The 56953-nt window shown below is 73.4% G+C and carries 50 protein-coding genes (2 of these 50 only partly in view); 34 read left to right on the plus strand and 16 right to left on the minus strand.

Translation table 11 applies throughout. From position 1 onward, the window contains the following. The 6 genes from HWY08_RS13215 to HWY08_RS13240 all read right to left on the minus strand — a co-directional run. Positions 1-230 carry the 5' portion of a NuoI/complex I 23 kDa subunit family protein gene (locus HWY08_RS13215; protein WP_176065921.1) on the minus strand. It extends 586 nt beyond the left edge of the window, so the window shows 230 of its 816 coding nt (coding positions 1-230); its start codon is at positions 228-230; its stop codon lies off the left edge, out of view. A gap of 16 nt (positions 231-246) precedes the next feature. Next, positions 247-1614 (minus strand): complex I subunit 1/NuoH family protein, encoded by a 1368-nt coding sequence (locus tag HWY08_RS13220; protein WP_176065923.1) that lies wholly within the window; start codon positions 1612-1614, stop codon positions 247-249. 15 nt (positions 1615-1629) lie between these two features. Continuing rightward, entirely contained in the window at positions 1630-2769 is a 1140-nt protein-coding gene (locus HWY08_RS13225; RefSeq protein ID WP_176065924.1) for an NADH-quinone oxidoreductase subunit D, read from the minus strand. A 9-nt stretch (positions 2770-2778) separates the two neighbouring features. Then, the gene (locus tag HWY08_RS13230; protein WP_176065927.1) at positions 2779-3378 is read right to left on the minus strand and encodes an NADH-quinone oxidoreductase subunit C; all 600 of its coding nucleotides are present in this window, start codon (positions 3376-3378) and stop codon (positions 2779-2781) included. A gap of 85 nt (positions 3379-3463) precedes the next feature. Then, positions 3464-4006 (minus strand): NADH-quinone oxidoreductase subunit NuoB, encoded by a 543-nt coding sequence (gene nuoB, locus HWY08_RS13235; RefSeq protein WP_176065929.1) that lies wholly within the window; start codon positions 4004-4006, stop codon positions 3464-3466. Positions 4007-4098: 92 nt separating this feature from the next. After that, complete coding sequence (locus HWY08_RS13240; protein ID WP_176065931.1) at positions 4099-4536, minus strand: NADH-quinone oxidoreductase subunit A; 438 nt, start codon at positions 4534-4536, stop codon at positions 4099-4101. 170 nt (positions 4537-4706) lie between these two features. Here HWY08_RS13240 and HWY08_RS13245 point away from each other — a divergent pair, with 170 nt between their 5' ends. The 7 genes from HWY08_RS13245 (at position 4707) to HWY08_RS13275 (ending at position 11411) form a co-directional block, all read left to right on the plus strand. Next, positions 4707-5075: an NADH-quinone oxidoreductase subunit A gene (locus HWY08_RS13245; protein WP_176065933.1), complete on the plus strand. Its 369-nt coding sequence runs from the start codon at positions 4707-4709 to the stop codon at positions 5073-5075. Then, positions 5075-5629 (plus strand): NADH-quinone oxidoreductase subunit B, encoded by a 555-nt coding sequence (locus tag HWY08_RS13250; RefSeq protein ID WP_176065936.1) that lies wholly within the window; start codon positions 5075-5077, stop codon positions 5627-5629. The genes HWY08_RS13245 and HWY08_RS13250 overlap by 1 nt, the downstream gene beginning before the upstream one ends. A 3-nt stretch (positions 5630-5632) precedes the next feature. Further along, positions 5633-6160: an NADH-quinone oxidoreductase subunit C gene (locus HWY08_RS13255; protein ID WP_176065938.1), complete on the plus strand. Its 528-nt coding sequence runs from the start codon at positions 5633-5635 to the stop codon at positions 6158-6160. A gap of 16 nt (positions 6161-6176) precedes the next feature. Beyond that, positions 6177-7481, plus strand: a complete 1305-nt coding sequence (locus HWY08_RS13260) for an NADH-quinone oxidoreductase subunit D (RefSeq protein ID WP_176065940.1) — start codon at positions 6177-6179, stop codon at positions 7479-7481. Positions 7482-7573: 92 nt separating this feature from the next. Further along, positions 7574-9343: an NADH-quinone oxidoreductase subunit G gene (locus HWY08_RS13265; protein ID WP_176065942.1), complete on the plus strand. Its 1770-nt coding sequence runs from the start codon at positions 7574-7576 to the stop codon at positions 9341-9343. Positions 9344-9352: 9 nt separating this feature from the next. Then, a complete protein-coding gene (locus HWY08_RS13270) occupies positions 9353-10684 on the plus strand; it encodes a complex I subunit 1/NuoH family protein (RefSeq protein WP_235969620.1) in 1332 nt (443 codons plus the stop codon). Positions 10685-10697: 13 nt separating this feature from the next. Then, positions 10698-11411, plus strand: a complete 714-nt coding sequence (locus tag HWY08_RS13275) for a NuoI/complex I 23 kDa subunit family protein (RefSeq protein WP_176065944.1) — start codon at positions 10698-10700, stop codon at positions 11409-11411. Between the two features lie 82 nt (positions 11412-11493). Here the strand turns inward: HWY08_RS13275 and HWY08_RS13280 are convergent, their stop codons facing one another. Further along, positions 11494-13074, minus strand: a complete 1581-nt coding sequence (locus tag HWY08_RS13280) for an MFS transporter (protein ID WP_176065946.1) — start codon at positions 13072-13074, stop codon at positions 11494-11496. A gap of 72 nt (positions 13075-13146) precedes the next feature. After that, entirely contained in the window at positions 13147-14865 is a 1719-nt protein-coding gene (polX, locus tag HWY08_RS13285; protein ID WP_176065949.1) for a DNA polymerase/3'-5' exonuclease PolX, read from the minus strand. A gap of 29 nt (positions 14866-14894) precedes the next feature. Between polX and HWY08_RS13290 the strand changes: the two genes are divergently transcribed. From HWY08_RS13290 to HWY08_RS13300, 3 genes are read left to right on the plus strand one after another with little or no spacing between them, the layout of a single operon-like run. Beyond that, on the plus strand, positions 14895-15524 hold the full coding sequence (locus tag HWY08_RS13290) for a tetratricopeptide repeat protein (RefSeq protein WP_176065951.1): 630 nt from the start codon (positions 14895-14897) through the stop codon (positions 15522-15524). Between the two features lie 16 nt (positions 15525-15540). Continuing rightward, positions 15541-16071 (plus strand): MogA/MoaB family molybdenum cofactor biosynthesis protein, encoded by a 531-nt coding sequence (locus HWY08_RS13295; RefSeq protein ID WP_176065953.1) that lies wholly within the window; start codon positions 15541-15543, stop codon positions 16069-16071. 9 nt (positions 16072-16080) lie between these two features. Then, positions 16081-17007: a TIGR02757 family protein gene (locus HWY08_RS13300; RefSeq protein ID WP_176065955.1), complete on the plus strand. Its 927-nt coding sequence runs from the start codon at positions 16081-16083 to the stop codon at positions 17005-17007. An 88-nt stretch (positions 17008-17095) separates the two neighbouring features. Here the strand turns inward: HWY08_RS13300 and HWY08_RS13305 are convergent, their stop codons facing one another. Next, entirely contained in the window at positions 17096-17977 is an 882-nt protein-coding gene (locus HWY08_RS13305; protein ID WP_176065957.1) for a DNA integrity scanning protein DisA nucleotide-binding domain protein, read from the minus strand. Positions 17978-18131: 154 nt separating this feature from the next. On the opposite strand from HWY08_RS13305, the gene HWY08_RS13310 reads away from it, so the two are divergent. Next, positions 18132-18494 (plus strand): TraR/DksA family transcriptional regulator, encoded by a 363-nt coding sequence (locus HWY08_RS13310; protein ID WP_176065959.1) that lies wholly within the window; start codon positions 18132-18134, stop codon positions 18492-18494. Between the two features lie 27 nt (positions 18495-18521). Here the strand turns inward: HWY08_RS13310 and HWY08_RS13315 are convergent, their stop codons facing one another. Beyond that, the gene (locus HWY08_RS13315; protein ID WP_176065961.1) at positions 18522-19346 is read right to left on the minus strand and encodes an FHA domain-containing protein; all 825 of its coding nucleotides are present in this window, start codon (positions 19344-19346) and stop codon (positions 18522-18524) included. 94 nt (positions 19347-19440) lie between these two features. On the opposite strand from HWY08_RS13315, the gene HWY08_RS13320 reads away from it, so the two are divergent. From HWY08_RS13320 to HWY08_RS13345, 6 genes are all read left to right on the plus strand, one after another. Continuing rightward, positions 19441-22299: an FAD-binding and (Fe-S)-binding domain-containing protein gene (locus tag HWY08_RS13320; protein ID WP_176065963.1), complete on the plus strand. Its 2859-nt coding sequence runs from the start codon at positions 19441-19443 to the stop codon at positions 22297-22299. Positions 22300-22483: 184 nt separating this feature from the next. After that, positions 22484-24289, plus strand: coding sequence for an L-lactate permease (locus HWY08_RS13325; protein ID WP_176065965.1), 1806 nt, complete (start codon positions 22484-22486; stop codon positions 24287-24289). A 71-nt stretch (positions 24290-24360) separates the two neighbouring features. Continuing rightward, on the plus strand, positions 24361-25113 hold the full coding sequence (locus HWY08_RS13330) for a (Fe-S)-binding protein (protein WP_176065967.1): 753 nt from the start codon (positions 24361-24363) through the stop codon (positions 25111-25113). After that, positions 25110-26519, plus strand: coding sequence for a lactate utilization protein B (locus tag HWY08_RS13335; protein WP_235969621.1), 1410 nt, complete (start codon positions 25110-25112; stop codon positions 26517-26519). The genes HWY08_RS13330 and HWY08_RS13335 overlap by 4 nt, the downstream gene beginning before the upstream one ends. Then, positions 26506-27096 carry a LutC/YkgG family protein gene (locus tag HWY08_RS13340; protein ID WP_176065969.1) on the plus strand — a complete coding sequence of 197 codons (591 nt, stop codon included), beginning with the start codon at positions 26506-26508 and terminating at the stop codon, positions 27094-27096. Before HWY08_RS13335 ends, HWY08_RS13340 begins: the two co-directional genes overlap by 14 nt. Positions 27097-27102: 6 nt before the next feature. Next, on the plus strand, positions 27103-27729 hold the full coding sequence (locus tag HWY08_RS13345) for a transglutaminase-like domain-containing protein (protein WP_176065971.1): 627 nt from the start codon (positions 27103-27105) through the stop codon (positions 27727-27729). A gap of 17 nt (positions 27730-27746) precedes the next feature. Here HWY08_RS13345 and HWY08_RS13350 read toward each other — a convergent pair whose 3' ends face one another. Then, complete coding sequence (locus HWY08_RS13350) at positions 27747-28289, minus strand: DUF4388 domain-containing protein (protein ID WP_176065973.1); 543 nt, start codon at positions 28287-28289, stop codon at positions 27747-27749. Positions 28290-28310: 21 nt separating this feature from the next. Then, positions 28311-29186 carry a double zinc ribbon and FHA domain-containing protein gene (locus HWY08_RS13355; protein WP_235969622.1) on the minus strand — a complete coding sequence of 292 codons (876 nt, stop codon included), beginning with the start codon at positions 29184-29186 and terminating at the stop codon, positions 28311-28313. A gap of 203 nt (positions 29187-29389) precedes the next feature. On the opposite strand from HWY08_RS13355, the gene HWY08_RS13360 reads away from it, so the two are divergent. Continuing rightward, the gene (locus HWY08_RS13360) at positions 29390-31579 is read left to right on the plus strand and encodes a RelA/SpoT family protein (RefSeq protein WP_176065975.1); all 2190 of its coding nucleotides are present in this window, start codon (positions 29390-29392) and stop codon (positions 31577-31579) included. Positions 31580-31646: 67 nt separating this feature from the next. Beyond that, entirely contained in the window at positions 31647-32039 is a 393-nt protein-coding gene (locus HWY08_RS13365; RefSeq protein ID WP_176065977.1) for a RidA family protein, read from the plus strand. A 177-nt stretch (positions 32040-32216) separates the two neighbouring features. Here HWY08_RS13365 and HWY08_RS13370 read toward each other — a convergent pair whose 3' ends face one another. Continuing rightward, positions 32217-33434: a KamA family radical SAM protein gene (locus HWY08_RS13370; RefSeq protein ID WP_176065979.1), complete on the minus strand. Its 1218-nt coding sequence runs from the start codon at positions 33432-33434 to the stop codon at positions 32217-32219. A gap of 263 nt (positions 33435-33697) precedes the next feature. Between HWY08_RS13370 and HWY08_RS13375 the strand changes: the two genes are divergently transcribed. From HWY08_RS13375 to HWY08_RS13430, 12 genes are all read left to right on the plus strand, one after another. Beyond that, complete coding sequence (locus tag HWY08_RS13375) at positions 33698-34867, plus strand: KamA family radical SAM protein (protein ID WP_176065981.1); 1170 nt, start codon at positions 33698-33700, stop codon at positions 34865-34867. Next, positions 34864-35535: a DedA family protein gene (locus HWY08_RS13380; protein WP_176065983.1), complete on the plus strand. Its 672-nt coding sequence runs from the start codon at positions 34864-34866 to the stop codon at positions 35533-35535. The genes HWY08_RS13375 and HWY08_RS13380 overlap by 4 nt, the downstream gene beginning before the upstream one ends. Before the next feature lie 4 nt (positions 35536-35539). Next, entirely contained in the window at positions 35540-36688 is a 1149-nt protein-coding gene (locus tag HWY08_RS13385; protein ID WP_235969623.1) for a SpoIID/LytB domain-containing protein, read from the plus strand. A 49-nt stretch (positions 36689-36737) separates the two neighbouring features. Then, positions 36738-37772 carry a tRNA preQ1(34) S-adenosylmethionine ribosyltransferase-isomerase QueA gene (gene queA, locus HWY08_RS13390; protein WP_176065985.1) on the plus strand — a complete coding sequence of 345 codons (1035 nt, stop codon included), beginning with the start codon at positions 36738-36740 and terminating at the stop codon, positions 37770-37772. Between the two features lie 71 nt (positions 37773-37843). After that, positions 37844-38998, plus strand: a complete 1155-nt coding sequence (gene tgt, locus HWY08_RS13395) for a tRNA guanosine(34) transglycosylase Tgt (protein WP_176065987.1) — start codon at positions 37844-37846, stop codon at positions 38996-38998. A gap of 107 nt (positions 38999-39105) precedes the next feature. Further along, a complete protein-coding gene (gene yajC, locus HWY08_RS13400; RefSeq protein WP_176065989.1) occupies positions 39106-39465 on the plus strand; it encodes a preprotein translocase subunit YajC in 360 nt (119 codons plus the stop codon). Further along, positions 39466-41292, plus strand: a complete 1827-nt coding sequence (gene secD, locus HWY08_RS13405) for a protein translocase subunit SecD (protein ID WP_176065991.1) — start codon at positions 39466-39468, stop codon at positions 41290-41292. It abuts the gene before it with no gap. After that, positions 41292-42482, plus strand: a complete 1191-nt coding sequence (gene secF, locus HWY08_RS13410) for a protein translocase subunit SecF (protein WP_176065993.1) — start codon at positions 41292-41294, stop codon at positions 42480-42482. Before secD ends, secF begins: the two co-directional genes overlap by 1 nt. A gap of 304 nt (positions 42483-42786) precedes the next feature. After that, on the plus strand, positions 42787-43299 hold the full coding sequence (locus HWY08_RS13415; protein WP_176065995.1) for a vitamin K epoxide reductase family protein: 513 nt from the start codon (positions 42787-42789) through the stop codon (positions 43297-43299). Beyond that, complete coding sequence (locus tag HWY08_RS13420) at positions 43290-45416, plus strand: amylo-alpha-1,6-glucosidase (protein WP_176065997.1); 2127 nt, start codon at positions 43290-43292, stop codon at positions 45414-45416. The genes HWY08_RS13415 and HWY08_RS13420 overlap by 10 nt, the downstream gene beginning before the upstream one ends. Before the next feature lie 33 nt (positions 45417-45449). Then, entirely contained in the window at positions 45450-46451 is a 1002-nt protein-coding gene (locus tag HWY08_RS13425; RefSeq protein WP_176065999.1) for an SDR family oxidoreductase, read from the plus strand. Positions 46452-46458: 7 nt separating this feature from the next. Beyond that, positions 46459-47943, plus strand: a complete 1485-nt coding sequence (locus tag HWY08_RS13430; protein WP_176066001.1) for a molybdopterin-dependent oxidoreductase — start codon at positions 46459-46461, stop codon at positions 47941-47943. Positions 47944-47988: 45 nt separating this feature from the next. Here HWY08_RS13430 and HWY08_RS13435 read toward each other — a convergent pair whose 3' ends face one another. Continuing rightward, the gene (locus HWY08_RS13435; RefSeq protein WP_176066003.1) at positions 47989-49071 is read right to left on the minus strand and encodes an AI-2E family transporter; all 1083 of its coding nucleotides are present in this window, start codon (positions 49069-49071) and stop codon (positions 47989-47991) included. Further along, complete coding sequence (locus HWY08_RS13440; protein ID WP_176066004.1) at positions 49068-49787, minus strand: STAS domain-containing protein; 720 nt, start codon at positions 49785-49787, stop codon at positions 49068-49070. The genes HWY08_RS13435 and HWY08_RS13440 overlap by 4 nt, the downstream gene beginning before the upstream one ends. A 328-nt stretch (positions 49788-50115) precedes the next feature. Here HWY08_RS13440 and HWY08_RS13445 point away from each other — a divergent pair, with 328 nt between their 5' ends. Together HWY08_RS13445 and recJ are read left to right on the plus strand one after the other, a co-directional pair. Then, complete coding sequence (locus HWY08_RS13445) at positions 50116-53568, plus strand: ATP-binding response regulator (protein ID WP_176066007.1); 3453 nt, start codon at positions 50116-50118, stop codon at positions 53566-53568. 71 nt (positions 53569-53639) lie between these two features. Continuing rightward, the gene (gene recJ / locus HWY08_RS13450) at positions 53640-55355 is read left to right on the plus strand and encodes a single-stranded-DNA-specific exonuclease RecJ (protein WP_235969624.1); all 1716 of its coding nucleotides are present in this window, start codon (positions 53640-53642) and stop codon (positions 55353-55355) included. 9 nt (positions 55356-55364) lie between these two features. On the opposite strand, the gene HWY08_RS13455 is transcribed toward recJ, so the two are convergent. Beyond that, on the minus strand, positions 55365-55583 hold the full coding sequence (locus HWY08_RS13455; protein WP_176066009.1) for a YHS domain-containing protein: 219 nt from the start codon (positions 55581-55583) through the stop codon (positions 55365-55367). A gap of 249 nt (positions 55584-55832) precedes the next feature. Between HWY08_RS13455 and aspS the strand changes: the two genes are divergently transcribed. Continuing rightward, positions 55833-56953, plus strand: partial view of an aspartate--tRNA ligase gene (gene aspS / locus HWY08_RS13460; protein WP_176066011.1) — the 5' portion only. It continues 691 nt past the right edge of the window; only the first 1121 of its 1812 coding nucleotides appear in the window; its start codon is at positions 55833-55835; the stop codon falls past the right edge of the window.

A 56953-nucleotide genomic window follows, 5' to 3' on the forward strand; every position in this document is an offset into this window, starting at 1 on the left:
CAGGCGCGCTCGCAGGCCTGGCAGCCCGTGCAGATCGACGCATCGACCTCGAGGAAGCCGCGGTAGCGCGGCGGCAACGTGTCGCGTACCGGAAGCTCGGTCCGATCGGGATACTGCGTCGTGATCGGGCGGCGCAGCAGGTACGAGAGCGTGATCGAGAGACCGTGCCAGAACGACGACACGGTGTCGGTCACGTTCCCGATGTACTGCTCGACGGTTTCCTTGGGCATGATCGGATCTTTCCCGTCACCAGTTGGAGAGGTCGAACTTGTCGCCCTGCACGGCCTGGATGTTGAGGCGCACGCGCCGGCCGAACAGGAGCGCCAGGACGACCGCGCCGGCGAACAGCACGCCGCCGGTGATCGCCTCGAGCTGCGGGCGGGCGCCGACGCCCACCTGCCAGAAGAGCGTGAAGACGAGGCAGCCGAAGGCGATCGGGACGAGGTACTTCCAGCACAGGCCCATCATCTGGTCGACGCGGATGCGGGGGAGCGTCCAGCGCAGCCACACCACCACGTTGCAGAGGACGAGCGTCTTGGCGGTGAACACGACCAGCGAGAGCGCGTTCCAGCCCCACCAGGCGAGGGCGGGGACGGTCGCGGCGCCGCGGACGGCGTCGATCTGCTCCGCCGTGACGCCCGGGATCTGCCAGCCGCCGAGGAAGAGCGTCACCGCGATGGCCGACAGCACCCAGATGTTCCCCCACTCGCAGAGGAAGAAGATCGCGAAGCGGAAGCCGGAGTACTCGGAGAGGTAGCCGGCGACGAGCTCGGACTCGGCCTCGGGCAGGTCGAACGGGGTGCGGTTCGCCTCGGCCAGCTGGCTCGTGAACAGGATGAAGAGGGCCACCAGCGCGGCCGGGTTGCGGAAGGCGAACCACTCCCAGGGGAAGCCGCCCTGGGCGCGGATGAGCCCCTGCATCGACAGCGTGCCCGCCATCGCCACCGGGACGAAGATGGCGAGGCCGGCCGGGATCTCGTACGAGATGACCTGGGCCGCGGAGCGCATGCCGCCGAAGAGCGCCCACTTCGAGTTGGAGGACCAGCCGGAGATGAGGATGCCCACCACCGTGAGGGCGGTCACGCTCGTCACGTAGAAGATGCCGACGTCGAGGTCGGTCACCGCCAGCGAGTGGCCGAAGGGCAGCACCACGAAGGTGCAGGCGAACCCGACCAGCACGAAGTAGGGCGCGGCGCGGAAGAGCAGCGCGTCGGCCTCGGCCGGGACGAGGTCCTCCTTCAGGATCATCTTCACCGCGTCGGCGATCCAGACGAAGAAGCCGAGGAAGCCGGCGCGGTTCGGGCCGATGCGGCTCTGGATGCGGCCGGCGACGCGGCGCTCGTACCAGGAGATGGCGCCGGAGAAGATGGCGCCGAAGTTCACCATCAGGAAGCCGAGCCCGAGGACCGCGGCCACGTAGACGAGGTCGCGCGTCCAGGGCGAGGTCTCCGGCCCGAAGCCGAGCGCGGCGTCGAGGACGCCCGGCTGCAGGAGCGGCGTGGCGACGAGGACGGCGCCCAGGATCAGGGCGGGGATGCCGACCATCGCCGCCAGGGTGACGGCGATCATCCAGCGCGGGGTGTGCTTCGGAGCGGGGGGATAGTTGACGGGCATGGGGGGCTCGGGCTCCTAGCGGTCGATCTCGGGAGCGACGACGTCAATCGACGCGATGAGGGCGACCAGGTCCGCCACCATCAGGCCGGGCGAGATGTCCTCGATGATGCCCATCGCGGTGAAGCTCCCGGTGCGCGCCCGCACCCGGTACGCCTTCTCGGTGCCGTCGGAGACGACGTAGTAGGCCATCTCGCCGCGGGCGGACTCGACGCGGCTGAACGCCTCGCCCGCCTCCGGCTTCACCTTGCGCGGGACCTTGGCGACGATCTCGCCCTCCGGCAGCGACTCGAGCGCCTGCCGGACGATCTTCGAGGACTCCATCATCTCGAGGACGCGCACGTAGTAGCGGTCGAAGGCGTCGCCGACCGTGCCGTACTTGCCGCGGCCGATGGGCACCTCGAACTTGAAGTTCGGGTACGCGCCGTAGGGCACGTCGCGCCGCACGTCCCAGTCCATCCCGGAGCCGCGCAGGTTCGGGCCGACCAGGCCGTAGTCGATGGCCTGCTCCTTCCCGATGACGGCCACGTTGGCGAGGCGCCGGATGTAGATGGTGTTGAAGGTGATGAGGCGGTCCCACTCGACCAGCATCGTGTCGAAGTGGTCGAGGAACTTCAGGACGCGGTCGCGCCAGCCCTCGGGCAGGTCGAAGGCGACGCCGCCGATGCGGAGGTAGTTGTAGGTGAGCCGCGCGCCGCAGAGCGCCTCGATGAGGTCGTTCACCGTCTCGCGCTCGCGCAGGGCGTGGACGAGCGGCGTGGTGGCGCCGATGTCGCTCGCCATGGTGCCGGTCGAGACGAGGTGGCTCGCGATGCGGCACAGCTCGCAGGCGATGGCGCGCAGCCACTGGGCGCGGGGCGGCACCTCGACCTTGAGCAGCCGCTCGACCGCGATCGCGTACCCCTCGTTGGCGAACATCGCCGCGACGTAGTCGATGCGGTCGGTGTACGGCATGAAGCCGGGGTACCCGGTCGACTCGCCGATCTTCTCCAGCGCCCGGTGCAGGTAGCCGATGTCCGGGATGGCCTTCTTCATCACCTCGCCGTCGGTGTCGACGAGGAAGTTGATGACGCCGTGGGTCGAGGGGTGCTGCGGGCCGAAGTTGAGGAGCATCTCCTCGCCCGCGTGGTCGACCCGCCTCAGGATGAGCTTCTCCATGGCGGCTCCCTAGGCCTTCGCCGGCTCGGCCGGCGCGGCAGGTGGGGTGGAGGCGGCGGGCGGGGGAGGCGGCGCCGGGCGCTCGGCGCGCCGCTTCTCGTCCAGCCGGCGCAGCTCCACGAGCGGGTTCTCGCGCGTGTTCGGGATGCCGTGGTAGCCGCCCGCCTCCTGGTAGTCCTTGCGGAGCGGGAAGCCCTGCCAGTCGTCTGGGAGGAGGAGGCGGCGCAGATCCGGGTGACCGGTGAAGGTCACGCCGAACATGTCGTAGCACTCCCGCTCCATCCAGTTGGCGGCCTTCCAGACGCCCTCGACCGAGGGCACCACCGGGTTGGCGCGATCCGCCTCGACCTTCAGCACGATCCCGTGCCGGTGGCCGTACGAGAACAGGTGGTACACGACCTCGATCACGTTCCGCGCCGGCCAGTCGAGCGCGGTGAGGTCGTTGCAGTGATCGAGCTCGAGGCCGGGCGTCTCCTTGAGGAAGCGCGCCACCTCGACGATCTTCTGGGCCTTCACCACCGCGAACGCGTCGAGCTTCGGCTCGGAGAGCGGGCCCACCGCCTCGCCGAACTGGGCTTGCAGCCGCTCGTGGATCTCATTGACCGTCATCAGTCCTCTCGCGCTTCCGACGTGAGTCGAGGCGGGCGCACCGCACGCGCGGTGAACGCTCGCCCCGACGGACTCCACCGCGTGACTAGGCGACGCGAACGACGTTCGAGGGGCTCGGCGCCGCCCGGCGGGTCTTGTCCTTCCACCGCTCGCGCTTCACCAGCTCCTGCAACCTGAGGAAACCCTCGGTGAGCGCCTCGGGGCGCGGGGGGCAGCCCGGGACGTAGACGTCCACCGGGATGACCTTGTCGACCCCCTTGCACACGGAGTACGAGGCCTGGAAGAGCCCGCCGCAGTTGGCGCAGGAGCCCATGGAGATGACGTACTTGGGCTCGGCCATCTGGTCGTAGAGCAGCTTGCAGCGCTCGGCCATCTTGTAGGTGAGCGTGCCGGCCACGATCATGAAGTCGGACTGGCGCGGGCTGGCGCGGAAGACGGCGCCGAAGCGGTCGAGGTCGGCGCGCGGGCCGCCGGTCTGCATGAGCTCGATGCCGCAGCAGGCGAGCCCGAAGAGCAGGTAGTGCAGCGAGTTGGTGCGCGCCAGGTTGATCAGGTCGTCGAGCTGGCTCGTGTGGCTCAGCAGGACGTCGCCGCCGATGCCGGCGTCCACCAGGTTGCTCGAAGCCATTGCGTCCGACTCTCCTCGCGACTGCGTGTGAGACGGAACGTCAGCTCCCCCCGGCCTCATTCCCCCGCGGGGCCCTGCGCTCGTAGATGCGATCAGGCAGCCTTCCGCGCGGCCGGCCGCTGCGCCGGGCGCTCGTCCAGCTCCGCCAGCTTCTTCACCCACTCCAGATCGCCGTGCACCCAGACCCAGGCCAGCCCGACGACCAGGATGCCGGTGAAGAGGAGCAGCTCGGCGAGCGCGATGAGGCCGGTGCGGGGGCTGAACGCCACCCACTCCTTGAAGACGGCCACCACCGGAAAGGTGAGGGCAATGTCGACCTCGAAGATCACGAAGACGAGGGCGACGAGATAGAACCGCGGATTGAAATTCATCCACGCGGTGCCGATGGGCTTCTCGCCGCACTCGTAGATGCTGGCCTTCGCCGCCTCGGGGAAGTTCGGCCGCAGGAAGCGCCCGGCCGTCAGGGCGATCGCCGCGAAGCCGATGGCCACCACAGCGAAGGCGAAGACCGCGCCGAATCCATAGCCCATCGGGTTCGCTCCCGGCGAAAGGCGTGCATGAAGGGAAAGGCGGGAGGCGGAATACCCCGCCCGGGCACAGTCTGTCAAGCGGGGGATTTCGTTTGACAATGATTACAGGTTGACGCAGGAAAGGGGGCGCACTCGCTCCTACGTTGGGCTCCTCCACGGGCAGGGAGACGATGACCCCCCTTCAAACTTATTTTCCACTCGCAGTCGCCTTCTTCATGGCCGGGCTCCTGGCGGTGGTCCTCGTCGGCGCGGCCACGCTCCTCGGCCCGCGGCACCCCAGCGCGGTGAAGTCGAGCGTCTTCGAGTGCGGCTCCGATCCCGTCGGCAGCGCGCGCGAGCGGTTTGGCGTGAAGTTCTACATGGTCGCCTTACTGTTCATCGTGTTCGACGTCGAGGCGGTCTTCGTCTATCCCTGGGCGGTCCTGCTCAAGGAGCTCGCCTGGCCGGGCTACGTCGCGATGGCGTTCTTCGCCTTCACGCTCGTCATCGGCCTGGCCTACGTGTGGAAGAAGGGCGCGCTCGACATGGAGAGCGACTAGTGGCTTCCGATCTCGACACGACCCCGGTCATCGCCACCCGCCGCGAGGAGGCGACCGGCTTCTTCCAGCGCATGGTCTCGAAGGGCCTCGGCTGGGCGCGGAAGAACTCCCTCTGGCAGTACCCGTACGTCACGGCCTGCTGCGGGATGGAGTACATGAGCGTCTCGTCGGCGCGCTACGACATCGCGCGCTTCGGCGCCGAGGTGCCGCGCTTCTCGCCGCGCCAGGCGGACCTGCTGCTGGTGGTGGGCACCATCAACTGCAAGCAGGCGCCCATCCTGAAGCGCGTCTACGAGCAGATGAGCGAGCCGAAGTGGGTCATCGCCTTCGGCGTCTGCGCCAGCTCCGGCGGCTTCTACGACAACTACGCCACGATGCAGGGCATCGACCGGGTCATCCCGGTGGACGTCTACATCCCGGGCTGCCCGCCGCGGCCGGAGCAGGTGCTCGACGGCCTGATGCTCCTGCAGCGCAAGATCCAGGACCAGCAGCACAAGCTCATCGACCGCGCCCAGGTGCCGACGCTCGCCCAGGGTGGCGGGGAGCGGAGGTAGCGCATGGCGAAGGCGGTGCTGGAGGCGCTGGCCGCGCGCTTCCCCGGCGACGTGTACGAGCCGTACGAGGGCGTGGGCGGCGACGACTGCATCTTCGTGCGCAAGAGCGAGATCGCGTCGGTGTGCCGGTTCCTCAAGACCGAGCCCGCGCTCGCCTTCAACATGGCGCCGTACATCACGGCGGTGGACTACCTCGGCGTCGAGCCGCGGTTCGAGGTGGTCTACAACCTGCTCTCGACCGTGCACAACCACCGGCTTCGCCTCAGGGTGAAGGTGCCCGAGGGCGACCTCGAGCTGCCGAGCGTGACCTCGGTGTGGCGCGGCGCCGACTGGTTCGAGCGCTACTGCTTCGACATGTACGGCCTCAAGTTCCGCGGCCACCCGGACCTGCGCCGGCTCCTCATGTACGACGAGTTCGTGGGGCACCCGCTGCGCAAGGACTATCCGCTCCGCGGGCGGCAGCCGCTCGTGAAGGAGCGCGAGATCGGCGACATCTTCCGCGGGCCGGGGCCCGCCGGGCGTGACGGTTAGCGAGGGCGCGACAGCGATGGCCACCGATTCCCACGGGATGGGCGGACGCGATCCGCAGGCGACGCCGGGCAGCTTCGGCGCGGGCGAGCCCGCGCGGCCGTTCGAGGGGCAGCACCACGCGCGGGGCTACGAGGGGGCGCTCGACGCGCCGCTCAAGGGCCGGCAGATGGTGGTGAACCTCGGCCCGAGCCACCCCGCCATGCACGGCGTCACCCGCGCCGTGGTCGCGCTCGAGGGCGAGACGATCGTCGAGATGAAGCTCGACATCGGCTTCCTCCACCGCGGCTTCGAGAAGAGCTGCGAGAACGTCACCTGGGGCCAGTGCTTCCCGTACACGGACCGGCTCAACTACGTGAGCTCGATCCTGAACAACGTCGGGTTCGCGCTGGTGGTCGAGAAGCTGTGCAAGATGGAGGTGCCGCTGCGCGCCCGCTACCTGCGCGTGCTCACCGGCGAGCTGCACCGCATCTGCGACCACCTCACCCTGGTGGCCGCCATGGGCCTCGAGCTCGGCGCGATGACGGTGTTCCTCTACGGCATCGAGGCGCGCGACCTCATCTGGGACCGCCTCACCGAGATCTGCGGCGCGCGGCTCACCTCGAACTACGTGCGCGTGGGCGGCGTCTCGCGCGATTGCCCGGACGATTGGCCGGCCAAGGTCGAGCAGACGCTCGCCCGCGTGGCGGAGCTGCGCGAGACCATCGACAAGCTCCTCACCCGCAACCGCATCTTCATGGACCGCACCCGCGGCACCGGCGTCATCTCGCGCGAGGACGCGCTCGACTTCGGCTTCACCGGGCCCTGCCTGCGGGCGTCGGGCGAGCCGTACGACATCCGCAAGGCGGCCCCGTACCTCGTCTACGACCAGCTCGACTTCGACGTCCCGGTGGGGAAGAACGGCGACAACTTCGACCGGTACCTCATGCGCATGGAGGAGATGCGGCAGTCCGACCGCATCGTCCGCCAGTGCCTGCGGCAGATGGAGCCGGGAGACATCGTCGTCCAGGACTTCCGGTACGTGCTGCCGCCCAAGCCCCAGGTGTACGGCACCATCGAGGGGCTCATGGCGCACTTCAAGCTCGTCATGGAGGGGATCAAGGTCCCGGCGGGCGAGGCGTACAGCTACACCGAGGCGGCCAACGGCGAGCTCGGCTTCTACGCCGTCTCCGACGGCGGCGGCCGCGCCTACAAGCTCGGGCTGCGGGCGCCGGGCTGGCCCATGGTGGCGGCCCTCCCGCACATGACCAAGGGCGCGCTGCTCGCCGACCTCGTCCCGACGTACGACAGCATCAACATGATCGGCGGCGAGGTCGAGCAGTAGGGCGCGACGGCCGTAGGGCGGGGCAGGACCCCCGCCGTGAGGACACCGCCACGTGAGGCGGGGGGTCGTCCCCCGCCTCGGAGAACACCGAGATGGCCGACGAGACGAAGCCCCCCGCACCGGCGACCGCGGCCCCCAAGCCGCCGCCCGGCCCGCCCGCGCCCCCGCCGCCCAAGAACCCGGGCTTCGTGACCTGCACCATCGACGGTCGCGAGGTGGTGGTGAAGCCGGGGACGAACGTCGTCGAGGCCGCCAAGTCGGTCGGCGTCGAGATCCCGTACTACTGCTACCACAAGCGCCTCTCCATCGCGGCCAACTGCCGGATGTGCCTGGTGGAGATGTCGAACGCGCCCGGCGGCAAGCTCATGCCTGGCTGCCAGATGCCGGTGGCCGAGGGCATCACCGTCAAGACCGAGACCGCGCGCGTGAAGGACCAGCAGCGCGCGACGCTCGAGTTCCTGCTGCTCAACCACCCGGTCGACTGCGCCATCTGCGACCAGGCCGGCGAGTGCAAGCTGCAGGACTACTACATGAAGTACGACCAGAAGCCCTCCCGGCTCGACATGCCGAAGGTCGAGAAGGGGAAGCGGGTGCCGCTCGGCCCGATGGTCGTGCTGGACCAGGAGCGCTGCATCCTCTGCACCCGGTGCGTGCGCTTCATGCGCGAGGTGGCGAAGAAGCCGCAGCTCGGCGTGGACGAGCGCGGCAACGAGTCGTTCATCACCACCTTCGACGGGCAGCCGCTCGACTCCAAGTACTCCGGCAACGTGGTCGACATCTGCCCGGTGGGCGCGCTCACCAGCACCGACCTCCGGTTCCGCGGCCGCGTCTGGTTCATGTCCTCGGCGCGGAGCGTCTGCACCGGCTGCTCGCGCGGGTGCAACACGTTCCTCGACTACCTCAAGGAGACGACCTTCCGGTACCGCCCGCGGGAGAACGAGGCCGTCAACCAGGAGTGGATGTGCGACGACGGGCGGCTCTCCTACAAGTACCTGAACTCGGAGCGCGTGCTGACGGCGTTCCAGGGCCGCGGCGCGGCCGCGCGTGACCTCCCGCTCCCGGCGGCCGCCGAGGCCGCCGCCGGGGCCCTGCGGAAGGCCGCGGCGGGCGGGGCGCTGGCCGCGCTCTTCTCCCCGGTCGCCTCGCTCGAGGACCTGCTGGTCGCGGCGCTGGTGGCGAAGGAGGGCCTCGGGCTCTCCGAGGTGTACGTGGGCGGCCGGCCCGACGGCTGGCAGGACGACTTCCTGAAGCGCGCCGACGAGAACCCCAACCGGCGCGGGCTGGAGCTGGTGGCGCAGGCGTTCGGCCTCGCGCTCAAGCCCTTCGCCGAGCTCGGGCCGGCCATCGAGGCCGGCCGGGTGAAGGCGGTCTGGGCGGTGGGGACCGAGGTCCCGGACCCGGCCGCCGCGGCGGCCTTCGCCCGGCTCGAGACGCTGGTGTGCCAGGCGTACAACCACGGCCCGCTCGCGCGCGAGGCGACCGTGCTCCTGCCGGCGGCGCCCCACAGCGAGGCGGACGGGACGTACGTCAACTTCGAGGGGCGCCCGCAGCGGTTCGAGCTCGCCTACTGGCCGCGCGGCGGCGCGCGGCCGCACTGGGCGCTGGCGGCGGAGCTGGGCCGGGCGCTCGGGCTCGCCTGGCGGTTCCAGAGCGCGCGCGGGGTGTGGGACGAGCTCGGCGCGCGCGTCGCCGGGTCGCTCCCCGGCTTCGAGTGGGACAGCCTGCCCTCCACCCAGAAGCGGCGCGGCCTGGTGCCGCTGGCGGCGGGCACGGTCGACGGTCGGCTCCCGGGGTACCGCGAGCGCGTCCCCACCGACGCGGTGGGCGACACGCGCATGGACCTGCTCAAGGTCACGAGATAGGAGGGCGGCGTGCGGCGATTCCTCGGCATGTTGCTGTTCGCGATGTTCGGCCCGGTGGCGCTGGTGCTCTTGTCGTACGGGCTCTACTGGGTGGTCGCGCTGGTGGAGCACTTCACCTCCGGCCACGGGCTGCCGCCCACCTACGGCGCGGCCATCGCGAACGTGCTCCTGCTCATGGCGGGCGTGGTCATGACCACCGCGGCCCTCCTGACGGTGGGCGAGCGCAAGTGGTCGGCCATGATCCAGAACCGGATCGGCCCGAACCGCATCAAGGTGTTCGGGACCTCGGTGGGCGGGATCTTCTTCCTCATCGCCGACGCCCTGAAGATGCTGACGAAGGAGAACATCGAGCCCTCGCAGCGCTCGCGCCTGATGTACGAGCTCGCGCCCATGGCGGCCTTCGCGCCGTCCTTCGTGCTCTTCGCGGTGGTGCCGGTCGGCCCCTCGGTCGACATCGCGGTGGGCACGGCCGTCCACAAGGTGGCGCTGCAGGTGGCGAGCATCGACGCCGGGCTGCTCTTCGTGTTCGGCGCCGCCTCGCTGGCCGTGTACGGCACCGCGCTCGCCGGCTGGTCGTCGAACTCGAAGCTGGCCATCCTCGGCGGCGTCCGCGCCAGCTCGCAGATGATCAGCTACGAGGTCTCGCTCGGCCTGGCGCTGGTCGGCTCCATGATGGCGTACCAGTCGCTCCGCCTGGAGGAGATGGTGCAGGCGCAGGGGCAGCTCCTGTGGGGCTTCCTGCCGGCGCTGGGCGTCTTCCTGCAGCCGGTGGGCATGCTGGTCTTCTTCGCGTCCTCCTTCGCGGAGACCAAGCGCGCGCCCTTCGACCTCCCCGAGGGCGAGAGCGAGATCGTCGGCTACTTCGTCGAGTACCCGGGCATGAAGTTCGGGATGATGTTCCTGGCCGAGTTCATCGAGGTGGTGGTGCTGGCCGGCATCACGGCCGCCATCTTCTTCGGCGGGTGGCACCCGATCCTCTTCGAGCAGACGTTGAAGGACACCTTCGGCGAGGCCTCGGTGGCGTGGGCCGCCATCTGCGCCGGCGCCTTCCTGTGCAAGGTGCTCCTGCTGTGCTGGCTGCAGCTCGTGATCCGCTGGACGCTGCCCCGCTTCCGCTTCGACCAGGTGCAGAAGCTGTGCTGGAAGATGATGCTGCCCATCGCGCTCGGGAACGTCTTCGTCTCCGGCGCGCTCATCCTGCTCGACGGCTCGCTGCACCTCCTGGCGGCGGTCGGCCTGGTGGAGCTGGTGGCGATGGTCCTCCTCACCGCGGCCGCCAGCAAGAAGGGCGAGGTCCCCGCGCCCGCCCACGCCGCCGCGCACGCCGCGCCTGGTCACTAGGAGAAGGCCCCCGATGCCCTACCGCCTCGACGACACCGCCGCCGACCTGCGCGAGCGCCTGTACTTCCCGGAGGTGATCCGGGGGGTCGGCATCCTCATGAAGCAGTTCCTCCGGAACTTCTTCTTCGGGCGCGAGAAGAACCCGGACATGCTGGCGCGGGATCGCTCGCTGTCGCAGAACGCGACGCTCCAGTACCCCGAGGAGCGCGTCCCGTACCCGCCCGGCTACCGGGGCCTGCACCGGCTCGTGCCGCGCGAGGACGGCCGGCCGCGCTGCGTCGCCTGCTACATGTGCGCGACCATCTGCCCCGCCCAGTGCATCTACATCGAGGCGGGCGAGCTCCCGGACGACCCCATCGAGAAGTACCCGACCAAGTTCGTCATCGACGAGCTCCGGTGCGTGGTCTGCGGGTTCTGCGTCGAGGCGTGCCCCAAGGACGCCATCCGGATGGACTCGGGCGAGCACGCGCCGCCGTCGTACACGCGCGCCGCGCAGATCTGGGACGAGAAGCGGCTGCTGCGCGGCCCGCCCGTCTCGTACCAGTACGATCCCTGGCTGCGCCGGGGCGCCTCCTCCATCCCGGCCGAGAAGCTCGCCGAGATGAAGGCGAACGCGAAGCCGTTCTCGACCGTCGCCACCGACGAGTACGCCCAGACGCCCGGCTTCTCGGTGAAGAACCTCGCCGCCGAGGCCAAGGCGCGCGGGGAGACGCTGGCCCGGAAGTAGCGGGCCGGGCGGGGCCGGGAAGGGCGGGGATCGCCCGCGCCGTCACCCCCGCCGGCGGCGCCGCGGGGGAGGGGCGTCTCTCCTAGCCCCGTGGCCCGCGCGCCGCGATGCCGTGGCGCGCCGCCAGGAACGCCGCCCAGGCGAAGCCGATCACGACGCCGGCCACCGGCGGGCCCACGAGGTCGAGCCAGTCGGACGGCCGCGCCGGGTGGAGCATGACGGCGGTGGCGCGGGCGAGCTCGAAGGGCGCCTTCCCGCCGTGCATCGCGCGCAGGGCGAGGAGCACCGCGCTCGTGAGGTAGAAGAGCCCCGCGGAGAGCACCGCCGCGTAGAGCCCACGCCGGACGAGCGCGCCCGCCGTGACCGGAGCGCCCACCTTCTCGCCGGCGCCCAGGTCCGCCTCGGCCGTCTCCGGGATCTCCCGCGCCTGCCACGGCACGAACCGCTGCAGCATCACCATGCCGGGGATGGCCATGGGGATGGTGAGCAGGAAGAAGTCGCGCCACCCCAGCGCGTCGATGAGCACGCCCGCCGGCGGCCCGGCCACGGTCCGGTTGAGCGCGAAGATGCTGGAGAAGAGGGCGTACTGGGTGGCGCTGAACCGCTTCTGGGTGATGCGGAGCAGGAGCACGTTGAACGCGGCCGTGCCGAGCCCGATGGCGCCCGCCTCGAGGCCCATGGCGGCGTACATGGCCGGGCGGTTGATGCCGAGCTCGGCGACCACCGCGTAGCCGCCGTGCGCGAGCGCCTGCACCACCCCGAACACCCACAGCGCGCGCCCGACGCCCCAGGCCGTGCAGGCGAGGCCGCCCAGGATGGTGCCGCCGATGTTGGCGAAGAGGCTGATGGTGCCGGTGGCGATGCCCACCTCGAGCGGGTGGTAGCCGAGCTGGCCGAGGAACGGGCGCACCAGCGCCTCGGCCACGTTGTTCGAGAACTTGTAGAGGAACAGGAAGCTCGCGATCTCGAGCGCGCGCGGGTGGCGGAAGAAGCTGACGAAGGGGTCCCAGACCGCCGCGCGGAGCGAGGCGGGGGCGGGGGGCACGCCCTCCGGCTCGGGCGCGAGCGCCGTCACCGGCAGGAGCGCCAGGAAGACGAGCCCGAGCAGCACGAAGGCGAGGCCCCAGCCGATCTTCGGCCCGATCGACACCACCACCGCGCCGCCGATGTACATGGCGGCGCGGTAGAGCGCGACCCGCGCCCCCACCGCCGCGCCCTGCTCCTCCTTGCGCAGCACCTCGACCGTGTAGGCGTCGATGGCGATGTCCTGCGTGGAGGAGGAGAAGCTGATGAGCAGGGTGAGGACGGTGATGGCGCCCATGGTCGGCCGCCCGGCCCACAGCGCCAGGGCGGCGACGCTCGCCGCGAGCAGCACCTGGCCGATGGCGATCCAGGCCCGCTTGCGCCCGCGCCGGGGCGCGAAGCGGTCCATGAGCGGCGACCAGAGGAACTTGAAGGCGTAGGGCGCCTGCGCCAGCGTGACGAGCCCGATCGACTTGATGTCGATGCCCTCCTGCTGCATCCAGAACGGGATGGCGGTCAGCACGAGCCCGAGCGGCAGGCCGGAGCTGAAGGAGAGGAGGGACACCGAGCCGAGCCGCCAGCTGGAGAAGGCGGCGCGGAGCGACTGCGAGGTGGTGAGCTTCTGGGCGGGGGCGGCCAAGGCGACCGCAGCGTAAGCGGTGCCGCCGCGGGCGACAAGGCGCTGGCCTCGCGAGGCGCGTGCGCGCGGGCCTTACGCCGGCCGCACCGCGCGCGCGAACGCCTCCGCCGGCAGCGCGTTCAGCACCTGGCCCCTCCGGATCCAGCCGCGGCGGGCGGTGTCCACCGCGAAGCGCAGGTACCCGAAGGCTGCGGTGGAGTGGGCGTCCACCGACAGCACCACCGGGATGCCCCGCTCGGTCGCGAGGCGGAGGAAGCGGGGCTCGAGCTCGAGCCGGTGGGGGTCGCCGTTCACCTCGACCGCGCCGCGCGCGCCGGCCAGCGCGTCGAGCACCTCCTCCATCCGGCACTCGAAGGGCTCGCGCTCCAGCAGGAGCCGCCCGCGCGCGTGGCCCCAGATCTTGAACACGGGCAGCTCCATGGCGCGCCGGAGCCGGCGCGTCATGGCGGCCTCGTCCATCTTGAAGCGCGTGTGGACGCTCGCCACGATGACGTCGAGCTGCTCCAGGACGGCGTCGGGGAAGTCGAGCAGGCCGTCCTCGGTGATGTCGGACTCGGTGCCGCGCAGGAGCTTCACCCGCACGCTCTCCTGCACCCGCGCCAGCTCGTCCCACTGGGCGCGGAGCCGGTCCACCGTGAGCCCGCCGGCGTAGTGGGCCGAGGGCGAGTGGTCGGTGATGGTGAGGTACTCCATCCCCAGCGCGTCGGCGGCGGCCGCCATCTCCTCCAGCGTGGCCCGGCCGTCCGACCAGCGGGTGTGGCAGTGGACGAGGCCACGCACGTCCTCCTGCCGCACCAGGTCGGTCGGCAGCGCGCCGGACAGCGCCGCCTCGAGCTCGCCCGCGTCCTCGCGCAGCTCGGGCGGGATGAAGGGGAGGCCGAGCCGGGCGTAGAGCTCCTCCTCCGAGGCCACCCGGATCGGCGCGCCGCCGTCGAGGGCCGCCAGCCCGTACTCGGACAGGCTGTAGCCGCGGTCGCGGGCGAGGCCGCGCAGGCGGACGTGATGCCCCTTCGACCCGGTGGCGTGGTGGAGCGCGGCGGCGTGATCCTCCGGCGCCACCACCCGCAGGTCCACCTGAACGCCGCTCGCGAGCCGCACCACGGTCTTCGTCTCGCCGCGCGCCACCACCTCGGCGGCCAGGGGGAAGGCGGTCAGCCGCCCCGCGAAGTCCGCCGGCCCGGGGGCGGAGGCGACGAGGTCGAGATCCCCCACCGTCTCCTTCCGGCGCCGGGCGGAGCCCGCCAGGTCCACCCGCTCGTCCGGGCCGGCGCGGAGGTGGCGCACCAGCCGCTCGCCCAGCTCGAGCGCGTCCGAGAGGAGCAGGCGCGCCTCGCGGCCCCGGAACCGGGCGAGGGCCTCGAGCAGGCGCTGCTCCGTCTTCTCGCCGAACCCCTTCACGCCGCGCACCCGCCCGGCGCGGCAGGCCGCCTCCAGCTCCGCCACCGAACCGACGCCCAGCGCCTCGCGCAGCGCGGCGACCTTCTTCGGGCCCAGGTCGGGGACCTGCAGGAGCTCGAGCAGCCCCGGCGGCAGCTCGGTCCGCAGGCGCTCGAGGAGGGCGGTCCGGCCGGTGAGGTGCAGCTCGGAGATCTTCTTCGCGAGCGCCTCGCCGATCCCGCGCAGCTCGGTGAGGCGCCCCGAGGAGACCAGGGCCGGGAGGTCCTCCTGGCTGTCCTCGAGCGCCCGCGCCCCGGTCTCGTAGGCGCGGACCTTGAAGGGATTCTCACCCTGCGCCTGCAGGAGCAGGCCGATCTCGCGGAGCGCGCGCGCCACGGCGAGCTTGTCGAGCATGGTCGCGGGTATATACCCTGCGCCTCCACATGACGCCGCCGCTCCGCACCCCGACCGCCCTCGCGCTCGCCGCGCTCGCGCTGGCCTGCGCCTCCCCCCGCCGCGAGCCCTGGCGCGACGCGCCGCCGCCCGAGGTGCTCCTGGAGGTCCTGCCGCGCGAGGTGGCGGTGACCGTGGACGGCGCCCCGCTCGGCGCCGGGGCGCGGGCCATCCCGGTGCCCGACCCGGCGCACCACTACCGCTTCACCTTCCGGGCGCCGGGCTTCGTCCCCGCCGAGCGCGAGGGCGACGGCGCGAAGCTGGCCGGGACGCGCCTCGGGGTGGTGCTGCGGCCGGACGGGTTCGGCAGCGCCCGCCGGCTCGAGCTGGACGACGGCGGGGGGCTCGCCGCCGCCGCGCTGCTGCTGGAGCGGCACGGCTCGCACCAGGCCGCGCTCGCGTACGCGGAGCGCGCCGCCGAGCTGGCGCCGGAGCTGCCGCTCGCGCACCGCGCCGCGGGCGACGCGGCGAGCGCGCTGGGCCGCCGCGCCCGCGCCATCCAGGCCTACAGCGCCTACCTGGCGCTCGCGCCGGACGCCCCGGACCGCGCCGCGGTGGCGGCCCGGGTGGAGGCGCTGCGAGGCGACCTCACCGTCCCGGCGCCGGACGACGGCCGCTGAGAGGAGAGGAGTCGCCATGGGCCACGAGGAGCACCGCAGGGAAGGGCCGCGGCAGGTCCGGCTGGCGGTGATCACCGCCTCCGACACGCGCGGCGAGGCGGAGGACGCGAGCGGCGCCTACCTGCGGGCGCAGGCCGGCGCCGCCGGACACCCGGTGGTGCTCTACCGCGTGGTGAAGGACGAGCCGGAGGCCATCCGCGCCGCGCTCGCCGCCGCGCACGCCGCGGGGGCGCAGGCCGTGCTCGTCAACGGCGGGACGGGCATCGCCGCCCGCGACCGGACGTACGAGGCGGTGGCGGGCCTGCTGGAGAAGCGGCTCGACGGCTTCGGCGAGCTCTTCCGGATGCTCTCCTTCGGGGAGATCGGCGCCGCGGCCATGATGTCGCGGGCGGTGGCGGGGGTCTGGCGCGGCGCGGCGGTCTTCTCGATGCCGGGCTCGACGGCGGCGGTGCGGCTGGCGTGGGAGAAGCTCGTCGCGCCGGAGCTGCCGCACCTCGTCCGCGAGCTGGAGAAGGATCGGAAGGGATCCGCGGCGCCCGGCGGTTAGGGGAGGGCCATGGCGCGCGGCACCTCCCGGCCCATCTCCCCCGCTCGCGCCCGGACGCTCCTGCCGCTCCTGGAGCAGCTCGAGCGCGGGTTCGACAAGCGGGCGCGGCTCGGGTTCGACCCGGTCGAGCTGCCGCGGCGGCACGCCGACCCCGCCGACCAGGAGGTCGCCGGGCTCTTCGCGGCCGCGCTCGCCTACGGCCGCGCCGACCTCTTCAAGCCGCAGCTCGAGCGCGTGCTGGGCGAGATGGGGCCGTCGCCGGCGCGCTTCTGCGACCGCTTCGCCCGCGCCCCGCGCCCCGGTGCCTTCGCCGGCTTCCGCTACCGCTTCAACCTCCCCGAGGACGTGGCGGCGCTGGCCGCCGCCGCCGGTCACCTGCGCCTCCTCCACGGCAGCCTGGGCGCGCGCTTCGCGGCGCTGCTCGCCGGGGAGGGCGGCCAGCTCCGGCCGGCGCTGGCGCGCTTCGCCCGCGAGCTGCGGGAGGCGCCGCCGGCGCGCGCGCTGCTCGCGCGGCGAGGGCCGCGCGGCCTCGCCCACCTCCTGCCGGACGCCGGGCTCGCCGGCGCCTGCAAGCGGTGGCACCTCTACCTGCGCTGGATGGTCCGCGGGCCGGACGCGATCGACCTGGGCGTCTGGCGCGGCGTCCCGCCGGCCGCGCTCCTCGTCCCCCTCGACACCCACGTGGCCCGCATCGCGCGCCACCTCGGCCTCACCCGGCGCGAGGACATGAGCTGGCGCACCGCCGAGGAGATCACGGCCGGCCTGCGCCTCCTCGACCCCGCCGACCCGGTGCGCTTCGACTTCGTGCTGTGCCACCTCGGCATGAGCGGCGCCTGCCCGCTGCGGCGCGACCCCGCCCGCTGCGCGCAGTGCGCGCTCGCCCCCGCGTGCCGCGCCAGGGCCCGGCCCCCGGGGAGCGCGCGCGCTGGCCTGTAGAGCGGTGGCGGCGCTCCGCCATGGCGCCTCGTGCGCGCGCGGGCGCGGTGCGGCACGGCCGGGGCGGCGCGGCCGCCGCGGCGCACCCTCAGATCCTTCGCGCGGTCTGGTGCAGCTCGAGCGCGATCTCGCCCCCCTTGAAGAACCGCACCGTGCCGGTGGTCTGGGAGACGGTCACCGCCACCGCCTTGGTGGCGCGCGTCACCGCCGCGGCGGCGCTGTGCCGGGCGCCGAGGCCGATGGGGAGCTTCACGTCCTTCGAGAACACCTGCAGGTAGCGGCCGGCCGAGAGCACCACCCCGTCCTCGCGGATGACGAACGCGCCGTCGAGCACGGCGAAGGTCTTGATGGCGTCGCGGATGGGCGGGTCCATGCAGTTGCGCTCCGCCTCGCTCATCCCGGCGAACGGGTTGAGCGTGAGCTGCCGGCTCTGCTCCATCACCGCCGTGGAGTCGCCCATCACCAGGATGGTGCCGGTGGGGTGGCCCTCGTAGCCCTGCGCCCCGATCTCCATCGCGACGTGGAGCAGGTTCTCCACCACCTGCGAGCTGAACTCCGGCCCGAGGTCGAGCGAGTCCACGCGGATGGGCTCGTCGTCCTCGTCGCCCAGGCGGATGCGCACCAGCGTGTCGAGGTTCCGCTCCGGCCCGCCGCCGGCGAGGGCGAGGATGGTGTCGCCGTCCTTGAGCAGCCCCTCCGACTGGCAGGCCACCAGCGCCACCTTGATCTTCTCGACGCGGGAGTAGTCGTAGGGCGGGATGGCGACCGCCTGGTACTTGCGGCTGGCGAGCTGGGAGACCAGCGCGTCCCGGGTGACCGCGTACACGAGCTTGCGCTTGATCGGCCGGCCGCGGATCTCGTGCGGCTGGAGCGGGTGATCGCTCACCACCAGGAACCGGTCGACCTCGCCGCGGGCCGCCAGCGCCAGCGCGGCGCGCACGAATTCTCGGTCGAAGCGGGCCTCGGCCATCGGGCGCGATCATGGCAGGTCGCGGGTGCGAGGAGTCAAGCAAAGTCGGGCCCGCGGCCACCGGGTCGTTCCCTTGACACCGGGGGACGCGCCGCCTTACCTTCCCCGTCCTTTTTGAAGCCCCGGCGGGGGCTCGGAAACGAGGGTAAGGCGCTTGAACAAGAAGGATCTGAAGCGGTTCAAGGCGATGCTCGAGGAGTCGAAGAAGCAGCTCCTCCTCTCGGCGAAGAAGACCCTCACCGAGGAGTCGAGCTTCGACACCGACGACCTGCCCGACGAGATCGACCTCGCGTCGAGCGAGTACACGCAGTCGATGATCTTCCGCCTGCGCGACCGGGAGAAGTTCCTCCTCGCCAAGATCGACAAGGCGCTGGCCCGAATCGAGAACGGCACCTTCGGCATCTGCGAGAAGTGCGAGGAGGAGATCTCGATGAAGCGCCTCGACGCCCGCCCGGTGACCACCCTCTGCATCCGCTGCAAGGAAGAGCAGGAGCAGAAGGAGAAGAGCTTCGGGTAGGCGGTCCTCGCCGGGCGCGAGGCGGCCCTACTCGAGCCTCACGAGCTGCATCCCGACCAGCACCTGGTCGCCCGCCGTCACCGGCACCGGCCCCGCCACGCGGAGGAAGGTGCCGTTCGAGCTCCCCAGGTCCACCAGCACCACCGCGCTCGCCAGCACGTCCAGCCGGGCGTGGCGGGCCGAGACGTAGCGGTCCTGCGGGAAGGTGACGTCGCCCACCTCGCGGCCGAGCAGGTTCTCGCCCGCCTTGAGGGGGAAGGCCTCGCCGGTCCCGCTCCCGTCGAGGAGCTGGACGAGCCGCGCCCGGTAGCCCGGGTCCGGCGAGCCCCACGGGCGCGTCCCGGCGGCGGCGGGGCGCGCGATCGCCTCGAGGCGGAGGAGCTGCCGGCCGAGGCGCACCTCGTCCCCGAGGGCGAGCGGGCGAGGCCCGCGCAGCCGGAGGAAGGTACCGTTGAGGCTGCCCAGGTCCTCGAGCAGCGCGCCGTCGCCCCGCGGCGTGAACCGGGCGTGGCGGGGTGAGACGGTGGTGTCGTCCGGGAAGAGCAGCTGCCCCTCGGCACGCCCGCAGATGACGCCGGCCCCCTGGAGCGGCTGCGCGGGTCCGGCGCGGCCGTCGTGGCGCACCGGGACGAGCTTCAGGGAGGGGATCCCCGCCGGGCGGGCCTGGGGGGCGGCGGGCGCTGCCGGCGCCGCGGGCGCCTGGCCCGGGAGCGAGCGCGGCGACGTGTCGCGGCGCGCCGGGGCGGGCGGCGCGACCGGGGCGCCCGCGACCGGGCGCCCGCACTGGGCGCAGAACCGGAACGCCGGCTCGAGGTGGGCGCCGCAACCGGCGCAGCGCTGATCGTTCGCCATCCACCCGCACGTTTACCCTCGCCCGCCGGGGCGGTCAACGCGCCGCGCCCTCCCTTGCCGCCCCCCGCGCGCGGGGCTAGCGTGGCGCTCCTACATGAACGACATCGCCCGCGCCGAGGACGTCGCCGCCCTGCCGCCCGCCTATCGCCGCTTCTGGGAGGCAGCGCGCGCGGTGGTCCCCCCCGCCGCCCTGGCCTGCGACCCGGTCCGGACCCTGGCCTGGGGCACCGACGCCAGCTTCTACCGGCTGGTGCCGAAGATCGTGGTGAAGGTACGCCGCGAGGACGAGGTGGTGGCGCTGCTCGCGGCGGCGGCGCGGCTGGCGCTGCCGGTCACCTTCCGCGCCGCCGGGACGAGCCTCTCCGGCCAGGCGGTCACGGACTCGATCCTGCTCGTGCTGGCGGGCGGCTGGAAGGAGCGCCGCGTGGAGGCGGGGGGCGCGCGCATCGCGCTCGGGCCGGGCGTGATCGGCGCCGAGGCGAACGCCGCGCTGGCGCCGCTCGGCCGCAAGATCGGCCCCGACCCGGCGTCCATCGGCGCCTGCATGGTGGGCGGCATCGTCGCGAACAACGCCTCCGGCATGTGCTGCGGGACCACCCAGAACAGCTACCGGACGCTCGAGTCGCTGAAGCTCGTCCTCGCCGACGGGACCCGCCTCGACACCGGCGACCCCGCCTCGCGCGCCGCCTTCGCGGCGGCGCGACCGGAGGTGGTGGCCGGACTCGCCCGGCTCCGCGACGAGATCGCGGCCGACCGCGCGCTGGCCGAGCGGATCCGGCGCAAGTACCGCATCAAGAACACCACCGGCTACGGCCTCAACGCCTTCCTCGACTTCACCGACCCCATCGACATCCTGGCGCACCTCATCGTCGGGTCGGAGGGGACGCTGGCGTTCGTCTCCGAGGTCACCTTCCGCACCGTCGAGGAGCACGCCCACCGCGCCAGCGCGCTCCTGCTCTTCCCCGACCTCGCGCAGGCGGCGCTCGCGACCCAGCGCCTCAAGGCGGGGCCGGTGGCGGCGGCCGAGATCATGGATCGCCCCTCGCTGCGCTCGGTCGAGGGCAAGCCCGGCATGCCGCCCGTCCTCGCCACCCTGGGGCCCGCCGCCTGCGCGCTGCTCGTCGAGACCCGGGCCGCCTCGGCCGAGGCGCTCGCGCGCCAGGCGGAGGAGGTCGCCGCCATCCTGGCCGGGCTGCCGACGCTCGAGCCCATCGCCTTCACCGCCGTGAAGGCGGAGTTCGAGCGGCTCTGGGACGTGCGGCGCGGCATCTTCCCGTCGGTGGGCGCCGCCCGGAAGATCGGCACCACCGTCGTCATCGAGGACGTGGCCTTCCCCATCGAGCGGCTGGCGGAGGGGACGGTGGCGCTGCAGAACCTGATGCTGGCGCACCGCTACGACGAGGGCGTCATCTTCGGGCACGCGCTCGACGGCAACCTGCACTTCGTCTTCACGCAAGGGTTCGACGACCCGCGCGAGGTGGCGCGCTACGGCCGCTTCATGGACGAGGTGGCCGAGATGGTGGTGCGGCGGTTCGACGGCTCGCTCAAGGGCGAGCACGGCACCGGCCGCAACATGGCGCCCTTCGTGGCGCTGGAGTGGGGCGAGGCGGCCTACGGCGTCATGCGCCGGGTGAAGGCGCTGCTCGACCCGGCCGGCCTCCTCAACCCCCGCGTGCTCCTCGACGACGATCCGCGGGCGCACCTCAAGCACCTGAAGCCGCTCCCGCCCGCGCACGAGATCGTCGACCGCTGCACCGAGTGCGGCTTCTGCGAGCCGCGCTGCCCGTCGCGCGACCTCACCCTCACGCCGCGGCAGCGCATCGTCACCCGGCGCGAGATCGCGCGGCTCGTCGCCACCGGCGAGAGCGCGGAGCGGCTGGAGCGCTTCGAGGCTGGGTGGGCCTACCTCGGGGACGAGACCTGCGCCACCGACGGGCTGTGCCAGCTGGCCTGCCCGGCCGGCATCGACACCGGCAAGCTGACGAAGCGCCTGCGGGCCGACGCCCGCACGCCCGCCGCCGAGGACCTGGCCGAGGACGTGGCGGCGCACTTCGCGGGCGCGCTCGCCGGCGTGCGCGCCGGGCTCGCCACCGCGCACGCCGCCCACGCGGTGCTCGGGACGCGCCTCATGGGCGCGATCACCCGCGGCGCGCGCGCCGCCAGCCTCGGCCACCTGCCGCAGTGGACCCCGGCGCTGCCCACCCGCTCCCCGCGGGCGCGCCTCGAGGACGTGCGGCGCGGCCGCGGCCGCGAGGTGGTCTACTTCCCGGCCTGCGTGGCGCGCGCCATGGGCCCGGCCGCGGGCGCCCCCGACGCGCGGGCGCTGCACGAGGCCACGCTCTCCCTGCTCGAGAAGGCGGGCTACGACGTCCTCTTCCCCGAGGCCATGGACCGGCTCTGCTGCGGGCTCGCCTTCGAGTCGAAGGGCTTCCCGGAGCTGGCCGACGCCAAGGCGAAGGAGCTGGAGGCGGCGCTGCTCGCCAAGACCGACGGCGGGCGCATCCCGGTGCTGTGCGACACGAGCCCCTGCCTGTACCGCATGCAGGGCGCGCTCGACCCCCGGCTGCGGCTGCACGAGCCGGTGGGCTTCATCCACGCCCACCTCATGGACAAGCTGCGCTTCGAGCGGCGGCCGGAGACGGTGGCCATCCACGTCACCTGCAGCGCCATCAAGATGGGGCTCGACGGGGCGTTCAAGGCGGTGGCGGCGGCCTGCGCCGAGCGGGTGGTCGCGCCGCCCACCGGCTGCTGCGGATTCGCGGGGGACAAGGGCTTCACGACCCCCGAGCTCAACGCCTCGGCCCTGTCCGGGCTCCGCGCGGCGCTCCCTCCGGACTGCAAGGCCGGCTTCTCCAACAGCCGCACCTGCGAGATCGGGCTCTCGACGCACGGCGGCGTGCCGTACCAGTCCATCGTCTACCTGGTCGACGCCTGCACGCGGCCGCTCCCGTGACCCGCGATCCGGGTACGCGCTGACAGGGGGCGCCGCGGCGGTCGCGCTGCGGTGACCCGCCCGGATGGGGTGGCCCTTGAAAGTGTTCCGGCCGAAAGGCTCGAATGTCGGCTACACGGTAAGTTGACGCCTCCCGTCCGAACCCGTCGGCCCACCTCCTCGAACCCGTCCGCGGAGCGACCTCGTGTACCACCAGAACTACAACCCGACCGGAAGCGCCTTCCTCTCCACGGTGCTGGCGGCCGTCCCGATCCTCGTCCTGCTCTACTTCATCGCGCTGCACCCGCACCGCGACAAGCAGGGCATGAAGCACCTCGGCATCTCCGCCCCGTACGCCGCGTTCTACGGCGTCATCGCCGCCTTCGTCATCGTCTGCATCGTCTTCAGCATGCCGGTGGTCTCGGCGATCTCCGCCTTCTCGCTCGGCGTGCTGTCGGGCTTCCTCGGGATCATCTGGATCATCCTGGGGGCGATGTTCCTCTACACGATGACGGTCATCACCGGGAAGTTCGAGATCGTGAAGGAGTCGATCATCAACATCTCGCACGACCGGCGGCTGCAGGTGCTGCTCATCGCCTTCTCGTTCGGCGCCATCATCGAGGGGACCTCCGGGTTCGGGACGCCGGTCGCGATCGCGGGCGCCGTCATGGTCGGGCTCGGCTTCTCCCCGTTCCAGGCCGCCGTGCTCAACCTGCTCGCGAACACCGCGCCCGTCGCGTACGGCGCCATCGGCACGCCCATCGTCGTGCTCTCGCAGGTGAGCGGCCTCGATCAGCTCACGCTCTCGACGATGGTGGGCCACCAGCTGCCGTGGGTGTCGCTCCTCGTCCCGTTCTGGCTCATCGCCGTGTTCGTGAAGATGGAAGGGGGGACGTGGAAGGAGGTCTTCGAGGTCTGGCCGGCGGCGCTCGTCTCCGGGGCGTCGTTCGCCCTCATGCAGTACTTCGCGTCGGGCACGGCCGAGTTCCACCTCATGACCGACGTGGTGGCGGGCGTCTTCTCCGTCGTCTGCACCGCCCTGTTCCTGCGCTTCGTCTGGCACCCCAAGACGCGCTTCCTGCTGAAGTCGGAGCGCGCGGCCGCGGCGGCGGCCGGGGCCGCCGCTGCGCCGCACGACCGCAGCGGCCCCGCCAACCCCTACAGCCTGGGTCAGACGGCGTACGCCTGGCTGCCGTGGGCGATCCTCATCGGCGCGTGCGCCCTGTGGGGCGCGCCGGAGTGGAAGAAGACGCTCAACGGCCTCTTCGCCGGCGTGAAGTTCGACACGACGCTCCTCGGCTCGAAGTTCAACGGGACCCTCTCGCTCCCGGGCTGGGACATGCCGGCGCTCCACAACCTCGTCCAGCGGATGCCGCCCGTCGCGCCGGTGAACGCCAAGCCGGAGGGCGCGCGCTTCGTCATCAACTGGCTCTCGGCCGCCGGGACGGGGGTGTTCGTCGCCGCGCTCCTGTCGGGCTTCGTGCTGCGGCTCAGCGCCGCCCAGTGGAAGGAGGCGACGATCCGGACGCTGCACCGCATGAAGATCCCGGTCCTCGTCATCGGCCAGGTGCTCGGCCTCGGGTTCCTCACCCGCTACTCCGGCACCGACGCGGTGCTCGGGCTCGCCTTCACCAGCGCGGGCGTGATGTACCCCTTCTTCGCCGCCTACCTCGGCTGGCTCGGCGTCTTCCTCACCGGCTCCGACACGGCGTCGAACGCGCTCTTCGGCAGCCTGCAGCGGATCACGGCCCAGCAGCTCAACTTGAACCCGATCCTGACGGTGGCGACCAACTCGACGGGCGGCGTCATGGGCAAGATGATCGACGCTCAGTCGATCATGGTCGCCTGCGCCGCCTGCTACGACGATCCGAAGGAGCGCGCCCACGCGCTGGGCCCGATCTTCCGCAGGGTCTGGTGGCACTCGGTGGCGGGCGCGGCCGTGATCGGGCTCATCGCGCTCCTGCAGGCCTACGTCTTCACCGGAGCGATCCCGGTGCCGCCCATCAAGTGAGCTCGCGTGGGCGGCGGGCCGCTCGGCCGGCCGCCCACGCCCTCCGGTGATCCGGTGTACGATCGCCCGCCATGCTCACCGTCGGCCTCTTCATCCCCTGCTACATCGAGCAGCTCTACCCCGAGGTCGGGCTCGCCACCGTGCGCGTGCTGGAGCGGCACGGGGTGCGGGTCGAGTACCCGGAGGACCAGACCTGCTGCGGGCAGCCCATGTCGAACACCGGCTGCACCGAGGAGGCGAGGCCGCTGGCCGAGAAGTTCCTGCGCCTCTTCCGCGGCTACGAGCACGTGGTGGCGCCCTCGGGCAGCTGCGTCTCGATGGTCCGCAACCACTACGACGGCTTCCTGGCGGGCCAGCCCGGCTTCGACCACCTGAAGCGCTCGACCTGGGAGCTGTGCGAGTTCCTGGTGGACGTGCTGAAGCTGCCCCGCCTCGAGGGCGCCTTCCCGCACAAGGTGGGGCTGCACCAGAGCTGCCACGGGCTGCGCGAGCTGCGTCTCGGCTCCGGCAGCGAGCGCCGGGTGGCGCCGTTCAACAAGGTCCAGCTCCTCCTCTCCGAGCTGCGCGGCCTCCAGCTCGTCGAGCTGGCGCGGCAAGACGAGTGCTGCGGCTTCGGCGGCACGTTCGCGGTCCAGGAGGAGGCGGTGAGCTGCATGATGGGGCGCGACCGCCTCGCCGACCACGAGCGCGCGGGCGCCGAGATCGTGACCGGCGTCGACATGTCGTGCCTCATGCACCTCGACGGCCTCATCCGGCGCGAGCGCCGGCCGCTCCAGGTGCTGCACGTGGCCCAGCTCCTCGATCGGGCGGAGGCGGCGGCGTGAGCGCCCCCCCGAGCGCGACCGGCGAGCTGGAGCGGACGGTGGACCACGCCGCGGCCGCGGCGCGGTTCGTGGCCGACGACGCGAAGGCCCACTGGCACGACCAGGCCCTGTGGTGGGTGCGCAAGAAGCGGGACGCCGCCTCGGCCGCCGTGCCGGACTGGGAGGCGCTGCGCGACGCGGCGGCCGGCCTCAAGGCGCACACGCTCTCTCGCCTCGGCGACTACCTGGACGAGTTCGCCCGCAACGCCGAGGCGCGCGGCGCGCACGTCCACTTCGCCCGCGACGCCGCCGAGCACAACGCCATCGTGCACGGCATCCTGCAGGAGCGGGGGATCACGCGGCTGGTGAAGTCGAAGTCCATGCTGACGGAGGAGTGCCACCTCAACCCGTACCTCGAGGCGCGCGGCGTCACCGTCACCGACACCGACCTCGGCGAGCGCATCGTCCAGCTCCGCCACGAGCCGCCCAGCCACATCGTGCTGCCCGCCATCCACCTCAAGAAGGAGGAGATCGGCGAGCTGTTCCACCGGGAGCTCGGGACCGCCGAGGGCGCGAGCGATCCCAAGGTCCTGACCGAGGCGGCGCGGCAGCACCTGCGGCAGCGGTTCCTCGAGGCGGAGGCGGGCCTCACCGGCGTCAACTTCGCGATCGCGGAGACGGGCGGCGTGGTCGTCTGCACCAACGAGGGCAACGCCGACATGGGCTCGACGCTGCCCCGGGTGCACATCGCCTGCATGGGCGTCGAGAAGCTCGTGCCGCGGCGGGAGGACCTGGCGGTCTTCCTGCGGCTCCTGGCGCGCTCCGCCACCGGACAGCCGGTGACGACCTACACCACGCACTTCCACGGCCCGCGCCCGGACGGCGAGCTGCACATCGTGGTGGTGGACAACGGCCGCTCGCGCCAGCTCGCGGATCCCGTCTTCCGCCGCTCGCTCTCCTGCATCCGCTGCGGCGCCTGCATGAACACCTGCCCGGTGTTCCGGCGCAGCGGCGGGTACAGCTACGGCTACATCGTGCCCGGCCCCATCGGCAGCATCCTCGGGCCCGCGCGCGACCCGGCCGGCCACCGGACGCTGCCGTTCGCCTCCTCCCTGTGCGGCTCGTGCAGCGACGTCTGCCCGGTGCGGATCGACCTCCACCACGAGCTCTGGGCGTGGCGGAAGGAGCTCGTGAAGCGCGGGCTCCTGCCGTGGCGGAAGCGGGCCGCGATGAAGCTGGCCGGCGCGGTGCTGCGCTTCGCCTGGCTGTACCGGCTGGCGGGCTGGGTCGCGCGGCGGCTCGTCCCGGCGCTGCCGCGCCGCCTCGCCTACGGGCGCTGGAACGCCTGGGGGCGCCAGCGCGAGCTGCCCCCCATGCCGCGGCAGACCTTCCGCCAGCTCTACCGGAGCCACCGTGACCGCTCGTGAGGAGATGCTGGCGGCCATGCGCCGGAACGCGCCGCGCGAGACGCCGCGGCCCGACCTGGCGCGGCTGGGCGTGAAGTTCGCCGACCCGGCGGCGAAGTTCGCCGAGTCGCTCCAGGGCGTGGGCGGGACCTGCCTGCGCGTCCCCGACCTGGCCGTGGCTGGTCGGGCGGTGGCGGAGCTGCCGGTGCGCCAGGCCGCGAAGAAGGTCGTCTCGCTGGTGCCGGAGGTGGAGCCGGGGAACCTCGACCTCGCCGCGGTGAAGGCGCCGCGCGAGCTGGAGGGGCTCGACCTCACCGTGCTGCGGGGCGAGCTGGCGGTGGCCGAGAACGGGGCGGTGTGGGTGGACGCGCAGCTCCTGCCGCACCGGGCGATCTTCGTCATCGCCGAGCACCTCGTGCTGGTGGTGGACGCGGCGGGGGTGGTGAACGACCTCCACGAGGCCTACGCCCGCCTGGCCGGGCGGCCCGCCGCCTACGGGCTCTTCATCTCCGGCCCCTCCAAGACGGCCGACATCGAGCAGGCGCTCGTCATCGGGGCCCAGGGCGCGCGCAGCTGCACCGTCCTGCTGGTAGGCTAGCGCGGCATGGCGAGCCCCTCCGCCGACCCGTTCCTCCGCGCGACCGCCGTCTTCGACCACGACCACCCGCGCGTGGCGGCGCTGGCGCGCGAGCTGGGCGGCGGCGACGCCGAGGCGGTCGCGCGGCGCATGTTCGAGTGGGTGCGCGACCGCATCCCGCACACCGGCGACGCCGGCCACGACGCGGTGACCTGCGCGGCGTCGGAGGTGCTCGCGACCGGCACCGGGTTCTGCTACGCGAAGAGCCACCTCCTCGTCGCCCTGCTCCGCGGCGCGGGGGTCCGGGCCGGCGTCTGCTATCAGCGGCTCTCGATCGGGGAGGGCCGGTTCCTGCTCCACGGGCTCGCCGCCGTCGAGCTCCCGACGTACGGGTGGTACCGGGCCGACCCGCGGGGCAACGGCTTCGGCATCGACGCGCAGTTCACGCCGCCCCGCGAGCAGCTCGCGCACGAGACGCGCATGCCGGGCGAGTGGGACTCGCGCCTCGTCTTCCCCGACCCGCTGCCGGCGGTGGAGGGCGCGCTGCGCCGGTGCCGGGGCGTGCGGGAGCTCTCGAGCGCCTGGCCCGACCTGGAGCTGCCCCCGCGCGGCGGGACCGGCGACGGGACGCGGACGGCGCCGGCCACCGCCTGAGCGGTCGGCCGGCCGGGTCAGCGCCCCGGGGGCTCGCGCCGCGGCGCCGGGGTCGGGTTCGCCCGCGCCGTGCGCTCCTCCTCGTCGATGAGCTCGGAGGCGCCGAAGGTGAAGCGCGGGTCGTAGTCGGCGTAGTTGCGGGGGGCGAACGCGAGCTCGCCCTTGCTGGCGCAGCGGCCGATGTGGAGGGCGAGCCCGATCTGGTGGCGCAGCGCGGCGCGGACCTGCGCCTCGGTCGCGAGCCCGCGCTCGATCAAGGTCTCGCCGATGGGCCGCCCGGTGGCGCGGCAGGAGTCGACGACCGCCTCGATGTCCTCGGCCCTCACGCGGGCGTGCTCCTTGAGGTGCGCGGTGAACGCGCGCTGGTGCCGCGGATCGCTCGCCCAGGCCACCCGCCCGCGCTGGAGGTAGAGCTGCATCCGGCCACTGGCGCAGTAGCAGGTGAGCTCGCCGGTGGCGGCCTCCCGCGCCAGCGCGAGCAGCCGGTCGGACGCCGCCGAGTCCAGGGTCTCGACGTCGTCGAGCCGCACCACGCACGGCGGCGGGTTCTGCGCTCCCATCAGGGCTCCTTCACCAGAGGATCAGGCCAGCTCGACGCGCAGGACCTCGCGCCCCATCCGCACCGCGTCGCCGTCGTGGAGCTCGCGCTCCGCGCCCGTCGGGACCCGCAGGAACGTGCCGGTGGTCGAGCCGAGGTCGCGCAGGCGCGCCTCGCCGCCGGCGTCGAGCAGGAGCTCGGCGTGGGCCGGCGCCAGGTGCGGGTCGTCCCCCAGGTTCACGGAGCAGCCGGAGCGCCCGAGCGTGATCGAGGGGCCCGCGCGGATCCAGCTGCGGCCGCCCGCGCCCCCCTCGAGCCACTCCTCGATCACCACCGCCGGCCCCTCGGGCCGGGCCGCGCCGAGCCGGCGGGTGCCGTCCGGGCCGGGCGGGGCGGGCGGCGCGAGCGGGCCGCCGAAGCGGAGCAGGCGCTCGCCGAGCGCGAAGAGGTGGCCGGGCCGGAGCGGGACGGTGAGCCCCCGCAGGCGCACGAACACGCCGCCGGCGGCGCCCTCGTCGCGCACGAGCAGCGTCCCGTCGCGCAGGGCGAAGGTCGCGTGCAGCGGCGACAGGCAAGGATCCTCGGGGAAGAGCAGCTGGCCCTCCGCGCGGCCCGCCTGCGCCTCGCCCGGGCGCAGCTCGAAGGACGCGCCCGCCGGCGCCTCGCCGCGCTCGACGACGAGGCGCGCCTTCTGGGCGCGGGGGGCTGCGCCGGCCACCGCGGGCGACTCCGGGTCGGCCCCGAGCGGCTTGCCGCAGCCGGCGCAGGCGCGGGCGCCCGGGTCGTTGTAGGCGTCGCACGCGCGGCAGACGAGGCCCAGCATCCCGGTGAGCCGCGCCATCGGGACCTCCGCCCCGCAGGCGGGACAGGCGGCCACCGTGACGTCGATCGTCACCCCGCAGGTCTTGCACGTCAGCACGTTCGAGAGGCCTCCGCCTCCGGCAGGCGCACCGGCAGGGGCTCGTCCGTTCTACTCCGACGTTCCCCCTCGGCTCAACACGCCCGCGCCCGTCCGGCCGCGCGCTCTCGGCGGGGTCGCCTGGCACCCAGGCGCGGCGGGCATTACGGATCCGCGCGTGCTTGCCGGCTCTGGGACCGGCAGATAGGCTTTTTGGTTGCCCCTTGCTGCGACTCAACGACATCCTCGACCGCGTCGGCGGTTACCACCCCGACCCGGATCTCGACCTCATCAAGAAGGCCTACGTCTACTCGGCGAAGGTCCACCAAGGGCAGATCCGCAAGTCGGGCGAGCCGTACCTCATCCACCCGCTGGAGGTGGCCGGCATCCTGGCCGAGATGCACCTCGACGAGGCCTCGGTCGTCACCGGCCTCCTCCACGACACCATCGAGGACACCCTCGCCACCAAGGAGGAGATCGCGGAGCTGTTCGGGCAGGAGATCGCCGAGCTCGTCGACGGCGTCACCAAGCTCTCGCAGTTCACCGCCGGCAACACCCAGGAGGAGAAGCAGGCCGAGAACTTCCGCAAGATGGTCGTGGCCATGGCGAAGGACATCCGCGTCCTGCTCGTCAAGCTCGCCGACCGGACGCACAACATGCGGACGCTCGAGCACATGACCCCGGAGAAGCAGGAGCGCATCGCCCGCGAGACGCTCGACATCTACGCGCCGCTCTCCAACCGGCTCGGCATCCAGTGGCTCAAGACCGAGCTGGAGGAGCTCTCCTTCAAGTACCTGCACCGGGGCGACTACGCCGAGCTGGAGCAGAAGGTCGAGGCGCGGGCCAAGGAGCGGGACAAGTTCATCGCCGAGGTGGTGGGGATCATCCGGGGCAAGCTCGACGAGTCGGGCATCCAGGGCGAGGTGTACGGGCGCGTGAAGCACCTGTACTCCATCTGGCGGAAGATGCAGGTGCAGAGCGTGGACTTCGAGCAGATCCACGACGTCATCGCCTTCCGCGTCATCGTCCAGAACGTCGCCCACTGCTACGAGACGCTGGGCCTCATCCACTCTTTGTGGAAGCCGGTCCCGGGCCGCTTCAAGGACTTCATCGCCATCCCCAAGCCGAACCTGTACCAGTCGCTCCACACCACCGTGATCGGCCCGCGGGCCGAGCGGATCGAGATCCAGATCCGCACCGAGGAGATGCACAAGATCGCGGAGGAGGGCGTCGCCGCGCACTGGGCCTACAAGGAGGGGAAGAACGGGGAGGGGCCGAGCGCCAAGGACGCCGCCAAGTTCGGCTGGCTGCGCCAGCTGCTCGAGTGGCAGCGCGACCTCACCGACCCGACCGAGTTCCTGGAGACGGTCAAGGTGGACCTCTTCGCGGACGAGGTGTTCGTCTTCACGCCCAAGGGCGACGTGAAGAGCCTGCCCCGCGGCGCCACCCCGCTCGACTTCGCCTACGCCGTCCACTCCGAGGTGGGCGAGCACACCGTCGGCGCCAAGGTGAACGGGAAGATCGTCCCGCTCCGCTCCACGCTCAAGAACGGGGACACGGTCGAGATCCTGACCGCCCCGGGCAGCCACCCGTCGAAGGACTGGCTGGGCTTCGTCAAGACCAGCCGCGCCCAGACCCGCATCCGCGGCTTCATCCGGCAGGCCGAGCACAAGCGCTCGCTCGAGATCGGCAAGGAGCTGGCGGAGCGCGAGCTGCGCCGCTACGGCGTCTCGCTGGCCAAGGTCACCAAGGGCGGCGAGCTCGACCGGGCGGCCGCCGCGCTCGGCTACAAGCGCGGGGACGACGTGCTGGTGGCGCTGGGCTACGGCAAGATCGGCCCGCAGCAGATCCTGGCGCAGCTCGTCCCGGCCGAGCGGCTGGCGGCGCCCGCCCCGGCCGAGGAGCCCACCTCGCGGCTCACCGAGCTGTTCCGCAAGGTGGCGCGCCGGCCGACGGGCGGCGTGAGGATCAGCGGCATCGACGACGTGCTGGTCCGCTACGGCAAGTGCTGCAACCCGGTGCCGGGCGACGACATCGTGGGCTTCATCACCCGCGGGCGCGGCGTCACCGTCCACACCCGCGTCTGCGACCGGGCCCTCACCCTCGACCCGCTGCGCCGGGTGGACGTCTCCTGGGACATCCGCGCCAGCGAGGTGAAGCGGCCGGTCTCGATCAAGGTGGTCACCGACGACCGGCCGGGCGTGCTGGCGCAGATCTCGAAGACCATCAGCGAGGCCGGGATGAACATCTCCCAGGCCACCTGCCGCACCACCGGCCTGGGGCGGGCGGTGAACACCTTCGAGATGTCCATCGGCGAGGTGAAGCAGCTCCGCAGCGTCATGCGCAGCATCGAGGCCATCGAGGGGGTGGTCTCGGTCGAGCGCCTCTACGCCGTGGAGCGGGTGCCCTCCTAGCGCCGGCGGCGGCGCCCGCCGCGCAGGTCGGCGAGCGGGCGGGGCGCGGTGGGGCTATCCTGGCGCCATGTCCCATTCCACCGTCGCCACGCCGTCGGCGCCCCGCGCCATCGGCCCGTACAGCCAGGCCGTGCTCGTCGAGCGCGGGGGCACCCGCACCCTCTACTGCTCGGGGCAGATCCCGCTCGATCCCGCCACCGGCGAGCTCGTCCAGGGCGACATCGCGGTCCAGACCGAGCGCGTGCTCGCCAACCTCGAGGCGGTGCTCGCCGGGGCGAAGCTGTCGTTCGCCGACGTCGTCAAGACGACCGTCTTCCTCGTCGACCTGGCCGACTTCGCCCGGATGAACGAGGTGTACGGCCGCCGCTTCGGGGGCGCGCCGCCGGCCCGCTCGACGGTGCAGGTCGCCGCGCTGCCGAAGGGGGCGCGGGTGGAGATCGAGGTGGTGGCGGCGGGGTAGGCCGGGGGAGCGGCGGACTGGCCGCGGACGGGCGGATGTCGCAGGCACAGGGTTCCTGCTGCGATGGCCGGGTCGCGCCGCGTGGCGGCGCGACGGCTGGGGTTCCTGCTGCGATGGAGGGGTCGCGCCGCGTGGCGGCGCGACGTTGCTGCGCGGCGGACTTCGTCCGCCTTGCGGCTAGGGCTCTTCGTACGTGTACGTCTCGCCGGCGTAGTTGCGGAACGTCCAGCGCTTCCCCTCGCGCTTCACGACGTACTCGGGGTTCACCGGGATCTTGCCCCCGCCCTGCGGCGCGTCGACCACGAACTGCGGCACGGCGAGGCCGCTCGTGTGGCCGCGCAGCGCCTCGATGATGCGGATGCCGCTCTCGACGGGCGTGCGGAAGTGGCTGATGCCCTTCGAGAGGTCGCACTGGTAGATGTAGTAGGGGCGGATCCGCATGAGGAGCAGCTTGTGGTTCAGCTCCAGCACCGTCTTCGGGTCGTCGTTCACGCCCTTCAACAGCACCATCTGGTTGCCGATCACGCAGCCGGCGTCGGCGAGGCGCCGCGCCGCCTCGAACGCCTCGGCGGTGCACTCCTTGGGGTGGTTGAAGTGCGTGTTGACGTAGACCGGCTGGTGCCGGCGCAGCATGTAGACGAAGTCGTCGGTGATCCGCTGCGGCAGCGTGACGAGGTTGCGCGTGCCGAGCCGGAAGATCTCGACGTGCGGGATGGCGCGCAGCCGCCCCAGGATGTAGTCGAGTCGCTCGTCGGAGAGCGAGAGCGGATCGCCGCCCGAGACCACGATGTCGCGGATCTCGGGGTGGGCGGCGATGTAGCCGAGCCCGTCCTCGATCTGCTTCTTGGCGGCGGCGCTGCTCGGGTCGGCCACCTTCCGCTTGCGCGTGCAGTGGCGGCAGTACACCGGGCAGTTGTGCGTCGTGTAGAAGAGGACGCGGTCGGGGTAGCGGTGGGTGATGCCGGGGACCGGCATGTCCCGCTCCTCCGCCAGCGGGTCCTCCAGGTCGGCGGGCGCGATCTGCAGCTCGCCCAGCGTGGGCACCGCCTGCAGCCGCACCGGGCAGGAGGGGTCCTCGGGGTCCATCAGCGCCGCGTAGTACGGCGTGATGCCCATGTGGAACTCGGCCTCGGTCTCGCGGGCCGCCTGGCGCTCGCCGGCCGTCACCCGGATGACCTGCTCCAGGCGATCGAGCGAGGTGACGCGCTCGCGCTGCTGCCAGTGCCAGTCGTTCCAGAGCGCGTCGGAGACGCCCTTCCAGATGGAGCGCGGGCCGGGCGGGAAGCGGGAGGTGACGTGGCGGACGGGGCGTGGGTCGCCGCCGGCGCCCAGGTCGGGGGCCGCGGACGGCCCGGGAGAAGCAGCCTCTCCCGTCAGGACCGGAAGGGTGGCCATGTCGTTACGCTCGCTCCTTCGAGGCGGCGAACCGCTCGATGTACTCATAACATCGACCGGCGCGGACGGCAGGCTTCGGGCGCCCCGGTCGCCGCCGCACAGTACCTCGCCGGCCCGACGCCGCGAACCCGCCTCCGGCGGCCGAGCGAGCGCCGGCCGCGCGCTTTGACTTTCGGGGAGGGCCTGCGTAGGTTCGCGCGTTTTTCTCCAGCGACGGCGCGCCGCTCCGGCGCCGCGCCCGGGGCGAGCGGAAGACGGACGAGATGAGCGGACGCGATCTCTTTCCCGGGGTGAGCGAGGCCGAGTGGCGCGACTGGCGCTGGCAGCAGCGCCACGCGCTGCGCACGCCGGAGGCGGTGGCGCGCCTGGTGGACCTGTCCGACGCGGAGCGCCGCGGGCTGGCCCTCACGGCCGGGGCGTTCCGGGTCGCCATCACGCCCTACTACGCCTCGCTCATCGACCCGCACCACCCGTTCTGCCCCGTCCGGATGCAGGCCATCCCGGTGGCGGCCGAGGCCGAGGCCGCGCCCGGCGACCTGCGCGACCCGCTGGGCGAGGACCGGCACCGGCCCTGCCGCGCGGTCGTCCACAAGTACCCCGACCGCGTCCTCTTCCTCGTCACCGACACCTGCGCCGTGTACTGCCGCCACTGCACCCGCCGCCGCATCACCGGCGGCGAGGAGGGCGCGTTCGACCGGGCCGCCGCCGAGGAGGGGATCGCCTACGTGCGCGCCCACCCCGCCGTTCGCGACGTGCTCGTCTCCGGCGGCGACCCGCTGGTGCTGGGGGACGAGCGGCTCGGGTGGCTCCTGCGCGAGCTGCGCGCCATCCCCCACGTCGAGATCCTGCGGCTCGCCACCCGGGCGCCGGTCACCTGCCCCATGCGCGTCGACGACGCGCTGGCGCGGCTGCTCCGCGGCGTGAAGCCGCTCTTCGTCGTGACGCACTTCAACCACCTGAAGGAGTGCACGCCCGAGGCGCAGGAGGCGTGCGAGCGGCTCGTCGACCACGGCGTGCCGGTCGAGAACCAGACCGTGCTGCTGCGGCGCGTCAACTCGACCGCGCGCAACATCGCGGCGCTCAACCAGCGCCTGCTCGCCTGGCGCGTGCGGCCCTACTACCTGCACCAGGGCGACGTGGCCGAGGGCACCGGCCACTGGCGGACGCCGCTCGCCTGCGGGATCGAGATCCTGGAGCAGCTCAGAGGTCACACCAGCGGCCTGGCCGTGCCGCACCTCGCGGTCGATCTCCCCGGCGGCGGGGGCAAGGTCACGCTGCAGCCGGAGTACCGGCTCGGCCCGGCGCCGGGCGGCACCGAGTTCCGCAACTACCGCGGCGAGCGGTACCTCTACCCCGATCCTCCCGAGGCGGACTGCAGCTGCCCCTACGACGAGGTCTTCCACGCGGGCCCGGCCCGACGGAGCGTCGAGTGATCACGAAGGTCATCGCGGTGCTGGCGGTCTGGACGACGGGCGTCATCTCCTCGCTCGGCTACGGCGGGGTGGCGCTGCTCATGGCCATCGAGAGCGCCTGTATCCCGCTGCCCTCCGAGATCATCATGCCGTTCGCGGGCTACCTCGTGTACACGGGCCAGTTCTCGCTGCACGGGGCGGCGCTGGCGGGCGCGGTGGGCTGCATCGTCGGCTCCATCCCCGCCTACTGGCTCGGGCAGTACGGCGGCCGGCCGGTCATCGAGCGCTGGGGGCGCTACGTGCTGCTCTCCCGCAAGGAGCTCGACCTCGCCGACCGGCTCTTCGCGCGCCACGGGCAGTGGGTGGTGCTGGTGGGGCGGCTGCTCCCCGTCGTCCGCACCTTCATCGCCTTCCCGGCCGGCGTGGCGCGGATGAACATGACGAAGTTCGTCGTGTACACGTTCGTCGGCTCGTACCCCTGGTGCTACGGGCTCGCCTGGGTGGGCATGAAGCTCGGCGAGCAGTGGGACAAGGACCCGCGGCTCAAGGCCGCCTTCCACCGCTTCGACCTCGTCATCGGGCTCGCCCTGGTGGCCGCGGCAGCCTGGTTCGTGTGGCACAAGCTCCGGGAGGCGAAAGCGTCCCGCGCGCCCGCGCCGGCGGCCCGGGAGGGCGCGGGGGAGGGGTAGCCGCGTGCACCTCGGGTTCCGTCCCCCCCGCGCCGCGGCGGCGAGGAGCGCGGCCGGGCCCATCCTGGCCGCCCTGGCGCTCCTCGCCGCCACCCCTGCGCGCGCCGGCGAGGTGGTCCGCATCGCGGTGGCGGTGGGGCCGGGCCCGTTCACGGTGACGGCGCCGGGGCTCACGGTCGCGCCGCTGCGCGAGGGGTCGGGCGCGGCCGAGGCCGCCGCCGGCCGCGCCACCTTCGCGCTCCGAGGCGGAGCGCTGACCGTGAACGGCGCCCCGCTCGACGCGGCCGGCGCGGCGCTCGACGCGGCCGGCCCGCTGCGGGTGGACGCCGCCCCCAGGGCCACCTTCGCCGGGGGCCTCGAGGTCCGGCGCGCGCCCGGCGGGCTGGCGGTGATCCACGCCGTGCCGCTCGAGGACTACGTGGCGGCGGTGACCGTCTCCGAGATGCCGGCGCGCTTCCCGCCCGCGGCGCTCCAGGCGCAGGCGGTGGCGGCGCGCACCTTCGCGGTGTTCAAGAAGCTGGAGGCGGTCGGCGAAGGGCGGCCGTGGCACCTCGGCGCGACCGTGCTCGACCAGGTCTACCGCGCCGGGGAGCCCGACCCGCGCGCCCGCGCCGCCGCCGCCGCCACCGCCGGCGAGGTGCTCGTCTTCGAGCACGCGCCCATCGAGGCCTACTTCCACTCCACCTGCGGCGGGCGCACCGAGCGCGGCGCGGACGCGCTCGGGCGCGACCGCCCCTACCTCGCCTCGGTCGCCTGCGATCGCTGCCGCGCCTCGCCCCGGGCGCGCTGGACGGTGCGGGTCCCGGCGGCGGAGCTGGGGGCGCGCGCCGGGCTCCCCGGCGCCGTCGCGTCCGCCCGCGTCGCCGGGCGCACCGCCAGCGGGCGGGCCGCGCGGGTCGAGCTCGCGGGGCGCGGGCGCTCGGTCACGCTCTCGGCGGTGGACCTCCGCCAGCGGCTCGGGTTCGAGCGGCTGCCCTCGCTCGACTTCGACGTGAAGGTCGCGGGCGGGGCCGCGGTCTTCCAGGGCCGCGGCGCCGGCCACGGCGCCGGGCTGTGCCAGTGGGGCGCCGCCGGCGCCGCCGAGGCGGGGGAGGACTACCGCGCCATCCTCGCGCGCTACTACCCCGGGACCGAGATCGTGAGGATGTACTGACCCCCGGCCGCGGACGTATTCGAGCCCCGTGCTAGGAGACCGCTCCCCCGTGACCCTCTCCGACTTCGACTACCCGCTCCCCGAGGAGCTCATCGCGCAGGAGCCGGTCTCGCCGCGCGACGCCTCGCGGCTCCTGGTGGTGCCCCGCGACGGGGGCGCCGCGCTCTCGGAGCTGCGCTTCGCGGAGCTCGAGCGGCTGCTCCGGCCGGGCGACCTGCTCGTCCTCAACGACACGCGCGTCATCCCGGCGCGGCTGCTCGGGACCAAGGAGAGCGGCGGCCGCTGCGAGCTGCTCCTGCTCGAGCCGCTGGAGGGCGAGGAGGGCGCCCGCTGGCGCGCGCTCGGGCAGTCCTCGAAGCCGCTCCGGCCCGGGATGCGGCTCGCCTTCGGCGCGCTCGCGGCGGCGGTCGAGGCGGCGCAGGGCGGCGGGCTGTTCGAGGTGCGCTTCGACCGCGGCGGGGCGGCGCTCCGGGCGGCGCTCGAGGCGGTGGGGCGGATGCCGCTGCCCCCGTACATCCGGCGCGAGCCGAACGCGGCCGACCGCGAGCGGTACCAGACGGTGGTGGCGCGCGTGCCCGGGAGCGCGGCGGCGCCCACCGCCGGCCTGCACTTCACGCCCGAGCTGCTGGCGCGGCTCTCGGCGCGCGGCGTGGAGCGCACCGCCGTCACGCTGCACGTGGGGGCCGGCACCTTCCTGCCCGTCCGCGGCGACGACCTCGACCAGCACCGGATGCACGAGGAGCGGTACGAGGTCTCCGCCGAGGCGGCGCACGCCTTCGCCGCCTGCCGGGCCCGCGGCGGCCGGGTGGTGGCGGTGGGGACCACCGCGGTGCGGACCCTGGAGAGCGCGTGCGAGGGCGGCGCGCTCCGCCCCGGCTCCGGCCGGACGGCGCTCTTCATCCGGCCCGGGTTCCGCTTCCAGGCCGTGGACGCGCTGGTCACGAACCTCCACCTGCCGCGCTCGACCTTGCTCATGCTGGTCTGCGCGTTCGCCGGGCGCGAGCGCGTGCTCGCCGCCTACGGGGAGGCGGTGGCCCGGCGCTTCCGCTTCTTCAGCTACGGCGACGCCATGTTCCTCGCCTGACGGGCGGCCGCGCCGCCGCCGGCGGCGCCCCGGCGCTTGACATCCCGCCGCGCGGCGGCGAAACCCGCCCCGTGATCTCGTTCCAGCTCCTCGCCCAGGACGGCGCCGCCCGGCGCGGGCGGCTCGTCACCCCGCACGCGGTGGTGGAGACGCCGGTCTTCATGCCGGTCGGCACGGCCGCCACCGTGAAGACGCTCTCGCCGCGCGACCTCGAGGAGCTCGGCGCGCGCATCGTCCTCGGCAACACCTACCACCTGTACCTGCGGCCCGGGCACGACCGCGTGCGCCGGCTGGGCGGGCTGCACCGGTTCATGGCCTGGTCGGGCGCGCTCCTCACCGACTCGGGCGGCTTCCAGGTGTTCAGCCTGGGCGAGGCGCCCCGCGGCACCGGCGAGCCGGCGAGCGCGCCGAAGGGCCTCGTGCGCATCTCCGAGGAGGGCGTCGAGTTCCGCAGCCACCTCGACGGCTCGCGCCACTTCCTCTCGCCGGAGCGCGCCATCGAGATCCAGGAGGCCCTCGGCGCGGACGTGATCATGGCCTTCGACGAGTGCCCGCCGTCGAAGGCGGAGCGGAGCTACCACGAGGCCTCGCTGGCCCGGACCCAGCGGTGGCTGGTGCGCTGCCAGGCCGCGTGGCGCCGCGACGGCGCGTCGGCGCTGTTCGGCATCTGCCAGGGCGGGCTCTTCCCCGACCTCCGCCGCCGCGCCATCGAGGAGGCCGCCGCGCTCGACCTGCCCGGCTACGCGCTCGGCGGCTACGCGGTGGGCGAGGAGCCCGAGGAGATGTGGGCGGGCGTGGCGCGCGACGCGCCGCTCCTCCCGCGCGAGAAGCCGCGCTACCTCATGGGCGTCGGCACGCCGGAGGACCTCTTGCAGGGGGTCCTGGCCGGCGTGGACATGTTCGACTGCGTGCTGCCCACCCGCTGCGCGCGGAACGGCCTCCTCTTCACGAGCGAGGGGCGGCTCACCATCCGCAACGCCGCCTTCCAGGACGACGACCGGCCGGCCGACCCCGCCTGCGCCTGCTACACCTGCCGGACGTTCTCGCGCGCCTACCTGCGCCACCTGTTCCGGGCCGGCGAGCTGCTCGGCCTCCGCCTCAACACCCTGCACAACGTCCACTACTTCCTCGATCTCATGGCGGGAGCGCGCAGGGCGATCGAGGAGGGGCGGCTCCCGGCCTACGCCGCGGAGAAGCGGCAGGGCTGGAAGAAGGGGCCGCTGTAGGGCGTTTCGCTCGCTCGGGGCTGGGTCGGGCCCGGCGCGTTACCCGTTGCGATCGCGGCCCAAATCCTGCTAAAAGACGGCACTTTTTCCGCTTTCATGGAGATCGCATGCACCAGGCCTTCGCGGCTTTCCTGAGCCAGACCGCTCCCGACGGGGGTGGCGCGCTCGGTGGCCCCATGTCGATGCCGCTCATGCTGCTGCTCATGTTCGGCGTCTTCTACTTCGTGCTCTGGCGGCCGCAGAGCAAGGAGCGGAAGAAGGTCGAGACCTTCCGCCAGAACCTCAAGAAGGGCGACAAGGTCTGGACCCAGGGCGGGATCATCGGGACCGTCGTCCAGGTCGAGGACCAGGCGGTGCTGCTCGAGATCGGCGCCGGGAAGGTCCGCGTGCTGAAGCAGTTCGTCGGCGGCGAGTTCAAGGAGAAGGGCGAGGCCGCCGAGCCCGCGAAGGTGGAGGCGAAGAAGTAAATGGAACGGAACTGGTATCTGCGGATCGCCCTCATCGCGGGCGTCCTCGTCTTCAGCCTGTACCAGCTCGTGCCGAGCTGGTTCTACTTCCAGCTGCCGCCCTCCGAGCGCAACGGCGAGAAGTACGACCAGTCGGTGCCGAGCTGGGCCCCGAGCGCGCGCAAGCACCTCAACCTCGGCCTCGACCTGCAGGGCGGCATCCACCTCGCCATGGGCGTCGACGTCGACCGCGCCGTGAAGGCGAAGGTCGCCCGCCGCGCGGACGAGATCGCCGACTTCCTGCGCGAGAAGAAGCTGCCGGTCGAGGCCTCCGCCCCGACGCCGGACGGCGCGCGCATCGCGGTCAAGACCTCCGACCCGAAGCGGGTCGAGTCGATCGTGCTCGACCAGTACGGCTCCGAGCTCACCTCCCCCTCGGGCGCGCCGCAGGGCACGGTCTACTTCGCCTTCAAGTCGAAGGTGCTGCAGGACTTCCAGGCCAAGGCGGTCGACCAGGCGGAGAAGACCATCCGCAACCGCGTCGACAAGTGGGGCGTCTCCGAGCCGGACATCAAGCGCAAGAGCAACAACCAGATCCAGATCCAGCTCCCCGGCTTCAAGGATCCGGAGAAGGCGAAGGAGCTGCTCGGCCGCACCGCCCAGCTCGAGTTCAAGATCACCGACGACGACTCGGCGGCGCTCGACGGCGTCCGCGCCGCGCTCCCGGCCTGCCCGGTGGACCAGGGCCTCCTGCGGGCGCCGCTGCCCGAGGGCGGCTGCTGGTCGGTGGAGGGCGTGGAGCTGCCCGGCGGCCAGGCCCGCCAGGCCACCTTCGTCGCCGCCAACACGCGCGCCCAGCTCGACGCGGCGGTGGACAAGGCCGCGAAGCCGCTCCTGCCGCCCGGCGACGAGATCGGCGTCGGCGAGGGCACGATCGGCGCGGGTCCGGTGAAGGACCGCTTCTACCGGACCTACCTCCTGCACGGGAAGACCGAGCTCACCGGCGACTACATCTCCGACGCGCGCGCGGCGATGGACAACTCGCAGGGCGCCGGCAAGCCGGTGGTGGTCTTCACCATGACGCCCGAGGGCGGACGCCTCATGGAGAAGCTCACCACCCAGAACCTGGGCCGCCGCATGGCGACGGTGCTCGACGGCAAGGTCGAGACCGCCCCCTACATCCAGGGCAAGATCTCCACCAACGGCCAGATCACGCTGGGCTCGAACCGCCCCTACCAGCAGATGTTCGAGGAGGCGAACGAGATCGCGCTCGTGCTGAAGGCGGGCGCGCTGCCCGCCCCGGTGACCATCTTCGAGGAGCGCACCGTCGGCGCCACGCTCGGGCCCGAGCTCATCAAGAAGGGCACCACCGCCGCGCTGGTGGGGCTCCTCCTGGTGGTGGCGTTCATGATCCTCTACTACCGGGCGACCGGCCTCATCGCAGACCTGGCGCTGGTGCTGAACGCGCTGCTGGTGCTCGCCATCATGAGCATCATCGGCTCGACCCTGACCCTGCCCGGCATCGCCGGCTTCGTGCTCACGCTCGGCATGGCGGTGGACGCGAACGTGCTCATCAACGAGCGCATCCGCGAGGAGCTGCGCGCGGGCCGCACCGTCCGGCAGGCGGTGGAGCAGGGCTACGACAAGGTCTTCTGGACCATCGTCGACAGCCACGTCACCACCCTCGTCGCCGGCGTCGTCCTCATGCAGTACGGCTCCGGACCGGTGCGCGGCTTCGCGGTGACCCTCATCATCGGCCTCGTCGCCTCGATGTTCACCTCCATCGTGGTGACCCGCGCCTTCATGGACTTCTTCACGCGTCGCGACACGGCGCGCCTGAGCGTCTGATGCAATTCAAGACCTTCGACCTCATCCCGCACGACACGAAGTTCGACTTCGTCGGGAAGCGCCACATCGCGGTGACGCTGTCGCTGCTCGCGAACGCGGCGGTGATCCTCTGGGCCGTCTTCCACGGCCTCAACTTCGGCGTCGACTTCGCCGGCGGCACCGAGATGGAGGTCCGGTTCGAGCAGGCGGTCGACCCGGGCGCCATCCGCAAGGGCGTGGAGGAGCTCGGCTTCACCGACGCCTCCGTGCAGACCTACGGCGCCGAGAGCGACCACACCTACCTCATCCGCGTCGGCCGCATCGCGCTCATGAGCCAGGCCGACGTCGACCGCGTGGTGAAGGCGGTCGAGGCCAAGTTCCCGGTCCAGGGCACGCCCCACTTCAACCCGGACGTGGGCGACAAGGTCGACTTCCAGTTCCAGGGCACGCCGCCCACCCCGGACCAGCTCCGGGCGGCGGTGGAGTCGGCCGGGGTCCGGGTGCGCGAGGTGCGGGAGGAGGCCGGCCTCACGGCCGGCACGAAGTCCTTCGCCGTCATCACGCAGGGCATCCAGGACAAGATCGAGCGCGACCTGTCGGCGCGCTTCGCCGAGGCGAAGCCCGACGTCCGGCGCGTCGAGTACGTCGGCCCGGCGGTGGGGCGCGAGCTCCGCAACCAGGGCTTCAAGGCCGTCCTCTACGCGATGGCGCTCATCGTCGTGTACATCGGCCTGCGCTTCGACTTCCGCTTCAGCCCGGGCGTCATCATCGCCATCATCCACGACGCGGTCATCACGCTCGGCTACTTCGCCTTCAGCGGCCGCGAGTTCAACCTGACCTCGGTGGCGGTCATCCTGACCGTCGTCGGCTACTCGGTGAACGACACGGTGGTGGTCTACGACCGCATCCGCGAGAACGCGGCCAGGCACAAGGGCAAGAAGCTCGGCGACCTGGTGAACGAGTCCATCAACGAGGTCCTGGGCCGGACCTTCCTCACCTCGTTCGCGACCGCGCTCTCCCTCATCGGCCTGCTCGTCTACGGCGTCGGCACCATCTTCGACTTCTCCGCCGCCATGATGATGGGCATCATCTCCGGCACCTACTCGACCTGGTTCATCGCCGCCCCGATGACCATCTGGCTCGAGGAGCGCGCCGCGAAGAAGGGCGCCCCAGCCCGCGCCGACCGCGAGCCCGCGCGCGCCGCGCGCTGACCCGCCGCGCCCCATCGCCGCCAGTACCCAGGAGCCCGCGCGCCTCACGGCGCCCGGGCTCCTGGCGTCTCGGGGCGGCCAGGCTCGGCCGGGACCCCCGAGGGCGCGGCCGCTCCCGCGACCGCGCAGCGGACGGCGCGGCGGCGTGCGGGGGCTCGGCGCCCGCGCCGCCGAGCGGCGGGGTGGCGTGAGCGGCGACGGGTGGCCGTGAGCCGCCGCCGTGCGCACCTCTTGGGTGGAACCGACGCCCTCCTGCGACGCTCGCCCGCGATCCCGCTGGGCCGCGCGCGCGGGCGCCTCCGCCGTGTCGCACGCTCCCTCCGATCCCTCGCGCTGGCGCGACCGAATCGCCCTCGCCGCGCTGGCGTCGGCCGGACTCCTCGTCTCCGGCTACCTGGCCGCGTACCAGCTCGGCGCGGTGGCCGCGCCCTGGGATCCCGTCTTCGGCCCGGCCAGCAGCGCCCGCGTGCTGCACTCGGTGGTGTCGCGCCTGCTCCCGGTGCCCGACGCCGCCGCCGGCGCCGCCGCGTACGCGGTGGAGCTCGCGCTCGATCTGGTCGGAGGCGCGGAGCGCTGGCGCACGCATCCCTGGCTCGTGCTGGCGTTCTCGGCGGTGGCGGTCGCGCTCGGCGTCGCCGGGGTCGCGCTGACGGCCGTCCAGGTCCTCGTCGTCCGCGCCGGCTGCACGCTGTGCCTGTGCTCTGCCGCCCTCTCGATCGCCATCGCGTGGGCCGTGGTGGCCGGGGACGAGCTGCGCGCGGCGCTGAAGACCGTCTCGGCCGGCGCCGGGGAGAGGGGGCACGCGCGATGGCGGTGACGCTGCACGAGGGGACGACGTTCCTGGTGTGCGACGACCGGGGCGACTTCGCCCCGGAGGCCGACGGCGGGCTGTTCCACCTCGACACCCGGTTCCTGTCCCGGCACGAGCTCCGGCTGGACGGGCAGGTGCCCGTCCTGCTGCAGCCCTCGACCCCGCACGCCGGCGAGGCCTGGCACTTCCTGACCAACCCGCCGCTCGACGGGGTCCGCCGCTCCACGCTGGGCATCGCGGTGCACCGCGAGCTGGGGGACGCGCTGCTCGAGACGATCGCGGTCGAGAACTTCTCGGGCGAGGCGGCGCGCTTCACGCTGAGCGTCGGCTTCGACACCGACTTCGAGTACATCCTCACCGTGAAGAAGCGCGCCGCGGGGGGCGAGGGCAGCGGCTGGGCGCCGCGGGTGCGCACCGCCGTCCACGGCGGCCGCGAGGTGGTGCTCGAGCTCGACGAGGGCGGCTCGCCTCACCGCACCGCGTTGACGTTCAGCGAGGCCCCCGACGAGCTGCGCGGGCGCGAGGCGCGCTTCCGGCTCGCGCTGGGGCCGCGCGGGCGCTGGCGCCTGGCGGTCGAGGTCGCGCCCTCCCTGGGGGACCGCCCGCGGCCCTCCCGGCCCTCGGCGGCGCAGGCGGACGCCGCGCGCGAGCGGCGGCGCGCCCTCGGCCGGCAGATGCCGCGGCTCGAGAGCGATCACCCCGTGCTGGCGCGCGCCTTCGACCAGGCCTCGCGCGACCTGGCGGCGCTGCGCATCAAGGCGGAGCGCGGCGGCGGGGACGACGGGGCCGGCGGGGGCGAGTACGCCATCGCCGCCGGGATCCCCTGGTACATGGACCTGTTCGGCCGCGACAGCCTGATCGCCTCCTACGAGACGATGCTGCACGATCCGGCCCTCGCGCGCGGCACCCTGCGCGCCCTGGCGCGGCTGCAGGGGACGAAGGTCGACCGGGTCTCGGAGGAGGCGCCCGGGAAGATCCTGCACGAGTACCGGCGTGGCCCGCTGACGCCGGCCGCGCGCGAGCTCATCCCGACCTACCCTTACTACGGCACGATCGACGCCACCCCGCTCTACCTCGTCACGCTCTCCGAGTACGTGCGCGCCACCGGCGACCTCGCCTTCGCCCGGAGCGCGTGGGACCACGTCCGCGCGGCCGTGGAGTGGATGCGTCGCTACGGCGACCGCGACGGCGACGGACTCCTCGAGTACCAGCGCGACTCCGAGGTGGGCCTCGTCAACCAGGGGTGGAAGGACTCGACCGACTCCGTCCGCTTCCGCGACGGGCGCATCGCCGATGCCCCCATCGCGCTGGTGGAGGTGCAGGGGTACGCCTACGACGCCCGGCGGCGGACCGCCGAGCTGGCGCGGCGGCTGGGCGCCGCCGACGAGGCCGAGCGGCTGGAGGAGGAGGCGGCGGCGTTGCGGCGGCGGCTGCGGGAGCGCTACTGGCTGCCCGATCGCGCCTTCTACGCCGAGGCGCTCGACGGCCGGAAGCGGCCCGTCGACGCACTCACCTCCAACCCGGGCCACCTGCTCTGGGCGGGCGCGGTCGACGCGGACCACGCGCGCGCCATCGCCCGCGTGCTCCTCGGGGAGGAGCTGTTCAGCGGGTTCGGCGTCCGCACCATGGGCGCGCGCGAGGGCGGCTACAACCCGGTGAGCTACCACGGCGGGAGCGTCTGGCCGCACGACAACGCCCTCATCCTGGCCGGCCTGGTCCGCTACGGGCTGCGCGACGAGGCGACCCGCCTGGCGGACGCGCTGCTCGGCGCCCTGGGCGCCTTCCCCGACGCCGAGCCGCCCGAGCTGTTCTGCGGCTACCCGGCGCGCGAGTACGCCACCCCGGTGCGGTACCCGACCGCCTGCCGGCCGCAGGCGTGGGCGTCGGGCGCCGTGGCGCTCGTCACCCGCGCCGCGCTCGGGCTCGAGGTCGACGCGCTGGAGCGCGAGGTCGCGGTGGCGCCGCTGCCGCTCGCAGGGATGTCGCGGCTCGCGCTGCGGGGCATCCCGGCCGGCGGGGGCCGGATCGACGTGGCGGTGCGGGTCCGCGGCGGCGGCGCCGAGGCCGAGGTGACCGGCCTGCCCGAAGGGTGGCGGCGGGTCGAGCCGCGCGTGGAGCGCTGAGGAGGGGAGCTGCTCACCAGCAGGGGAGGGGACATGGCACGGAAGGTCCGGGATCGGGTGGTGGTGGTGACGGGGGCGTCGGCGGGCGTCGGCCGCGCGGTGGCGCGCGCGTTCGGCCAGCGAGGCGCGAAGGTGGGGCTCATCGCCCGGACGCGCGAGGCGCTGGAGGACGCGGCGCGCGAGATCGAGCGCGCCGGGGGCGAGGCGATGGTCTTGCCCCTCGACGTGGCCGACGCGGCGGCGGTGGAGCAGGCGGCCGACGAGGTGGTGGCGCGCTGGGGCCGGATCGACGTGTGGGTGAACGACGCGATGGTGAGCGTCTTCGCGCCGGTCAAGCAGATGAAGGCGGAGGAGTACCGGCGCGTCACCGAGGTGGACTACCTGGGCTTCGTCCACGGGACCCAGGCGGCGCTCAAGCACATGCTGCCGCGCGACCGTGGCCAGGTGATCCAGATCGGCTCGGCGCTGGTCTACCGCTCGATCCCGCTGCAGAGCGCCTACTGCGCCAGCAAGGCGGCCATCCGCGGCTTCACCGACTCGCTGCGGTGCGAGCTGTACCACGACGGCAGCCACGTGCGGCTCTCGATGGTGCAGCTCCCCGCCGTCAACACGCCGCAGTTCGACGTGGTGCGCTCGCGCCTGCCGAACCACCCGCAGCCGGTGCCGCCCATCTTCCAGCCCGAGGTCATCGCGCGCGCCGTGCTGCACGTGGCCGATCACCCGGTGCGCGAGCTGTGGGTGGGGTGGCCGGCCGTCAAGGCGATCCTGGGCCAGAAGCTCTTCCCCGGGCTGCTCGACCGCTATCTCGGCCGGATGGGGTACGCCGCCCAGCAGACCGACCAGCCCGTGTCGCCGGAGCGCCGGGACGACGTGGACCGGCCGCTCCCGGGCGACCGCGGCGCCCACGGCGACTTCGACGCGCGCGCCCGCGGGTGGAGCGCCGAGCTTTGGCTGCGGATGCACCGAGGGTGGATCGCCGGGATCGCCGCGGCCGCCGCGGCGACCGTCGTCGGCTACCGCGCCCTGCGGGCGTGAGGCGGCCATGGCGCTCGAGTTCCCGCTCTGGCTGCGAGCGGCCCACTACTTCAACCTGCTCTTCCTCTCCGTGTCGCTGCGGAGCGGGCTGCAGATCCTGGCGGCGCACCCCAAGCTCTACTGGAACGATCACTGCACGCCGGGCAGCGAGTGGCTGCGCCTCACCCGCAAGCGGCTGCCGGCCCACGCGCCTTGGACCTCGCGCGACGAGGAGGAGGCGTTTTCGCCCTGGGTCGCCTTGCCTGGCGGGCGCAGCCTGGGCCTGGGGCGGCACTGGCACTTCCTGGGCGACCTGGGCTGGCTGCTGACCGGGATCTCCTACGTCGTCCTCCTCTTCGCGACCGACGCGTGGCGCCGGCTCGTCCCCACCTCGTGGCACGTCCTCCCCGCCGCCTGGCACGCCGCGGCGGGCTACGCCACGCTCCACCTGGTCGAGGCGCCGGGCGGCTACAACGCGCTCCAGCAGCTCGCCTACTTCGGGGTGGTCTTCCTGCTCTCCCCGCTCACCATCGCCACCGGGCTCGCCATGTCCCCGGCCATCTCCGCCCGCTTCCCGGGCTACCTCCGCCTCTTCCACGGCCGGCAGGCCGCCCGGAGCGTCCACTTCCTCTGCCTGTGCGCCTTCGGGCTGTTCGTGGTGGTGCACGTCGCGATGGTCGTGCTCCACGGGCTGGCGCGCGACCTCGCGCTCATCGTGCTCGGCGAGACCGACCACCCGCAGGGCGGGCTCGCGCTCGCCGTCGGGCTCCTGGGGCTGGCGCTGGTGGTGGCGTTCCACGTCGTCGCCACCCGCTACTCCCGGCGCCGCCCCGACCTGGTCCACCGCCGGACGGGCGCGGTCATCGACCTCGCCCGCCGGCCGCTCATGGCGGTGACGCCGTCCCGCCCCGCGTACACGCGCGCCGACGTCTCGCCGTACTTCCGCGTCAACGGGCGCCCGCCGCGGGACCCCGGGTATCAGGCGCTCGCGGCGCGCGGGTTCGCCGACTACACGCTCGAGATCGGCGGGCGGGTGGAGCGCCCGCTCCGGCTCTCGCTGGCGGACCTCCGGGGCATGCCCCGCGAGACGCAGATCTCGCTGCACTGCTGCATCCAGGGGTGGTCCGCCATCGCGGAGTGGGGCGGCGTCCCGCTGCGGCACCTGCTCGAGCTGTGCCGCCCGCTGCCGGAGGCGCGCTTCGTCCTGCTGGAGGCGTTCGACGACAAGAGCGCGTCCGAGCCGGACCCGGCCGGCCCGGGCCGCTACTACGGCACGCTCGAGCTGGCGCTGGCGCGGCACCCCCGCACGCTGCTGGCCGACGAGATGAACGGCGCGCCGCTGCCGCTGGCGCACGGCGCGCCGCTGCGCGTCCGCGTCGAGACGCAGCTCGGCTTCACGATGGTGAAGTACGTGCGCCGGATCGCGCTCGTCCCGGACTACCGCGGGATCGGCCAGGGGCGGGGCGGCTGGCGCGAGGACTGGCAGTTCTACGACCAGCAGGCCCCGATCTAGCGACCCGCCGGGGCGCGCACGGTGAGATGTTCTGACCGGCCAGGCTCAGCGGAGGCCGAGCCGGCGGCGCCGGTACCGCAGCAGCTCGCCGACGACGATGTGGCCCGCCGCGGCGGCGGGGACGGCCAGGATCGCCCCCGGGATGCCGCCCAGCTCCCACATGAAGAGGACGGCCAGCACGATGACGAGTGGGTTCACGTCGACGGTGTGCCGGTAGATCACCGGGTAGAGCACGTGGTTCTCGAGCTGCTGGTAGATCACGTAGTACGCGGCGACGCCGACCCCCGCCCACACCCCGCTCGTCGCCCAGGCGAGCAGCGACACGGCGGTGCCCATCACCATCACGCCCGCAAACGGGACCAGGCTGGCGAGCGCGCTCACGACGCCGAGCGGCAGGAAGAACGGGACGCCGGCGACGGCGAGCGCGATCACGGTCGCGAGCCCCTGCAGGCCGATGATGGCGAGGTGGCCGGCGACGTACCCCGAGAGCGCGCGGTAGACCTGGCCCAGCACGTCGCGGTACTCGTCGCGCCGCTCCCGGCGCGCCTGCGCGAGGAGGTCCTCGAGCAGCTGGTGGCCGCTCGTCAGCATGAAGATCGTCACGAACAGCGCCGTCACCGCCGCAGCCAGCGCCTCGACGGTCCACCCCACCGCCTGGAGCGCGGGACCCACGGCCGCGCCGATCCGCCCGAGCACCGCCTCCAGGTCGACGTGCCGCTGCAGGAGCTGGTAGGGCTCCGAGGCGCGGACCTTCTGGGCGATCTCCGGCGCGGCGCCGACCAGCGCCGACGCCTGCTTCACCAGCCTCGGGACCACCAGCCAGCCGAGCCCCGCCAGCACCACCGCCCCCGCGCCCAGGACGAGCGCGATGGCGACGCCGCGGCGGAGCCCGCGCCGCTGCAGGAACCCCACCGCGCGATCGAGCGCGACGGCGAGGAGGAGCGCGACGAGCGCGAGGACGAGCGCGCCCGCCGTCTTCCAGGCCACCCACGCCGCGAGGGACACGCCCAGCGCCGTGGCGGAGAGGGTGGCGGCCGTCTTGACCGACACCTGCGAGCGCTCGCGCGGCCGCGGCGCGAGCTCGCGCTGGGCGGCGGAGCCGACCAGGGGCCGCTCCCAGGTGCTCATCGGCCCTCCGCTGCGTCGGATGGGTCCTCACGGCGCGCGCCGCGCTCGGCGCGCGCCGCGTCGCCCGCGACTGCGCAGAGATCGTGCCGCACCCGCGTCGACAGGCGGGAGACGACCCCGCTCATGGCGCGCGCGAACGCGGCGGCCTCGTCCGTGGTCGCCTGCGGCCCCTGGAAGGCCATGATGACGCCCAGGAGCACGGAGAGCCCGCCGATCAGCCACATCCCGTCGGCGCCCGCCCGCTGGAGCTGGTAGAGGGCGTCGTGGACGCGGAGCTCGCCGGGGCGCGCCGCGAGGTGCCCTGCGCTCGCGGTGAACCTGCCCACGAACTCGACGAACGCGCGCAAGGCGTCGCGGGCGCGGGCCGCCTTGCGGGCGAGCGGGACCGCGCCGGGCGTCCGCCGGGCGTGTGGGGCCCTCGGGCGATCGGGCGACCGGCCACGCACGAACTCGAGGAACGCCGAGGCGGCGGGCGAGGCGCCCGCGACGACGCCGCGGCGCTGGCACCGGTGCTCGAGCTCGCGCACCAGCGCCACCCCGCCGGCGCCGAGGGGCGTCACGCCCTCGAGATCGAGGACGATCCGGCGGGGCGAGCGCCGCAGCGCGCGGCTCGCCGCGGTCCAGAGCAGCTCCAGGTGCGAGCGATCGAGCTCCTCCGGGGGGCGCAGGACGACGCCCCCGTCTCCCTCCCAGCGCTCCACCTCCCCGCGACCCATACAGCGTGAAGTTGGTCACGAACAGGCGTCCGGACCGTTCGCGGGTCGCGCCAGGTGGGCGGATCCCGCCAGCTGGGCGCCCGCGCGCCCGGTGGGCTGCCAGGGGCCGCGCCACGTCGCGGGGGTGGGGCTCGCCGGCCAGCCCGTTCCGCTCGTCGGCACGTCGCGGCGGTCGGCGCGCCCTCGCGCTGCACCCGGAGCCTGCGGCTGGAGCGCACCGGCGGGGCTCGCGCTATCCTGGACGCGCCCCCCCGGAGACGCCGTGAGCACTCCACCCACCTCCCGAGTCGCTCGGCCGTGGCCGCTTTCGCTCGACGACGGGAGCGAGATGGGGCGCCGCATCCTGGAGAAGGACTGGTCGCGGACGTCGCTCGGCCCCCTCGCGTCCTGGCCGGAGCCGCTGCGGACGGCCGTCGGGATGTGCCTCTCGACGCGGTTCCCGATGTACGTCTACTGGGGCCCGGAGCGCTTCCAGCTCTATAACGATGCTGGCATCCCGATCATGGGCGCGCGCCACCCGCACGCCGCGCTCGCCCCCGTCCGCGAGGTGTTCCCGGAGATCTGGCCGGTGATCGGCCCGATGTTCGAGGAGATCGAGCGCACCGGCCGCGCGACCTGGTCCGAGGGCCAGCTCCTCGAGCTGGAGCGGCACGGCTTCCCGGAGGAGTGCTACTTCACCTTCTCCTACAGCCCCATCCTCGACGGCTCCGGCGCGGTGGCGGGCTTCTACACCGCCGCCATGGAGACCACCGGGCAGGTGCTCGCCCACCGCCGGCTCCGGACGCTGCAGGCCCTCGCGGCCCGCGCCGCCTCCGCGGCCTCAGCCGAGGAGGCCTGCGCGGGCGCGCTGGCCGCGCTCGCGGAGAACCCGGACGACGTCCGGTTCTCGGCCGTCTACCTCGTCGAGCCGCAGGGCGCCGGGGCCCTGCTGGCCGGGAGCTCGGGCCTCGCCGCCGGCGCCGGCCTGCCGCCGCGGGTCGGGCTCGAGCGCCCTGGCGAGGATCCGTGGTCCGAGCTCCTGGCGCGCGCGCTGCGATCGCGGCGCCCCGAGCCCGCCGCGGCGCCGGCGCGGGCGACCCTGGGCTCGAGCGGGAGCGCGGGGGCCGCCCCGGCGCTCGCGCTCCCGCTCGCCGCGGCGGAGGGGGCGCCGGCGTTCGGGATCCTCCTGGTGGGGCTCAGCCCCAGGCTCCCCCTGGGCGGCGACTACCGCACCTTCCTCGAGCTGGTGGCGGGGTCGATCGTCACGGCGGTGTCGAGCGCCCGCGCCCACCAGGAGTCCCGCGAGCGCGCGGACCGGCTCGCCGCCCTCGACCGCGCCAAGACGGTGTTCTTCGGCAACGTGAGCCACGAGTTCCGGACGCCGCTCACGCTCGCGCTGGGGGTCGTCGAGGAGCTGCTCGCGCGCCGGGACCTGCCGCCCGGGGCGGCGGAGCAGCTCCGCGCCGTCGATCGCAACAGCCGGCGGCTGCTGCGGCTGGTGAGCTCGCTGCTCGCGTTCTCGCGGCTCGAGGCGGGGCGCGCCGAGGCCCGCTTCGAGCCGACCGACCTCGCCCGGCTCACCGCCCAGCTCGCCAGCAGCTTCGACTCGGCGTGCGCGCGCGCCGGGCTCGGCCTCCGCGTCGACTGCCCGGCGCTGCCGCGGCCGGTCCATGTCGACCTGGACATGTGGGAGAAGATCGTCCTCAACCTCCTGTCCAACGCCTTCAAGTTCACGCTGAGCGGCGAGATCGAGGTCCGGCTGCGCCCGGGCGACGGCGGCTGCGAGCTCACCGTCCGCGACACCGGGGTAGGCATCCCCGCGGCCGAGCTCCCGCGCGTCTTCGACCGCTTCTACCGGGTGGAGCGCTCGCCGGGCCGGAGCGCCGAAGGGTCCGGCATCGGCCTGGCGCTGGTGAAGGAGCTCGTCGAGCTGCACGGGGGGACGGTCGCCGTCGAGAGCGTCCCTCGCGAAGGGTCGACGTTCCGGGTCCGGGTGCCCTGGGGGACCGCGCACCTGCCGCCCGCCCAGGTCGCCGAGCCCGAGCACCACCCGGGCCGCACCGCGTCCGCGCAGGCGTACGTGGACGAGGTGCTGGGCTGGATCCACCCCCCTCCCGCCGAGGGGGCCCCCGCGCAGCCCGGCGGCGCGCCCGGCGGAGCCCTGGCGCTGGCGGCGACCCCGGAGGCGCGGCCGCGCGTGCTGGTCGCCGACGACAACGCCGACATGCGCGCCTACCTGAGCCGGCTGCTCGGGGCCGACTGCGACGTCGAGACCGTCGCGGACGGCGCGGAGGCCCTCGACGCCGCGCTGCGGCGCCGCCCCGACGTCGTGCTCGCGGACGTCATGATGCCGCGCCTCGACGGGCTCTGCCTCCTCTCCGCGCTGCGGGACCACCCGACGCTGCGGACGGTGCCGGTCATCCTCCTGTCGGCGCGGGCCGGGGAGGAGGCGGCCGAGCTGGCGTTCGAGACCGGCGCCGACGACTACGTGATGAAGCCCTTCTCGGCGCGGGTGCTCCTGGCGCGCGTGTACGCCAACCTGCGGCTCTCCCGCGCCCGCGCCGACGTCGAGCGCCGGCTGGTCGCCGAGAGCGCGCGGCTGGCGGCCCAGGCGGAGCACGAGCTCACCCAGCGCAAGCGCGCCGAGGCGCAGTTCCTCGAGGCGCAGCGGCTGGAGGGGATCGGGCGGCTCGCCGGCGGCATCGCGCACGACTTCAACAACATCCTCTCGGTGGTGCTGAGCTGCGCGTCCTTCGCGCTGGACGCGGTCCGCGAGGGGGAGCCGCTGCGGGAGGAGCTCCTCGAGATCCAGCGCGCCGGGCAGCGCGCCGCGGCGCTCACCCGGCAGCTCCTCGCCTTCAGCCGCAAGCAGGTGCTGGAGCCCGAGAACCTGGACGTGAACCTGGTGCTCCAGGAGATGAACGGGATGCTCCGCCGGATCATCGGCGAGGACGTCGAGCTCACCCTCCGGCTCGACCCGGCGCCGAGCGTGGTGCTCGCCGACCGGAGCCAGCTCGAGCAGATGATCCTGAACCTGGTCGTGAACGCGCGGGAGGCCATGCCGACCGGCGGCACGCTCGCCATCTCGACCCGGAACGTGCCGCCGGACGCCGGCGCCCTGCCGCCAGGGTGCGCGGGCCCGCACGTGCTCGTCGAGGTGGCGGACTCGGGCGCCGGCATGGACGCCGGCACGCTCCGGCACGCGTTCGAGCCCTTCTTCACCACCAAGCCGCGCGGGAAGGGGACGGGCCTCGGCCTCGCCACCGTCTACGGCATCGTCCGGCAGAGCGGCGGCCAGGTCGAGGTCGCGAGCGCGGTCGGGAAGGGCACGACCTTCCGGATCTTCCTGCCGCGAGGGGGCGAGGCGGCGGCGCCGGCGGGAGAGCGGCCGATCCCGGCGGGGCACCGCGGCTCCGAGACCCTCCTCGTGGTCGAGGACGACGCGCCCGTCCGCACCGTCGCCCGGAAGGCCCTGGCGGAGGCCGGGTACGCGGTGCTGGAGGCGGCGTCCGCCGACGAGGCGCGCGCGCTCTTCGCCCGCCACGGGCGCGGCGTCGCGCTGGTCCTCGCCGACGTGGTGCTGCCGCACACCAGCGGCACCGCCCTGATCCGCGAGCTGCTCGAGAAGAACGCCGACCTGAGGGTGCTCTTCATGTCCGGCTACACCGACGAGGCGGTCGTCCACCACGGCGTGGAGGATCGGAGCGTGCGGTTCGTCGCGAAGCCGTTCACCCCGGCGACCCTCCTGCGCAAGGTGCGAGAGGTCCTCGACGAGCCCGCGGCGCGGGCGCAGGGCCGGTGAGCGCTCAGGGGAGCGGGTCGTGAAGCGCGCGGGCGCTGGGCCGTGTCAGGCCGCCGTGCTACTCCCGCTGCGTGCTGGCGCGACGCTGGGTGGACGTGGGGTGCGACGACGCGGCGGCCGCGCGGCTCGCGCGCGAGCTCGGGATCGACCCGCTGGCGGCGCGCGTGCTCGCCTGCCGCGGGCTCGGAGATCCCGCCGAGGCGCAGCGCTTCCTCGACCCGCGGCTCGCCGACCTGCCCGACCCGTTCCTCATGTCGGGCATGGAGGGGGCGGTGGCGCGGCTCGCCCGCGCGCTGGCGGCGGGCGAGCGGATCGCGCTCTACGGCGACTACGACGTCGACGGCGTCACCTCCACCGTGCTCCTGGCCGGCTTCCTGCGGGCGGCGGGGGGCGACGTGGTCACCTACGTCCCGCACCGCCTGGTGGAGGGCTACGGCCTCAACACCGCCGCGGTGCGGCGCCTCGCCGAGGGGGGCGCGAAGCTCCTCGTCTCGCTCGACTGCGGCATCACCAGCGTGGCGGAGGTGCGCGCCGCGGCGGAGCTGGGCCTCGACGCGGTGGTGGTCGACCACCACACGGTGCCGGTGGAGCTGCCGGCCGCGGTGGCCATCCTCAACCCGCACCAGCCCGGCTGCACTTACCCGTTCAAGCCCCTGGCGGCGGTCGGCGTCACCTTCTGCCTCGCCATGGCGCTGCGGAAGCGGCTGCGGGAGACCGGCTGGTTCGGCGCTGCCCGCCCGGAGCCGAACCTCCGCGAGGCGCTCGATCTGGTCGCGCTCGGGACGGTGGCCGACGTGGTGGCGCTCACCGGTGTGAACCGGATCCTGGTGCGGTGGGGGCTCGAGGAGCTGGCGCGGACGCGCCGCCCCGGCCTGCGCGCCTTGAAGCGGGTGGCGGGCCTCGCCGAGGGCGCCGCCGTGGGGGCGGGGCAGGTCGGCTTCCGGCTCGGGCCCCGGCTCAACGCCGCCGGGCGCCTCGACGACGCGGGCCGGGGCGTGCGGCTGCTCCTCTCCCGCGACGAGGCCGAGGCGGCGGCGCTGGCCGACGAGCTCGACCGCGAGAACCGCGCCCGGCAGGACCTCGAGCGCCAGATCCTGGAGGAGGCGGTGGCGCAGGCCGAGGAGCGGCTCGCCGCCGGCGCCCGCGGCCTGGTGCTGTGGCGCGACAGCTGGCACCCGGGGGTGGTGGGCATCGTCGCCTCGCGGATCGTCGAGCGGTTCCACCGGCCGGCGGTGCTCGTCGGCGTGGCCGAGGGGGTGGGGAAGGGGAGCGGCCGCAGCATCGAGGCCTTCCACCTCCACGAGGCGCTCACCGCCTGCGCCGGTCACCTGCAGCGGTTCGGCGGCCACAAGCACGCGGCGGGCGTGACGGTGGACCCGGCGGCGCTGCCCGCTTTTCGCGCCGCCTTCGAGGCGTTCGCGGCGGCGCACCTCACCGACGAGGACCTCGTGCCGCGGTGCCGCATCGAGGGGCGCTTCGAGCTGGAGGCCGTCTCCGAGCAGGCGGCGCTCGCGCTCGAGCGGCTGGCGCCGTTCGGGGCCGGGCACCCCGAGCCGCTCTTCGCGGTCAGGGCGACGCCCCGCCGGGCGCGCACCGTGGGCGCCGGCGGGGCGCACCTCAAGCTCGCTCTGCGGCCGGGGCTGGATGCGATCGGCTTCTCGCTGGGGGATCGGCTGGCGGCGTGCGGGGGGGAGATCGAGGCCGCGGTGACGCTCGGGTTCGACGACTGGGACGGCTCGCGCCGGCTGCAGCTGCGGATCAGGGACCTGCGGAAGCCCGCGCCCTGAGCGGCGCGCTCAGGCGACGCCCCAGCGCACCTTCTGGCGCGCGAACAGCGCCCCCATGCGGGCCAGGTCGTGCACGCGGTGGCGCTCGGCCTGGCGCTCGAAGCGCTCCTTGCAGTGCCCCGAGCAGAAGAAGTACCGCCGCCGCTTGTACTCGACGGCCTGCGCGCCGATGGGATCCACGCGCTTGCCGCAGATCGGATCGAACGCCGGGTCTTCCTTGGTCTGCATCGCCGCTCCTCCGCGCCCCGCACCCTCGCGGTTGCAACGGTGAGGCCACCCGCATCCGCAGCGATCTGGCGAGGCCAGCCGACGCGCGCAGGCCCGCCATGTCATTTTTCCCGTCGGGGTGCTGTAAGAAGGATAGAAATCAGGGCGGCGGCAGGGCGGGCGCGGGGGTCCGGCCGGGCTCGCACGCCCCGCCTTGACGCGCTGCATTCGCGAGTGTTAGCTGCCTCACCCTACTTTCCGGAGGCTCATTTGGCCCGCTTCATCACGGAGCTCAAGCGCACGCACACGTGCGGTGAACTGACCAAGGAGCAGCTCGGCCAGGAGGTCATCCTCTACGGCTGGGTCCACAACCGGCGCGACCACGGTGGGGCGGTCTTCATCGACCTGCGGGACCGGGAGGGGCTCACCCAGGTCGTGTTCGAGGAGGACGTCCGGCCGGACGTCCACGAGCTGGCGGGTCAGCTCAGGCTCGAGTTCTGCGTGGGCGTCCGCGGCAAGGTGGTCTCGCGCGGCTCGAACGTGAACCCGAAGCTCCGGACGGGCGAGATCGAGGTGCACGCCACCGACCTCGAGATCTTCAACCGGTCCGAGCCGGCGCCGTTCCAGATCGACGACCAGATCGACACCGGGGAGGAGAAGCGGCTCCAGTACCGCTACCTCGACCTGCGCCGCGCGCCCCTGCAGAAGACGCTCATCACGCGCGCCCGGGTGAACCACCTCACCCGCAACTACTTCACCGAGCAGCGCTTCCTCGAGCTCGAGACGCCGTTCATGGTGAAGTACACGCCGGGCGGGGCGCGCAACTTCCTCGTCCCGTCGCGCCTCAACCCCGGCAAGTTCTACGCGCTGGCGGAGAGCCCGCAGCTCTTCAAGCAGCTCTACATGATCGCGGGCTTCGACCGGTACTTCCAGATCGTGCGCTGCTTCCGCGACGAGGACCTGCGCCTCGACCGGCAGCCCGAGTTCACCCAGATCGACGTCGAGATGAGCTTCGTCGAGCAGAACGACGTCTTCGACGTGATGGAGGGGCTCATCGTCAAGCTGTGGAAGGAGGTGCTCGGGGTCGAGATCCCGCGCCCCTTCCAGCGCATGCCGTTCGACGAGTCGATGGGAAATTACGGCAACGACAAGCCCGACCTCCGCTTCGACATGCCCCACACCGACCTCACCGCGCTGGTGAAGCAGCACGCGGGCGGCGGGGTGCCCATGCTGAAGGACGCGGTCGACGCCGGCGGCATCGTGAAGGCGATGCGCGTGCCGGCCTCGATGAGCTTCTCGCGCACCGAGATCGACAAGCTCGAGGAGTACGTGAAGGGCATGGGCGCGAAGGGCCTCGCCCGCGCCAAGATGGCCGAGGGCGGCGAGTGGAC

The organism is Anaeromyxobacter diazotrophicus, from assembly GCF_013340205.1.
Taxonomy (GTDB): Bacteria; Myxococcota; Myxococcia; order Myxococcales; family Anaeromyxobacteraceae; genus Anaeromyxobacter_A; species Anaeromyxobacter_A diazotrophicus.

Excerpts from the sequence above, each read along its gene's own strand:
- secD (WP_176065991.1), top strand. The coding sequence starts at position 39,466 with ATGGAACGGAACTGGTATCTGCGGATCGCCCTCATCGCGGGCGTCCTC.
- HWY08_RS13265 (WP_176065942.1), top strand. The coding sequence starts at position 7,574 with ATGGCCGACGAGACGAAGCCCCCCGCACCGGCGACCGCGGCCCCCAAG.
- HWY08_RS13320 (WP_176065963.1), top strand. The coding sequence starts at position 19,441 with ATGAACGACATCGCCCGCGCCGAGGACGTCGCCGCCCTGCCGCCCGCC.
- HWY08_RS13330 (WP_176065967.1), top strand. The coding sequence starts at position 24,361 with ATGCTCACCGTCGGCCTCTTCATCCCCTGCTACATCGAGCAGCTCTAC.
- yajC (WP_176065989.1), top strand. The coding sequence starts at position 39,106 with ATGCACCAGGCCTTCGCGGCTTTCCTGAGCCAGACCGCTCCCGACGGG.
- nuoB (WP_176065929.1), bottom strand. The coding sequence starts at position 4,006 with ATGGCTTCGAGCAACCTGGTGGACGCCGGCATCGGCGGCGACGTCCTG.
- HWY08_RS13365 (WP_176065977.1), top strand. The coding sequence starts at position 31,647 with ATGTCCCATTCCACCGTCGCCACGCCGTCGGCGCCCCGCGCCATCGGC.
- HWY08_RS13315 (WP_176065961.1), bottom strand. The coding sequence starts at position 19,346 with ATGGCGAACGATCAGCGCTGCGCCGGTTGCGGCGCCCACCTCGAGCCG.
- HWY08_RS13455 (WP_176066009.1), bottom strand. The coding sequence starts at position 55,583 with ATGCAGACCAAGGAAGACCCGGCGTTCGATCCGATCTGCGGCAAGCGC.
- HWY08_RS13375 (WP_176065981.1), top strand. The coding sequence starts at position 33,698 with ATGAGCGGACGCGATCTCTTTCCCGGGGTGAGCGAGGCCGAGTGGCGC.
- HWY08_RS13345 (WP_176065971.1), top strand. The coding sequence starts at position 27,103 with ATGGCGAGCCCCTCCGCCGACCCGTTCCTCCGCGCGACCGCCGTCTTC.
- HWY08_RS13440 (WP_176066004.1), bottom strand. The coding sequence starts at position 49,787 with ATGGGTCGCGGGGAGGTGGAGCGCTGGGAGGGAGACGGGGGCGTCGTC.
- HWY08_RS13305 (WP_176065957.1), bottom strand. The coding sequence starts at position 17,977 with ATGGCCGAGGCCCGCTTCGACCGAGAATTCGTGCGCGCCGCGCTGGCG.
- HWY08_RS13225 (WP_176065924.1), bottom strand. The coding sequence starts at position 2,769 with ATGGAGAAGCTCATCCTGAGGCGGGTCGACCACGCGGGCGAGGAGATG.
- HWY08_RS13370 (WP_176065979.1), bottom strand. The coding sequence starts at position 33,434 with ATGGCCACCCTTCCGGTCCTGACGGGAGAGGCTGCTTCTCCCGGGCCG.
- HWY08_RS13430 (WP_176066001.1), top strand. The coding sequence starts at position 46,459 with ATGGCGCTCGAGTTCCCGCTCTGGCTGCGAGCGGCCCACTACTTCAAC.
- polX (WP_176065949.1), bottom strand. The coding sequence starts at position 14,865 with ATGCTCGACAAGCTCGCCGTGGCGCGCGCGCTCCGCGAGATCGGCCTG.
- HWY08_RS13255 (WP_176065938.1), top strand. The coding sequence starts at position 5,633 with ATGGCGAAGGCGGTGCTGGAGGCGCTGGCCGCGCGCTTCCCCGGCGAC.
- secF (WP_176065993.1), top strand. The coding sequence starts at position 41,292 with ATGCAATTCAAGACCTTCGACCTCATCCCGCACGACACGAAGTTCGAC.
- HWY08_RS13260 (WP_176065940.1), top strand. The coding sequence starts at position 6,177 with ATGGCCACCGATTCCCACGGGATGGGCGGACGCGATCCGCAGGCGACG.
- HWY08_RS13275 (WP_176065944.1), top strand. The coding sequence starts at position 10,698 with ATGCCCTACCGCCTCGACGACACCGCCGCCGACCTGCGCGAGCGCCTG.
- HWY08_RS13245 (WP_176065933.1), top strand. The coding sequence starts at position 4,707 with ATGACCCCCCTTCAAACTTATTTTCCACTCGCAGTCGCCTTCTTCATG.
- HWY08_RS13220 (WP_176065923.1), bottom strand. The coding sequence starts at position 1,614 with ATGCCCGTCAACTATCCCCCCGCTCCGAAGCACACCCCGCGCTGGATG.
- HWY08_RS13290 (WP_176065951.1), top strand. The coding sequence starts at position 14,895 with ATGACGCCGCCGCTCCGCACCCCGACCGCCCTCGCGCTCGCCGCGCTC.
- HWY08_RS13435 (WP_176066003.1), bottom strand. The coding sequence starts at position 49,071 with ATGAGCACCTGGGAGCGGCCCCTGGTCGGCTCCGCCGCCCAGCGCGAG.
- HWY08_RS13420 (WP_176065997.1), top strand. The coding sequence starts at position 43,290 with ATGGCGGTGACGCTGCACGAGGGGACGACGTTCCTGGTGTGCGACGAC.
- HWY08_RS13350 (WP_176065973.1), bottom strand. The coding sequence starts at position 28,289 with ATGGGAGCGCAGAACCCGCCGCCGTGCGTGGTGCGGCTCGACGACGTC.
- HWY08_RS13445 (WP_176066007.1), top strand. The coding sequence starts at position 50,116 with ATGGGGCGCCGCATCCTGGAGAAGGACTGGTCGCGGACGTCGCTCGGC.
- HWY08_RS13230 (WP_176065927.1), bottom strand. The coding sequence starts at position 3,378 with ATGACGGTCAATGAGATCCACGAGCGGCTGCAAGCCCAGTTCGGCGAG.
- HWY08_RS13295 (WP_176065953.1), top strand. The coding sequence starts at position 15,541 with ATGGGCCACGAGGAGCACCGCAGGGAAGGGCCGCGGCAGGTCCGGCTG.
- HWY08_RS13425 (WP_176065999.1), top strand. The coding sequence starts at position 45,450 with ATGGCACGGAAGGTCCGGGATCGGGTGGTGGTGGTGACGGGGGCGTCG.
- HWY08_RS13240 (WP_176065931.1), bottom strand. The coding sequence starts at position 4,536 with ATGGGCTATGGATTCGGCGCGGTCTTCGCCTTCGCTGTGGTGGCCATC.
- HWY08_RS13300 (WP_176065955.1), top strand. The coding sequence starts at position 16,081 with ATGGCGCGCGGCACCTCCCGGCCCATCTCCCCCGCTCGCGCCCGGACG.